This window comes from Halioglobus sp. D3-4, assembly GCF_055809315.1.
Map to the genome: position 1 here is coordinate 2,479,877 of NZ_CM147907.1, position 57,671 is coordinate 2,537,547.

The 57,671-nt window shown below is 54.9% G+C and carries 48 protein-coding genes, 1 tRNA gene and 1 pseudogene (1 of these 50 cut by a window edge); 21 read left to right on the plus strand and 29 right to left on the minus strand.

The features are described from left to right. The first annotated feature begins 185 nt into the window (after positions 1-185). On the plus strand, positions 186-1,031 hold the full coding sequence (locus AC0L6S_RS10630) for a PEP-CTERM sorting domain-containing protein (protein ID WP_473428464.1): 846 nt from the start codon (positions 186-188) through the stop codon (positions 1,029-1,031). A 106-nt stretch (positions 1,032-1,137) separates the two neighbouring features. Continuing rightward, the gene (locus tag AC0L6S_RS10635) at positions 1,138-1,884 is read left to right on the plus strand and encodes a hypothetical protein (protein ID WP_473428465.1); all 747 of its coding nucleotides are present in this window, start codon (positions 1,138-1,140) and stop codon (positions 1,882-1,884) included. A 76-nt stretch (positions 1,885-1,960) separates the two neighbouring features. Here AC0L6S_RS10635 and AC0L6S_RS10640 read toward each other — a convergent pair whose 3' ends face one another. After that, entirely contained in the window at positions 1,961-3,355 is a 1,395-nt protein-coding gene (locus AC0L6S_RS10640; RefSeq protein WP_473428466.1) for an NAD-dependent malic enzyme, read from the minus strand. Positions 3,356-4,222: 867 nt separating this feature from the next. Between AC0L6S_RS10640 and AC0L6S_RS10645 the strand changes: the two genes are divergently transcribed. Further along, entirely contained in the window at positions 4,223-5,239 is a 1,017-nt protein-coding gene (locus AC0L6S_RS10645) for a hypothetical protein (RefSeq protein ID WP_473428467.1), read from the plus strand. Positions 5,240-5,280: 41 nt separating this feature from the next. On the opposite strand, the gene AC0L6S_RS10650 is transcribed toward AC0L6S_RS10645, so the two are convergent. The 5 genes from AC0L6S_RS10650 to AC0L6S_RS10670 all read right to left on the minus strand — a co-directional run bounded on the left by AC0L6S_RS10650 (position 5,281) and on the right by AC0L6S_RS10670 (position 8,795). Further along, on the minus strand, positions 5,281-5,649 hold the full coding sequence (locus tag AC0L6S_RS10650; protein WP_473428468.1) for a YciI family protein: 369 nt from the start codon (positions 5,647-5,649) through the stop codon (positions 5,281-5,283). Positions 5,650-5,733: 84 nt separating this feature from the next. Beyond that, positions 5,734-6,546 carry a VOC family protein gene (locus tag AC0L6S_RS10655; RefSeq protein WP_473428469.1) on the minus strand — a complete coding sequence of 271 codons (813 nt, stop codon included), beginning with the start codon at positions 6,544-6,546 and terminating at the stop codon, positions 5,734-5,736. A gap of 27 nt (positions 6,547-6,573) precedes the next feature. Then, a complete protein-coding gene (locus tag AC0L6S_RS10660; RefSeq protein ID WP_473428470.1) occupies positions 6,574-6,954 on the minus strand; it encodes a DUF1428 domain-containing protein in 381 nt (126 codons plus the stop codon). Between the two features lie 79 nt (positions 6,955-7,033). Further along, positions 7,034-7,453, minus strand: coding sequence for a VOC family protein (locus tag AC0L6S_RS10665; RefSeq protein ID WP_473428471.1), 420 nt, complete (start codon positions 7,451-7,453; stop codon positions 7,034-7,036). Positions 7,454-7,550: 97 nt separating this feature from the next. Further along, positions 7,551-8,795 carry an RNA polymerase sigma factor gene (locus AC0L6S_RS10670; protein WP_473428472.1) on the minus strand — a complete coding sequence of 415 codons (1,245 nt, stop codon included), beginning with the start codon at positions 8,793-8,795 and terminating at the stop codon, positions 7,551-7,553. Positions 8,796-9,276: 481 nt separating this feature from the next. Here AC0L6S_RS10670 and AC0L6S_RS10675 point away from each other — a divergent pair, with 481 nt between their 5' ends. Then, positions 9,277-9,540, plus strand: coding sequence for a hypothetical protein (locus AC0L6S_RS10675; protein WP_473428473.1), 264 nt, complete (start codon positions 9,277-9,279; stop codon positions 9,538-9,540). Continuing rightward, on the plus strand, positions 9,537-11,138 hold the full coding sequence (locus AC0L6S_RS10680) for a PepSY-associated TM helix domain-containing protein (RefSeq protein WP_473428474.1): 1,602 nt from the start codon (positions 9,537-9,539) through the stop codon (positions 11,136-11,138). The genes AC0L6S_RS10675 and AC0L6S_RS10680 overlap by 4 nt, the downstream gene beginning before the upstream one ends. A 35-nt stretch (positions 11,139-11,173) precedes the next feature. On the opposite strand, the gene AC0L6S_RS10685 is transcribed toward AC0L6S_RS10680, so the two are convergent. The 4 genes from AC0L6S_RS10685 to AC0L6S_RS10700 all read right to left on the minus strand — a co-directional run bounded on the left by AC0L6S_RS10685 (position 11,174) and on the right by AC0L6S_RS10700 (position 15,569). Continuing rightward, on the minus strand, positions 11,174-12,193 hold the full coding sequence (locus AC0L6S_RS10685; RefSeq protein WP_473428475.1) for an ABC transporter ATP-binding protein: 1,020 nt from the start codon (positions 12,191-12,193) through the stop codon (positions 11,174-11,176). A gap of 23 nt (positions 12,194-12,216) precedes the next feature. Next, complete coding sequence (locus AC0L6S_RS10690) at positions 12,217-13,737, minus strand: ABC transporter permease (RefSeq protein ID WP_473428476.1); 1,521 nt, start codon at positions 13,735-13,737, stop codon at positions 12,217-12,219. Beyond that, complete coding sequence (locus AC0L6S_RS10695; RefSeq protein WP_473428477.1) at positions 13,734-14,657, minus strand: extracellular solute-binding protein; 924 nt, start codon at positions 14,655-14,657, stop codon at positions 13,734-13,736. The genes AC0L6S_RS10690 and AC0L6S_RS10695 overlap by 4 nt, the downstream gene beginning before the upstream one ends. Before the next feature lie 105 nt (positions 14,658-14,762). Continuing rightward, positions 14,763-15,569: a hypothetical protein gene (locus tag AC0L6S_RS10700; RefSeq protein ID WP_473428478.1), complete on the minus strand. Its 807-nt coding sequence runs from the start codon at positions 15,567-15,569 to the stop codon at positions 14,763-14,765. A gap of 517 nt (positions 15,570-16,086) precedes the next feature. Between AC0L6S_RS10700 and AC0L6S_RS10705 the strand changes: the two genes are divergently transcribed. Together AC0L6S_RS10705 and AC0L6S_RS10710 are read left to right on the plus strand one after the other, a co-directional pair. Beyond that, complete coding sequence (locus tag AC0L6S_RS10705; protein ID WP_473428479.1) at positions 16,087-18,312, plus strand: TonB-dependent siderophore receptor; 2,226 nt, start codon at positions 16,087-16,089, stop codon at positions 18,310-18,312. 72 nt (positions 18,313-18,384) lie between these two features. Further along, complete coding sequence (locus tag AC0L6S_RS10710; RefSeq protein ID WP_473428480.1) at positions 18,385-20,115, plus strand: PepSY-associated TM helix domain-containing protein; 1,731 nt, start codon at positions 18,385-18,387, stop codon at positions 20,113-20,115. Positions 20,116-20,462: 347 nt separating this feature from the next. On the opposite strand, the gene AC0L6S_RS10715 is transcribed toward AC0L6S_RS10710, so the two are convergent. Beyond that, complete coding sequence (locus AC0L6S_RS10715; RefSeq protein WP_473428481.1) at positions 20,463-23,099, minus strand: thrombospondin type 3 repeat-containing protein; 2,637 nt, start codon at positions 23,097-23,099, stop codon at positions 20,463-20,465. A gap of 499 nt (positions 23,100-23,598) precedes the next feature. Between AC0L6S_RS10715 and AC0L6S_RS10720 the strand changes: the two genes are divergently transcribed. The 5 genes from AC0L6S_RS10720 (at position 23,599) to AC0L6S_RS10740 (ending at position 28,921) form a co-directional block, all read left to right on the plus strand. Continuing rightward, positions 23,599-24,624 carry a helix-turn-helix domain-containing protein gene (locus AC0L6S_RS10720; protein ID WP_473428482.1) on the plus strand — a complete coding sequence of 342 codons (1,026 nt, stop codon included), beginning with the start codon at positions 23,599-23,601 and terminating at the stop codon, positions 24,622-24,624. A 155-nt stretch (positions 24,625-24,779) separates the two neighbouring features. Beyond that, positions 24,780-25,574, plus strand: a complete 795-nt coding sequence (locus AC0L6S_RS10725; RefSeq protein ID WP_473428483.1) for an SDR family oxidoreductase — start codon at positions 24,780-24,782, stop codon at positions 25,572-25,574. 159 nt (positions 25,575-25,733) lie between these two features. Beyond that, entirely contained in the window at positions 25,734-26,378 is a 645-nt protein-coding gene (locus AC0L6S_RS10730; RefSeq protein WP_473428484.1) for a TetR family transcriptional regulator, read from the plus strand. A 26-nt stretch (positions 26,379-26,404) separates the two neighbouring features. After that, on the plus strand, positions 26,405-27,262 hold the full coding sequence (locus tag AC0L6S_RS10735) for a sterol desaturase family protein (protein ID WP_473428485.1): 858 nt from the start codon (positions 26,405-26,407) through the stop codon (positions 27,260-27,262). Between the two features lie 354 nt (positions 27,263-27,616). Further along, positions 27,617-28,921 (plus strand): phosphotransferase, encoded by a 1,305-nt coding sequence (locus tag AC0L6S_RS10740; RefSeq protein ID WP_473428486.1) that lies wholly within the window; start codon positions 27,617-27,619, stop codon positions 28,919-28,921. Between the two features lie 16 nt (positions 28,922-28,937). On the opposite strand, the gene AC0L6S_RS10745 is transcribed toward AC0L6S_RS10740, so the two are convergent. Next, positions 28,938-29,564, minus strand: a complete 627-nt coding sequence (locus AC0L6S_RS10745) for a TetR/AcrR family transcriptional regulator (RefSeq protein ID WP_473428487.1) — start codon at positions 29,562-29,564, stop codon at positions 28,938-28,940. Between the two features lie 267 nt (positions 29,565-29,831). Between AC0L6S_RS10745 and AC0L6S_RS10750 the strand changes: the two genes are divergently transcribed. Next, complete coding sequence (locus tag AC0L6S_RS10750) at positions 29,832-30,707, plus strand: NmrA family NAD(P)-binding protein (RefSeq protein WP_473428488.1); 876 nt, start codon at positions 29,832-29,834, stop codon at positions 30,705-30,707. A gap of 266 nt (positions 30,708-30,973) precedes the next feature. On the opposite strand, the pseudogene AC0L6S_RS10755 reads toward AC0L6S_RS10750, so the two are convergent. Next, positions 30,974-31,093, minus strand: a pseudogene (locus AC0L6S_RS10755) (IS6 family transposase); the annotation flags it as partial. A gap of 100 nt (positions 31,094-31,193) precedes the next feature. Here AC0L6S_RS10755 and AC0L6S_RS10760 point away from each other — a divergent pair. Further along, positions 31,194-31,469 carry a PIN domain-containing protein gene (locus AC0L6S_RS10760; RefSeq protein ID WP_473428583.1) on the plus strand — a complete coding sequence of 92 codons (276 nt, stop codon included), beginning with the start codon at positions 31,194-31,196 and terminating at the stop codon, positions 31,467-31,469. Positions 31,470-31,577: 108 nt separating this feature from the next. Here AC0L6S_RS10760 and AC0L6S_RS10765 read toward each other — a convergent pair whose 3' ends face one another. Then, the gene (locus AC0L6S_RS10765; RefSeq protein WP_473428489.1) at positions 31,578-32,066 is read right to left on the minus strand and encodes a winged helix-turn-helix transcriptional regulator; all 489 of its coding nucleotides are present in this window, start codon (positions 32,064-32,066) and stop codon (positions 31,578-31,580) included. Positions 32,067-32,201: 135 nt separating this feature from the next. On the opposite strand from AC0L6S_RS10765, the gene AC0L6S_RS10770 reads away from it, so the two are divergent. Both AC0L6S_RS10770 and AC0L6S_RS10775 read left to right on the plus strand, forming a co-directional pair. Continuing rightward, entirely contained in the window at positions 32,202-34,496 is a 2,295-nt protein-coding gene (locus AC0L6S_RS10770; RefSeq protein WP_473428490.1) for a molybdopterin-containing oxidoreductase family protein, read from the plus strand. Continuing rightward, positions 34,483-34,713: a hypothetical protein gene (locus AC0L6S_RS10775; RefSeq protein WP_473428491.1), complete on the plus strand. Its 231-nt coding sequence runs from the start codon at positions 34,483-34,485 to the stop codon at positions 34,711-34,713. The genes AC0L6S_RS10770 and AC0L6S_RS10775 overlap by 14 nt, the downstream gene beginning before the upstream one ends. A gap of 365 nt (positions 34,714-35,078) precedes the next feature. Here AC0L6S_RS10775 and AC0L6S_RS10780 read toward each other — a convergent pair whose 3' ends face one another. The 8 genes from AC0L6S_RS10780 to AC0L6S_RS10815 all read right to left on the minus strand — a co-directional run bounded on the left by AC0L6S_RS10780 (position 35,079) and on the right by AC0L6S_RS10815 (position 41,362). Then, entirely contained in the window at positions 35,079-35,441 is a 363-nt protein-coding gene (locus AC0L6S_RS10780) for a type II toxin-antitoxin system VapC family toxin (RefSeq protein WP_473428492.1), read from the minus strand. Beyond that, positions 35,438-35,629, minus strand: coding sequence for a type II toxin-antitoxin system VapB family antitoxin (locus AC0L6S_RS10785; RefSeq protein ID WP_232334836.1), 192 nt, complete (start codon positions 35,627-35,629; stop codon positions 35,438-35,440). Before AC0L6S_RS10785 ends, AC0L6S_RS10780 begins: the two co-directional genes overlap by 4 nt. Positions 35,630-36,248: 619 nt before the next feature. Next, a tRNA-Ser gene (locus AC0L6S_RS10790) sits at positions 36,249-36,339 on the minus strand. 98 nt (positions 36,340-36,437) lie between these two features. Then, a complete protein-coding gene (csrA, locus tag AC0L6S_RS10795; RefSeq protein WP_473428493.1) occupies positions 36,438-36,629 on the minus strand; it encodes a carbon storage regulator CsrA in 192 nt (63 codons plus the stop codon). Between the two features lie 182 nt (positions 36,630-36,811). Next, on the minus strand, positions 36,812-38,053 hold the full coding sequence (locus tag AC0L6S_RS10800) for an aspartate kinase (protein ID WP_473428494.1): 1,242 nt from the start codon (positions 38,051-38,053) through the stop codon (positions 36,812-36,814). A 114-nt stretch (positions 38,054-38,167) separates the two neighbouring features. Continuing rightward, positions 38,168-40,768: an alanine--tRNA ligase gene (gene alaS / locus AC0L6S_RS10805; protein WP_473428495.1), complete on the minus strand. Its 2,601-nt coding sequence runs from the start codon at positions 40,766-40,768 to the stop codon at positions 38,168-38,170. 36 nt (positions 40,769-40,804) lie between these two features. After that, a complete protein-coding gene (locus tag AC0L6S_RS10810; protein WP_473428496.1) occupies positions 40,805-41,152 on the minus strand; it encodes a histidine triad nucleotide-binding protein in 348 nt (115 codons plus the stop codon). Between the two features lie 24 nt (positions 41,153-41,176). Further along, positions 41,177-41,362, minus strand: coding sequence for a Trm112 family protein (locus AC0L6S_RS10815; RefSeq protein WP_473428497.1), 186 nt, complete (start codon positions 41,360-41,362; stop codon positions 41,177-41,179). A gap of 108 nt (positions 41,363-41,470) precedes the next feature. Between AC0L6S_RS10815 and greB the strand changes: the two genes are divergently transcribed. Beyond that, a complete protein-coding gene (gene greB / locus AC0L6S_RS10820; protein ID WP_473428498.1) occupies positions 41,471-41,974 on the plus strand; it encodes a transcription elongation factor GreB in 504 nt (167 codons plus the stop codon). A 74-nt stretch (positions 41,975-42,048) separates the two neighbouring features. On the opposite strand, the gene AC0L6S_RS10825 is transcribed toward greB, so the two are convergent. After that, on the minus strand, positions 42,049-43,269 hold the full coding sequence (locus AC0L6S_RS10825; RefSeq protein WP_473428499.1) for a serine hydrolase domain-containing protein: 1,221 nt from the start codon (positions 43,267-43,269) through the stop codon (positions 42,049-42,051). 220 nt (positions 43,270-43,489) lie between these two features. Here AC0L6S_RS10825 and gcvP point away from each other — a divergent pair, with 220 nt between their 5' ends. Together gcvP and AC0L6S_RS10835 are read left to right on the plus strand one after the other, a co-directional pair. After that, positions 43,490-46,384, plus strand: coding sequence for an aminomethyl-transferring glycine dehydrogenase (gcvP, locus tag AC0L6S_RS10830; protein WP_473428500.1), 2,895 nt, complete (start codon positions 43,490-43,492; stop codon positions 46,382-46,384). 11 nt (positions 46,385-46,395) lie between these two features. Beyond that, positions 46,396-47,427 (plus strand): acyltransferase family protein, encoded by a 1,032-nt coding sequence (locus AC0L6S_RS10835; protein ID WP_473428501.1) that lies wholly within the window; start codon positions 46,396-46,398, stop codon positions 47,425-47,427. Positions 47,428-47,455: 28 nt separating this feature from the next. Here the strand turns inward: AC0L6S_RS10835 and AC0L6S_RS10840 are convergent, their stop codons facing one another. From AC0L6S_RS10840 to ectA, 5 genes are read right to left on the minus strand one after another with little or no spacing between them, the layout of a single operon-like run. After that, on the minus strand, positions 47,456-48,853 hold the full coding sequence (locus tag AC0L6S_RS10840; RefSeq protein ID WP_473428502.1) for a sodium/proline symporter: 1,398 nt from the start codon (positions 48,851-48,853) through the stop codon (positions 47,456-47,458). A gap of 16 nt (positions 48,854-48,869) precedes the next feature. Beyond that, complete coding sequence (locus AC0L6S_RS10845; RefSeq protein ID WP_473428503.1) at positions 48,870-50,339, minus strand: aspartate kinase; 1,470 nt, start codon at positions 50,337-50,339, stop codon at positions 48,870-48,872. Beyond that, positions 50,336-50,740 (minus strand): ectoine synthase, encoded by a 405-nt coding sequence (locus tag AC0L6S_RS10850; RefSeq protein ID WP_473428505.1) that lies wholly within the window; start codon positions 50,738-50,740, stop codon positions 50,336-50,338. The genes AC0L6S_RS10845 and AC0L6S_RS10850 overlap by 4 nt, the downstream gene beginning before the upstream one ends. Before the next feature lie 52 nt (positions 50,741-50,792). Continuing rightward, complete coding sequence (ectB, locus tag AC0L6S_RS10855) at positions 50,793-52,100, minus strand: diaminobutyrate--2-oxoglutarate transaminase (RefSeq protein ID WP_473428508.1); 1,308 nt, start codon at positions 52,098-52,100, stop codon at positions 50,793-50,795. After that, the gene (gene ectA / locus AC0L6S_RS10860) at positions 52,097-52,645 is read right to left on the minus strand and encodes a diaminobutyrate acetyltransferase (protein ID WP_473428509.1); all 549 of its coding nucleotides are present in this window, start codon (positions 52,643-52,645) and stop codon (positions 52,097-52,099) included. Before ectA ends, ectB begins: the two co-directional genes overlap by 4 nt. Positions 52,646-52,886: 241 nt before the next feature. On the opposite strand from ectA, the gene AC0L6S_RS10865 reads away from it, so the two are divergent. Continuing rightward, positions 52,887-53,459, plus strand: a complete 573-nt coding sequence (locus tag AC0L6S_RS10865) for a MarR family winged helix-turn-helix transcriptional regulator (RefSeq protein WP_473428510.1) — start codon at positions 52,887-52,889, stop codon at positions 53,457-53,459. Between the two features lie 207 nt (positions 53,460-53,666). After that, complete coding sequence (locus tag AC0L6S_RS10870; RefSeq protein ID WP_473428511.1) at positions 53,667-54,959, plus strand: NADH:flavin oxidoreductase/NADH oxidase family protein; 1,293 nt, start codon at positions 53,667-53,669, stop codon at positions 54,957-54,959. A gap of 44 nt (positions 54,960-55,003) precedes the next feature. Here AC0L6S_RS10870 and AC0L6S_RS10875 read toward each other — a convergent pair whose 3' ends face one another. Further along, positions 55,004-57,671, minus strand: the 3' portion of a protein-coding gene (locus AC0L6S_RS10875) for an efflux RND transporter permease subunit (protein WP_473428513.1). It continues 419 nt past the right edge of the window; the window shows 2,668 of its 3,087 coding nt (coding positions 420-3,087); the start codon falls outside the window, past its right edge; the stop codon is at positions 55,004-55,006.

The window sequence follows — 57,671 nt, forward strand, 5'->3', positions numbered from 1 at the left end:
AGTTCGTCTGTGCGAACCAGAACGTCAGCTTTTTTTACATTCGATACACGAGCCGACATAGTGAATATCTGCACCTCGTTGAAATATGGGCATTTTATAGTTTTCGGTATAAAAGTTGCCTACAGTGCAGTGCGCAAGTTACAGAGCAAGAGCTTGCCAATCACTAATTGCTCAAGGAGATAGGTATGGATTACCGTTTATTCGCACCAGCAGGTGCGCTGTTTGTCGCTGTCAGCTTCGCTGCACCCGCCGATGCGGCTGTCGTCAACTCATTTGCCCCATACACAATCACGCCCACTCCCGGCGTCTGGTTTGAGAGCGACATGCGCGGGACGGGCCAAGCCAGCATTGTCGATCTCACCGGACAAGGCGGCAATCTCGAGAACAACCAGCCGCTGCCGATCGGTGCCGCACGCCTGACAACAGGCTTCGACAACGGCGACAAGGCGGAGGTCGCAGTCGTCGATAGCTACGGCAATGCGAGCGCGCTGTTTTCCAACTCATTCAGCCTGAATTACTCCTATTACAAGGAGGACGTCGGCAACCCGAATGCCGCCCCTTCAATCAAGCTCTCAATACTCAACACCGGTTGTGCCCAGGGCGACGATTGCGTCGGCACGTTGATTTATGAGCCCTATTGGAATCAACCCGGCTCCGAGGGCAGTTCAGCCCTGGTTCCCACAGATGACTGGGAGTCAGTGGCTATTACCGCAGACAGTGGCCTGTTCTGGTGGAACGGCGGCTTCGGTCAGCCCAATTCATTTGGCGGCACACCATTGAAAACACTGACGGACTGGATGGCGGCTTTCAACAGCGACTTCAGTGGCGCGGACGTCGTAGCATTGAGCATGGGCGTAGGCACCTATAACCAGGGCCAGGACGTGTACTTCGATGATGTGAGTATCAGTGGCAACGGGTATGTGGCATCCTATGACTTCGAGCCTGTCGACGTTCCAGTGCCATCCACCCTGTTACTGGTGGCTCTCGGTGCGTTTGCCGGGGTTTCATCCCGCAAGCGACGCGTTCGCTAAATCCCGAGTTAACCAAACTCGCGGCTGCCCGGGTTGTTCGGTATCAATCCGGCCGGCCGTTGCTGCGCTCTTTCGCGCCGATTAACCTGGGTTGAGAGTAAGAACAATGATCAATGGTTTGGCACTGGCAGCTATAGCACTTTTGCTGACAACTACCGTTCACGCTACTGTTACGGATCAGGACAACGATAAAGACGCAATTGCTGACAACGCCCCTGAGTCAGAGGATGAGGGCCGTGAAGCTCGCTGTGTTGATCTGACTACCCGCTGTAACACCGTGATGGTGAACTATTCCGGCGATTCGGTTGAGTTTGCATTTTTCCGCCATCATCATTCGCAGAATAGTTCCGCGGAAATCGATACAGCAACGCACGAACTGACTGACGCTGTCCCGCTTCCCAGAGCAGGTTTACCTGACAACGAGTCCGGGATTCCCGACAGCAGTGAGTATCGTCTCGGCATGGATTTCTTGCTGGGCTTCGAGGAGAACAGTAACACAGAAACTCCAGCAGAGTCGTTCTCCGGGTATGGCGAGGGCACTGCTGAATTCAGCATCTATCATAGCTGGAGTTCAGCAGCACTAGCGTCCATGCGGTCACACCCGCCGCAACGTCCTGCCAACGCCCCAAATAGAACGGAGCAGACAGCCAGGCGAGTCGCAGATTTCTGGGATATCCGATCCATTTACCAGTGGCAAGTGGATGAGAATGTCATGAATAGCGCGGTGTATGACGTCACCCAGGTAGTCCTCAGCAATATTTACCTGTCACCAAAAATCAGCTCTGCCAGCGACCCGGAAATTGTTGTTTGCGAATTGAATAATCCGGATAACTGCCGACCTCTATCCGATTGATGAAGGTGGCAGAGATTCATCGCGGTGCCACTCGCAGCGCTATTTGAACGACCGGGCCAAGCCTGCTACCTGTGCGTCAGTTGGCGTCATAGAACGCCTTCTTGACGGCCTCCGCTACATTGCGTGCCACATTCTTGTCGAATACGCTCGGAATGATGTAATCCGCGGAAATTTTTTCTGCGTCAATCGTCTCTGCTATGGCACGGGCAGCAGCCATTTTCATCGCTTCGGTGATGTCTGTCGCGCGCGCATCCAACGCGCCACGGAATAAGCCGGGAAAGCACAACACATTATTTAGCTGATTGGGGTAGTCACTGCGACCTGTCGCCATCACTGCAACATGTGGCCACGCGAGCTCCGGCATGATTTCCGGCTCCGGGTTGCTCATTGCAAAAACGATGGGGTCTGCGGCCATTGTCTTCAGGTGCTCTACGCTCAAAATACCGGGGCCAGAAAGTCCAACGAACAGGTCAGCGCCTGCAATAGCCTCGGCCATGCCACCGGAAATATTTTCCGGGTTGGTCATCTCACAATACGCCTGCTTGGCCGAGTTCAAATCTGTTCGCCCGGCGTGAACAATACCTGCCCTGTCGAGACCGATGATATTGCTGATACCCAGGTCCAGCATCATGCGTGTACAGGCCGTACCGGCCGCACCAACACCCGCCACCACCGCCTTTATCTGTGCCGGCGATTTGCGAACGACTTTCAGTGCGTTGATAAGCCCGGCGATCAGCACGACTGCGGTCCCATGCTGATCATCGTGAAAGACCGGAATATCCAACTCCTGTATCAGTCGCTGCTCGATTTCAAAACAACGAGGCGCGGAGATATCCTCAAGATTAATACCACCGAACCCGGGGGCAATTGCCTTGACGGTTTGTATAATTTCGTCCGTATCCGTGGTATTCAGGCAGATCGGGAAACCATCCACCTCGCCAAACTCCTTGAACAGCATTGCCTTGCCTTCCATCACAGGCATTGCGGCCTCCGGCCCGATATCACCCAGGCCGAGCACTGCAGTGCCATCACTGACGATGGCGACGGTATTTTTTTTGATCGTTAGATTATACGCTTTGGTAACATCCTCATGAATCGCCTGGCACACGCGCGCCACACCCGGTGTATACGCCATTGACAGGTCGTCCCGCGATTTCAGCGGCGCCTTGCTGGTCACTTCAATCTTTCCACCCAGGTGCATCACGAATACACGGTCAGAGACATGAACGACTTCAATACCCTCAAGTGCATTTAACATATCGGTAATGCGATCTACCTGTTTTGCACCTGTCGTCTCTACCGTGACGTCGCGAACAATGCGGTCCTGCTCATACTGGACAATATCAATCGCACCAATATTGCCACCGGCAGTATCAATTTCCGACAGTACGCGCGCGAGCATACCTGGCTGATTCCGAATACGTAAGCGGAGAATAATCGAATTGCTGGCACTGGTGGCTAGTTCACTCATAACTGTTTGCATCTCTTCTCTTGTAGTCAATACTTGTAGTCAAAACCTATCGGCGACGATAAGGCGCTCTCGCTCTGTGGTGTCATATAATCGTCAGCGCGAGCTGTGGACACCAATGTCCAGGCGGAATTTGGGCGTAGCGCATTGACACGCCTCGTCATTCCCACGGAGCAACTTATCCCGCACGAATTATCGGATACAGCCGGTATCACTCCGGAATAACGGGGCATACCCCACGCCTACTCAGCGCAACCCAGCGACTCCGACAACAACACCGAGCGAATTTGATGGCATTCGCCCTGCGAGTTCCAGAGACTGTTTCCCTTTGCCAGAACTGGCAATATTTCGACTCAAGATCAGGATTATCCGTAAGATGCGAGCCGCACTGAATCTCGATGAGCAGTGTATCCTACACAACACGGAAAGTGTTTCAAATTAAATCGCGCGCAGTACTAGGACGACTTAGTGGTTTGAATTTGACAGACGATATCCAAGCCGTTTTGTGTAGTTTAACGGGATCAGCGGAAGAGCCTATGCGGGAGTGGGCCGAACTCGTAACTAATAGCCGTTAGCGTCGCCATTTCCGGCTCAGATGAGCCCTACCCTGGGCCAACGAAACCCGACCAACTCACCGGGGACTTCCATGTCGATGTGAGGTGTGGATTTTCCAGTCTGGAGTTAACGGGGCAGTAAATGGGACTGTCCCCATTAACGGAAACTTCTCCGTTTCGGTCCCGATTCGAAAGTCCAGCCCGAAAGCTCGCTCGAAGCATTCATTCAAGTACTATCTGCCCCTGAACTTGGCGCTAATCAATAATCCTTCCTATACTCCATGCAAAGACTCTACATGGAATTCAAGGACCTCAAATGAGACTGTTACTATCTGCAACTATAGTGAGTCAGCTGCTCTGGACACACTCAGCGGCCGCCCTGCCCGATACTGCATTCAGCGGCGCCAGTCTAGAGAGCACATTTATTATTGCAGGCGGTGGCCAACTGCCACCGGGCTTTGACGCAATCGCAGGTGGTCCGACGTTGGTCAATTCAGTCGCATCCTTTTTGGACGCCCCTGATGCGATACCTTTTGAGGATAGCCAAACCATCGTTGCAGGCCTTTCACCCGAAAACCCTTCTGTTTTTTTTCGTACTAGCAGCACCACGCGAAATATGGGTTCAGAGGGAGCGGTAGCCACGAACAACCATCGCCTTTACCAAATTTTGGAGTTAGACGATGACAATGACGGGACAAATGATGTATCCGCACGAGGTGTTCTGGGTGAAAGCTCGTCTCAGGCTTCGCTATCCAGCGAACTTCATCCCGCCTCAGCTAATGCCGATGTTCAGAACCAACGAACCTTTACGTTTACGAACAACCGCCAGAGTGAGTTCACTTTCGGCATCCAGGGTGTATTTGAGATTAATCTGTTTGCCTTAGCTGGCGGCCTCAATACGGCTGCCGATGCAATTGCCACTTCAGACTTATTCTTTAGCTCTTCGAACCCACTCGATATTCAATTTGCCGACTCTGCACCGTATGAATTCGACGAGAACAGTTCTGGCGAAAACGCCTTCACCACCGTCGGTAGAGAAACAGACGTCGCCGGTACCGGACATTTGAGCCTGACCGGCATGACAAGTGTTTCTAATTTCGCGGCGCTGGATAGCGATGCCTTTGCATCTGCCATGATGGGCTTCGCCTTAGGTATTACCCTGCAGCCCGGAGAGGTCATCAATATGGTTCATAGAGTTTCCTATTCTACCTCTGCCGACATTGGCCGTGCATCTACTCAGGTACCTGCGCCGGGTTCTCTAGTACTATTTATGACTCTGCTATTTGGACTTGTCGTCACAAAGCGGTGGGTGAACTTAGAAGGCGCAGTCTAATTTGCAGGAGACACCCATTAATGTTCATAAACGTTAATGTTTTAACGCATATTCTCTTGTTCCATCAACTCCCTCACCGGGCGAATTTCCACACACCCATAGCGCGCCGGGGGAATCTTCTCCGCCAAGCGAAGTGCCTCATTCATATCCCGGGCTTCCAACATATAAAATCCCGCCAATTGCTCTTTGGTTTCTGCGAAGGGACCATCGGTGACCAAAGGTTTATTATCGCGCATGCGCAGTGTCGTTGCGGTATCGGTTGAAAGCAGCGGAGCGCCATCCAGATAATGGCCGCTTTCGGTTAGATCTGCCACACAGCCAATGCACTCGCGATTCAGGGTATCCCATTCCTGCTGAGACATTTTCTGTATATTTTTTTCATCGTAGTACACCAGACATAGATATTTCATGTTTCCTTTCTCCTTTGTACGCGAACTCTACAATAGAGGTAGCGGCAGCCCGTGCTTGAGCCTTGGCATGCCATCATATGGTGTTCAATTCGTGGTGCGAATCGTATTTCTTGATCCTACTAAAGAAAACAGCGCTCCCTGTGGATCAATCGCATTAACACTGAAGTCTCCGCCGGGAATTTCGTCAGGACCATGCAGGATTTGCCCGCCCCTCTCGGAGATCGTGGTGACAGCGATATCAATATCGTCGCACCGAAAATAGTACTGCCACATCGGTGTTGGAGCATCCTCTGGTTTCTGCATGATGGCCCCAACAACACCGTTGTGACGGATAAACTCGTACCGGCCCAGCGGGCCCATATCCATCTCGCCATCTTTACTCCAGCCAAACTCATCGAAGTAGAAAGTTTTAGCCGCTTCAGTATCGCTGCTGAGCAATTCATTCCATGCGCAATGTCCAGGACGCGGCTTGTCTGCGGCAAAAGCGATACTGCCCTTACTGCTAGAGCCGCGCATCACATAGAATGGGACTCCCTCTGGGTCAGTAACCATGGCTATGCGGCCGACCTGCGGTATATCAGTAGCGGGCATTAGTTCGTTGCCACCGGCGGTGATGATATTGGCGACTGTCTGATCCACGTTATCAACACCGATGTAGCCAAGCCATATCGGTCTGACACCGCCTTTGCGCATATCTTCCGTCAGTTGCATCAGGCCACCTATATCGATAGATTCTCCGGCCTGCTGATCTTGAGCGCGGAGTATTCGGTAGTCCCTGTCGGGCTGGCCACTACTGGCAGACTGCCAGCCCAGTATCGCGCTGTAAAAGGACAGCGCGTCATCGATACTATCGGTTAATAATTCATACCAGATAAACTCGCCATGTTCGTTGAGCATGTTTGTCTCCGTACTTTTATAAGTTCGTTAAGGGTGGCTTTTTTCAAGCTTTACCACTGGCAAAAAGCCACCGAAGATCATCCGCATACCATCAAAAGGCATGGGATTCTGCTCGGGATTGAAACGTGGATCACTCTCCGCAGCCGCCATCATTCTCTCCATACCTGCATCGCGAGTAGCCTTGTCTGGCCATTCGATCCAGGAAAACACAACAGCTTCGTCTGGTTGTGCCTGTACTGCTTTACGATAATCCGTCACCTTGCCATCGGGCACGTCGTCTTCCCAACATTCCAGGACACGGGTGGCGCCCCACTCAATAATGGCAGCATCACTCACATCTGCATGCTGAATAAATTTTTCTTTGTTAGCTTTGGGTACTGCGATTACAAACCCGTCGATGTAGATCATAGTGTTACTCCTTAAGCCCTATGCGTTATCGCCACTTAGCCGTTTACTACTGTGTAGAATCAACCCATCGAAACCGCTTCTATCGGTCATCCCGTTCTGCAGCTATTGCATCAGGATCCATCCACCCCGCCTCCCATACGTGACCATCAGGATCCGCCAGAGCGCGGCTGTACATGTACCCGAAATCCTGGCCGGGGTTAATGTCCGCAGTACCGCCCTTGTTTGCCGCAGTGATATTCATGGCATCAACGGCTTCACGATTCTCCATAAAGAGGCTGAGCATCACCTCACTTGAAGTTACAGGAGGGATAGGTCTATCAGTAAAGTGACGCCATTTTTCGTGAGTGAGCAACATGACATGGATTGCTTCGCTCCAGACCATGCAAGCGGCGGTTTCATCGGTAAACTGCGGATTGTTCTCAAAGCCCAGAGCCTGGTAAAAGGCCATTGACACAGTCAGGTTTGCGACCGGTAAGTTTACAAATATCATAGCTGTCATGGGCTACTGCTCCTGTATGCTTGTTCGCTGAAAAGGTGTTTTCACCCAATAGTCGAACGCTGCGTGGAGATTTCGACAGGCACGGAAGTATTTTTTTCTATTTTTCTATTGAAGCCAAACGTCGCTGTAAAAAGCGCTTCTCGGGCTCCTGCTGCACCAGATCAAGCGCCTGGCGATAGCTTTGAATCGCCTCTTGTGATCGGTCGAGTCGCCGCAATAGGTCGGCGCGGGCAGCGTGAAGCAGGTGATAGCCCTGCAGGTCTTTGTGATGCATCAGTTGATCAATCGCCATCAGGCCCGCCTCTGGCCCATTGCACATCGCTACGGCAACAGCGCGGTTGAGCGCTACAACCGGGGACGGACTGATTTGCAGCAGCACCTCATAAAGACCGGTGATTTCCGCCCAGTCAGTAGCTTCAGCCGAAGGCGCCTCGGCATGCAGGGCGGCTATAGCCGCCTGCAGGGTGTAGACACCAGGTGGGCCAGCTCGCAATGCCTGCTCCACCAGTTCACAGCCCTCGCGTATCTGAACGCTATTCCACAGCGATCGATCCTGCTCTTCCAGAGGTATCAAATCGCCTTCGGCGCTTGTGCGACCATCTCGCCTGGCATCGTGCAACAGCATCAGAGCTAGCAGGCCAGTCACTTCTGTATCTGGCAGTAAATCGAACAACAGTCTGCCCAGCCGGATAGCCTCCGTCGACAGATTACCGTGGGTAAGCTGTGCACCGCTGGAAGCGGAATAGCCCTCATTAAATACCAGATAGATAACCGGCAATACCGCGTCCAGTCGCGACGGCAGCAGCCGAGGATCAGGCACCTCAAACGGAATACCCGCATCGCGGATTTTGTTTTTCGCCCTGACTATGCGCTGAGCCAGGGTCGGCACTGACACGAGAAACGCCGCAGCAATTGCCTCAGTAGGCAGGCCACAGACTTCCCGGAGGGTCAAGGCCACGCGTGCCTCCATTGCCAGGCTGGGATGACAGCAGGTAAAAATGAGCCGCAGGCGATCATCCTCAATGCTATCGTCATCCAATATCCCATTTTGCGTCTGTCGTTCCAGACTTTGGGCAAGCTCTTCCTGATAGCCGTCTAAACGCGATTTTTTACGTATTCGATCGATGGCTTTGAAGCGCCCCGTAGAGATCAACCAGGCCCGGGGATTCTCCGGAACACCATCGCGCTGCCACTGTGACAGGGCAGCGACAAACGCATCTTGCAGGGCTTCCTCTGCGAGATCGAAATCGCCATGCAACAGACGAATCAACGTAGCCAATACTCGGCTCGATTCATCTCTATAGATCGCGGCGACGCGCTGTTCGACGGAAGTTGCATTCATATACTTTTAAAAGGGAGAGTTCCATTTACTGAGTTTAAGCACGGCCAGAAAATCGATGCCATTCGCGCAATCCGATACGTAATTCTATTTCATCCGTGGGTCAGAAATAAATCCGTCCCCATTAATACGACAGGGGATCGAGTGGTGGCATTCAGATAGTGAATCGGCTAAAGTTACGAATGAGAATACTTCTCATAACCCTCGATAACGACTGGTAGAAACATCGACGCAATCTACACAAGCCTGCTGCTGGTAACAGCATCCGCTGGACTTACTCATCTGGCTATACGTTACACGCAAGGCATGCGCAGGGTAATGGTGTCAGGCATTGCCCTCGGCCTGCTGAGTTGGGCATTCCATCTTGGTCCCGCATTGGGCGGATTCTGGTCCGGCTTCTATGTACTTTTGTCTGCTTATTTCCTGGCCTGCATGTTGATGCCATGGATCGATCTTGCGGTCCGTCATATCGAGGTCAAACGCCGTGCTGGTTAGATCGCTGGTAGCCATACTGCTGTCTATCCCGGCCACTGTGGCGTTGATCAGTTTGTGTCTGGCATTGCTACCCGTGGCCAGCAGCCTGACCCTGCCGGCCTTGCTGATGGTGTTTCCGCTGTGGGTCGGCCTTGCCACTGCCAGCTACCTGTTGCCCTCGGCGCACGCGGCCATCGCTGTATTATGTGGTATCACCGGGCTGGGGTTTGGGTTGCTCGCCCTGTTGAGGATTCTCGGGATGGCCGGTGTATGAAGGCTGCGACCCTCAAACGCTTTCTCGATGTACACACGTGGACGGGGTTGGGTTCCGGCCTGGTCCTGTTCATCGCTTTCTATGCGGGCGCATTAACTGTTTTTTGGGAGGAGTTGGATGTCTGGGATCACTACCTGGACATGCCCGCCCAGCATCAGGACTACCAGCAGGCCCAGCAACTCTTTGATCTGGCGCTGGAGGCACAACCGAACGCTGCGGAGACTGTGCGACTGGACCTGTCGCGTCCGAATAAGCCGGCGCATTTGGTACGCTGGTTCGAACGCCTCGAGGACGGCAACTTTGAGGGGCACGAATTCCGCATCGACGGTGACGGCACGCTTAGCACAGCGCGCGACCAGTCGTTGCTCTCGGATTTTGTCTATCGGCTTCACTACACGGCAGGGTTGCCGGCAAGCTTTGGTCTCTACGTGCTGGGGCTGGTTTGCGTAATTTACGGATTGGCCCTGGTCACCGGGTTACTCATCTTCTTACCCAATTTTTTTCGCGACCTGTTCATTGTGCGACCAGGGCGGAACAAAAAGCGATTCTGGCTGGACACACATAACGTTATCGGTGTGTTATCGCTCCCGTGGCATGTGATGTTTGCGTGGAGTAGCGCATTGCTGGCCATCGGTTTTTTCGTGCTGGCGCCGTTTGAGTATCTTGTGTACGAGGGAAAGCTGCAAACTATCGTTGGGCGGGATCTGGGAATAATCGAGCACATTGAGCCCGCCGGTGAGATGCGCCCGCCGCTCTCGGTGGCTAAAATTGTGGAGATTGCCCGGGGTGAAATTGCAGCTCTTGAGCCTCACCAGCTCCGCTACGAGCATGTGGGTGATACCAATGCGGTGGTCACCGTGCGCGGCATGTCTGAGGCGGACACGCTTGTCCCGTTTGCATCTGTGTCCCTGAACGCAGCTACGGGGCAGGTGATCGCGGTAAACGACCCTGCGAGCGCCTCGGCGGGCTTCACTTTCTACAATGGACTGATTTCCCTGCACTACGCCTCCTTTGGCGGTTACATCACTCGCTGGCTGTACTTTGTGCTCGGACTTGCGGGCGCATTCCTGTTCTACTCGGGCAACTTGCTGTGGATCGAATCACGCCGCAAGCGACGAAGCACCGAACAAACCGGTGGAGTCATCTTCCTGGCGCGCCTCAATAGCGGTGTATGTATCGGTTGCATGGCGGGCATATCGGCTGCATTTCTGGCGAGCCGCCTTTTTGCCGGTCTTAGCAATCGCGCTGACATGACAGAGTACGTGTATTTTTCGGTGTTCTTCCTGTCTATCGGCTGGTGTTACCTGCGCCCGGTGGCGACCGGAACCCGGGACCTGCTTTATCTGGCCGCCTTGTTGAGCGCTGCAATTCCGTTAGTGGACCTGACGTTGGTGAATGTTCCCTCCTGGTCGAACGCACTCGTTAGCCATGGCGCCCTGCTGGGTGTTGACGCGTTGGCGATGGCAGCAGCGGTGGCATTCTGGCGAATGGGAGCTGCGGTGCAGCGGCGCGCATTGCACGGTGATCCCAATAGCGTTTGGGCTGTAACTGGCGGGAAAAACTATCGGCACGGCCTCATCGCGAATAACAGCAGTTGAGCCTCTCACACGGCACGCAGACCCAGAGTTTTTTTTCAATCGCCAGACACTGCAAACGCCGCCAGCGGGTCTGTACTGGTCACCGCCAGCTCTACCCGGGCACCGATATCGAATCGCTCTTCGTGACTGGTGCGCACGCGGATCTCCGCGCCCTGATCGAGGCGAACAGTGTACAACCAGGTACCGCCCTCAAACTGGGCCAGACGTAGTTCAGCATTGCCCCCTTCCGATGCTGCCGCAAGGCTACAATCATCCGGACGCAGCAATAATTCAATCGGCCCTGTTGCACCGGCAACCGGGAGCGCGGCCAGATTCCCCAGTACAGTCTCGGCCCTACCCTCTCTGAGCTGGGCTGGCAGAAAACTGGCCTCGCCGAGAAAGCCGGCGGCGAAACGGTCGGCAGGCGCACAGAAACATTGCTGGGGCGTACCGAGTTGCATCAGGCGACCATTCCTGAGGATGCCGAGGCGATCCCCTACCGACAGCGCTTCCTGTTGGTCGTGTGTCACCCAGATAGCCGGCACGCCGGCCGCCTTGAGGGCATCGCGAATCTCCCAGCGCAGGCTGTTCTTCAGCGCGGCATCCAGATTGGAAAGGGGCTCGTCGAGCAGCATCAGCGCCGGTCCATGCGCCAGTGCACGCGCCAGCGCGACGCGTTGCTTCTGGCCTCCAGACAGCCGCCCGGGTTTTGCATGGCGCAATGCCGTGAGGCCGAGCAATTCAAGCCAGTGCTCGGCGGGACCGCTATCCGCCAGGCGGAAGCTGATGTTCTGCTCGACAGTGAGATGGGGAAACAAGGCGAAATCCTGGAACACCATGCCGACATTGCGCCGCTCGGGAGGGATGGACACGCTGGGCGTGGCTTCCCAGCCCGGCAGGGAAATACAGCCCTCGGCAATGGGCACCAGTCCAGCGACAGCCTGCAGGGCCGTTGTCTTGCCGCATCCGGTGGGCCCTACCAGCATCAGGATTTCGTCATCCGCCAACGCCAGGTTGAGGCTGTGAACTACGCGGTTATCACCGTAGTCCACCGATAGGTTTTCAATTTTAAGCATAGAGTACGCACCGTCTTTCCAGATCAGGCGCGATTATCCTCGAAAACGCCGAACTCTTCTCGTCTTTCCCCCGATAACATCAGGAGTAAACCTAATCCGGACATGAGAATCAGTAGCAGGCCGGGCACTGCCGCACGGCCGAAATAGCCTGCTTCGTAGACCCGCCACAGGTACGTCGCCAGCGTTTCAAAGCCCGTGGGTGCCAGCAAGAGTGTTGCCGGCAGTTCGCGCATCGCCTCGAGAAACACCAACGCCGCCCCTGCGATAATACCGCGCCGTGTGAGCGGTAGCGTCACGCGACGAAATACCTCAGCACGTCCGGCCCCGAGCACGCGCGCCGCATTTACCAGGCTGCCGTCGATGGATTCAGAGGTGGAGCGGATGGAACTCACCGCCAGCGGCAGAAAGCGCATGACATACGCGATCACCAGCAGCGCCAGCGTCTGGTAGAGAAAAGCCAGTTTGAGTCCAATGTACACCAGGGCGGTGCCCATCACGATTCCGGGAATACCGAACCCCAAATAGGTTACACGCTCCATCAGTCGTCCCGCGCGACCGCCCATTGCCGCCCAGGCCACTGGCAGCGCGACCACGGCCGCCGCAGCGGCCGCCAGCAGCGACGCGTAGACAGAGTTCCAGGTATACGCCATGTCGAAGTCACCGCTGCCATCGCGCACCAGCCACAAGCCAAATATCCCCAGCGGCAGGACCAGCGCCATCAGCGTGACCGGTGCTATCGCCACCAGTATAGCGCTGACCTGCCAGCGTCGAGGCCACAAGCTGAGGGCGCGACCAGGGCGTTCCGGTGTCACATGTACGCGTGACTCCAGGTATAACACTAACCCCACTAGCGCCAACAGTTGTAAAGACAGTAGCGCAGCCTGACTCAGGCCGAAGGCATTGTATTCGACGTAAATCATGCGGGTAAATGTATCCAGTCGCATGATCGCCGGCGTGCCAAAATCCGATAGCGCATAAAGTGCAGCCAACAGTGCACCGGCGGTGATACCGTTCAGCGCTCGCGGCAGCACCACGCGCCAGAGACAACCGGAAAAACTCAAACCCAGAGTGCGCGCGGCATTGATCTGGCTGACGTCCTGGGCCAGCAGCGCAGAACGGGTTGTCAGCAGTACGAAGGGATAGGTATACAACGCCATTACCATGGCTGCACCAAATAAGCCCTCAGCCGCGGGGGTGCTGATGCCAAGCATGTTTTCCAGTTCGCCACCGGGACCGAAGGCGGCGTAGATCGTGAAAGCGCCAAGGTAACTGGGCAATGCCAGGGGTGCAGCCAATATCACCAGCCACAATTTCTCCAGCGGCAGGCGCACGTATGCGGTCAGCAGGGCTAGTGGGACTCCCAGAAGGACAGCACCAATCACCGTGCCCAGAATCAGAAGCAAAGTGTTGAGCAGCAATGTGAGGTTGCGCGCGTCTAACAGCCCTTCGACTGACTCCGTTAGAGTGAACAGCACCCCCACCGGCAATAACATCACCACGGCAACCAACATCGCCACAGGGTAGGACAGCGGGAGTCGGGTCATAGCACGCCGGCTTTACGCATCAGGTCCAGTGTCGGCCGAAGGTCAGCCAACTCAGTCAAATTCACCGCCGGCGGTGATATGCTGGCCAGCGGGGGCAAACCCTGCGGCGGTGCGGTGCCGCTGACCAGTGGAATTTCGTATGCCTCGCGGGCGAGGAAGGACTGCACCTCCTGGGTTAGCAGGTAGCGAATGAAATTGACGGGCAGTTCACCCTCCGACAGCGCCAGTATCCCGGAAGCGTTAACCAGACATCCGGCGTCATCGTGGGTGAATGCAAGATCCACCTGCGCATCCGGTTTTCCCGCTTTCAACCGCAGCGTGTAGTAGTGGTTGGCGAATCCGATATCAACTTCACCGCGCTCCACACCCATCACGACGCCGAGTTCGCCGGCATAGGACTTGGCGTTTTTGTCCGCCCGTCGCAGCCAGTCCACCGTTGCGGCATCACCCTCCAGAATACGCATGGCGGTGACGAAGGACTGGAAGGCCGCATAGGCAGGCGCCCAACCCATACTGAACCCACTGTCCGGGATCGCCATTATGTCCGTCGGAATATCCTTACGCTGCCAGCGACCTGTGTAGTAGGGCACGGTACGTAAACGCCCCGTCACCGGCGCCCAGGTCTCGTAGCGAAATTCCGGTTGCAGTTGACCGATCAGGTCGGCGGGCAATGCGCGCGCCAGTCCGGCGTCGCTGACCATGCCGATTGCACCCGAATCAACGGCCCAAAACACATCTGCGCGGCGCACGCCAGCGTTGGCCTCGGCGACGATAGCATTGGCCAGCGCGGAAGTCGGGCCGCGCCGAATATGCAACTTGAAACCGGGGTTGCGCTCTTCGATAGCCGCCAGCACTTTTTCGTAGAGTCCGCCCTCGCCCTGCCCGAGGTAAAGCGTGAGCTCACCTTTTAGAGCCGGCAAACTTTCTACGGCTGTTGGGTTTGCCCTTGCTACTGACCAGGGCCAGGTAGCGAGAGTACCTGCACTAGCGGCTGCAGCGGCGTGAAGAAACGTTCTGCGCTTCATCTAGAAAACGTCGCTGCGATTCTTGTCGGCTTCTTTGAGTAGTGTTTTGCACTTGTCGAGTTGCCGCTGCATCGCCTCCACAACATCGCGCACATCATCGACCGACTTGCCCTCCTTGATCGCCATTTGCAGGGTGACATTGAAGTCTTTCTCGAGCGCGGCCACCAGCTCAGCATCCAGCGCTATAAGATCTCCCTCGATGCCTTCGAACAAGTTGAGGTAGGTGTCCTGTGTAATACGGATGGCTTCGTCGTCAAGCTGCTCTGCGTACTTGGCCACAACGCGGTCGAGGTGCTGCTTGATCACATCGACGGTTTCCGCTGGCGTATCCGCGGCGGTTGCCGCGACCTCCGGTAGCAGACCGCGCTCCTGATACTGCGCCGCGAGTTTCACCGCACCCAGGGCCTGCCACAAGGTCTGCTCCAATACTGCCTGCTGTTGCCGCACCTCGCTCACAGGCTTACCTTCCTCAATCGCAGTGCGCACACCGAACAGGCCCTGCCAGATACTGGAGTACAGCGGAACGTAATTGATCTCGATGGCGGAGTGGAATTCTACAGCTTCCCAGAGATCAACTACTGCTTCCGGCTTGGCCGCTTTGGCGCCTTCCGTTTCGTAGATATCGACGATGCCATCAACTTTACCGTTCAACCACACCACTTCTTCAGTGTACTCGTCAAGATGAGCGGACATGTTGTTCACGTGCTCGCCGATAGTGCCCGAGGCAAAGGCTTGGCCAGTCGTAAACAGGGTGAGACAAGCCCAAATGGCCAGCAATCGGGCAGGATTTAGAATTTGGTCATTCACAGTGATTTCCCATGTGGTGATTTATCGTTTGGTGGCGGGTATTGAGCCCGCCGCTGTCTTTCCACTCGACGCGATTACCCGCTGCTCTTCAGTAACGGCAGCGCGCCAAGTGAGAATGTTTCTCATTATGCACCATGTTCGAGGGTGGGGCCAGTCAATAAGGACGCTTCTGAAAAACTCGTGACACGAACTGTTACGTACTCTCGCTCAGGGATGTTTTACGGTCCTTATCTGTGATCTCGTGGGAGCGGGAGTATATCAATTACCGCCCGTTTAGATGAACTCTTTCCGAACCCTGGTAACGCTGCGACGAGGATGGGTTCCAGAGGCAGCATAGTCGGCGGCGACACCCCCGGTCCGCAGAGATTCAGCGGGTTCTTTCGATCTACTCTCCATAGCGGTCTAGTGCTTTATGCTCCTCGGGCATCCGCCAAACACTATTGATAATGATTATCATTATAGTATGCTTACCTCTCTTAATACATCTACACACCTACCCAAGGATGCACCCAACACTATGTCGACTTCCAGCAAACTGGTTTTTCGCCCATTACTAATTTGTACCGTTACCGCCAGCACACAATTGGCTATAGCAGAAGAGTCACGTCTGGAAGAGGTTGTAGTCACTGCACACCATCGCGATTACCGTATCGACAGCGCTGATTCAGCGATAGGTATTGACCTCAAATTGCTGGAGACACCCGCTGCGGTAAGCGTCATTACTGAAGACCTGCTCAAGGATCAGCAGGTCAACAATGTCGACGATGCACTGCGAAATGTCGCCGGGGTGACCAAATTCAAGACCGGTAATGGCGGTGAGGAAAAATTCTCCATCCGTGGTTTTGACGCCTCTCAATCCATCTATAAAGATGGCGCGCGCATTAACAACCCGCTGAACGCATCAAATATTCCATCGACAGAAACCGCAAATATCGGGCGTATAGAAGTACTTAAAGGGCCGTCTGCACTCCTCTACGGGCAGGGAGAGCCAGGCGGCATCATTAACTATTTTACCAAACGGCCTGAATTAAGCCGTGGTGCAAACATCGAAGTGCTGTACGGCAGCGACTCCTTCAAAAAAGTAGAGTTTGATGCGACCGGCGCCCTGGACAACAACGAGCGGTTTGCCGGCAGAATGGTAGGTGCCTATGAGGATACTGACAGCTTTCGCAACGAGGTTTTCCGCAAACGCCTGTTGCTGAACCCCAGCCTGGCCTGGCTTCCCGATGAACGCTCAAAGGTGGTAGTTGGCTACGAGTATATTGACGATGAGTATACACAGGATCGCGGCCAGGTCCTGCAGGGCAATAGTGTAGACGGATACTTCTACGGCAACCTTCTGGATGTCGACCAGTTTTTCGGGATACCTGACTGGAACAGCAAGTCGAAAGCAGAGTCCTCTCGCACCTACCTCTTCGCAACGCGGCAGATGAATCAGGTGTGGACTCTGAATTTCGACTTTAACTACACCAAGAATGACAAAACAAACGTCGACTCCACCCCGGTTGCCATCTACGCGAATGCCGGTGTTGTGGCCCCACCCGGCACCGAGCAGGAAAACCAGGTTGCGATTCAACCGCGCAAATCCAAGGGCAATGGCGACACCAGCCGATACGACCTGAAGAATACGTTCGAATTTACCGATGGGCTAAACTTTGATCACAAGGCGCTGCTGTCATTCACCTACGAAGACTTTTCGACCGACTCAACCAGCTACCGCGGCGACAGGTTTGTGCACTTCGATGTGGCAACGGGTGCGTATTTCACACCGAACATGGAACCGCCCGCGCCGGGGACGCAGGAGGTTCGCATCGGCGACAGCATTATTTTCGGGCTCAATGATCGCGGCAGCTCGACCAATCAAGATTTTAATGAACTGGGCATCAACCTTCTCGACTACGTCCACCTCAACGAGCATTGGGCGATACTGCTGGGCGGGCGTTACTCAGAGTACGAAGACAGTCTGAATGACTATGACGAAAACAATTTCAGTTTCAGGGCAGGCCTTGTCTACAACGTGCAGGAAAACCTCTCGGCGTACCTCAGTTACTCGCAAGGCTATACCAACCCTGCCGGTAGGCTCAATGAATCCGGCAACCCCATCGACGCTGAAACCTCTGCCGCGTGGGAGCTTGGCACAAAATGGCAACCGCACGATCAACTACTGCTCACCGCTACAATTTACCAGATAGAAAAGCAGGATCTCGCCTTCGTGGTGAACCCGCAGGCGCTGCCCGCGGACCAGTACTTTGGCAATATCGGCTCTATCGAAAGTACTGGCCTGGAGCTTGAAGCGGTCGGCTATATCACCGACCGCTGGCGCGTGCAGGCTGGTTATTCCTATATCGACAGCAAAATATCTGATGGCGGACTCAGCTCAGGCGGCGCAGTTTTCCCGGAAGGAAACAAGCTGCCTGGTATTGCCGACAACAATTTTAACCTGTTTGCATTCTACGAGTTTCCTGTGGGAGAGGGCTTCGGGGGCCTGGGTGGCGGCACCTATTATCAAGGTGATGTATACATCAGCACCGAAAACAACGGAAAGTACGATTCGTGGATACAGGCTGACCTGGCCGCGTACTATAAACAGGATGCGTGGAAGATACAGTTCAATGCGCGCAACATCACCGATGAAGACTACCAGCTCGCTCAGGCGTTGACGACATCCGATGCGTTTGCCGCAGTGCGAGTGGGCACCTCTTCGCCGCGCAGTTATGTTGTCTCCTTTGCGTATGAGCTCTGACTATAGACATTGACCACTGCCGCGAGGTGATTGCTTCAAAGCGTTACCATATCGAGCGATTCACTACCGGATATGCCAGTTTCCAACAAACAATGGTTTCGCGTGCACGGTTGGCTGGGCATCCACTTCGGCTTTCTGCTGTTGGTGATTTGCCTGTCCGGCACGATCGCTACCCTGAGTGCAGAACTGGATTGGCTGCTTGACAGTGAATTGCGAAATCCGGCTCCGTCCACTGTCGGGGCGAAGGATGCCGGCATCGACAAACTGTACGCCTCCGCCCAGAAACAGTACCCGCGTGCGGACATCACTGGGCTACGTATTCCACCCGAACCCTATCTTCCAGCGCAAGCATCGGCGTCTGACCCCGATCGCGGCACACTGGTGTTGCATCTCGACCGCTACAGTGGCGACATCCTGGCCGAGCGAACGCAGGCCAGCCTGAAAGTCTTTTTTCGTATTTTCCACAAACAGTTTTTCCTGATCAACTCACCCTACTCGTTCCACGGGCTGTATATCGTTGGCATCTTTGCGTTCGTGTTGTTGTTAAGCGTCCTTACGGGGCTGCTCTTTCTCAAGTCCTGGCTAAAGAAACTCACACGCCTGCACTGGCACAAGGGGCTTCGCGTCTTTCTGGTGGATTGGCATCGCAGCACAGGGCTGTGGGCACTACTATTTTCTCTCCTGTTTTCCCTAACCGGCATTTGGTATTGGGTGGAAATTGTCGCGGACATTGGTGAGGTCGGCCTGGTGCCCGCTGACACTATCAGCACACAGAAGTACGATAGCACGTTGCCGCCACCGGACATCGGGCAATACGTGAGTGAGGCTCAGGCAGCCATGCCGGGGCTGGAAGTAAGCGCACTCCTTCTCAATCGCGGCAGTGGCGAACCGGTTCATCTATTCGGACAAACCGACACACTGCTGGTACGGGATGCGGCCAATTATGCTGCTATTGAACCCTATGATCCTGAAGTACTGCATCTGCGCAACAGCAGCTCAATGGGGCTTTTTCAACGCTGGACGCACACCGCCGACCCACTCCATTTCGGCAATTTCGGTGGGCTCTGGATCAAGCTAATCTGGTTTTTCTTCGGATTACTGATAACTGTTTCTATTGCCGTGGGTTACTGCCTCTGGTATCTACGCCTTCGGGCCGCACCGGAGAGAGCTTCCCAGTTTTCCCGAGGTCCACTTTTTGCAAGCAATACATTGACCGTGCTGGTTCTGGCGGCAGCCACTGTATTCAGTTTAGTGGCGCTGACACGTATGACCCCCACAACACCAAGCGGAATACTGTATCTCGGGGAATATGAGATCGGCACCTGGCGTGTTCAGGTATCACAGCGCATGGCGTCGGATGGCAGTCGAGGAGATATCTCATTGTTCTTTCCTCTTGGCGAACCAAATCTTTCTCAGTATGAAATCAATCTGGTTCGGGAACATCACAGTGAAAGCCTTCCACTGGAAGGCGCTGGACGGGTATGGTCCACCAAAACGTCAGTGCCTGCGATACTCATTGATGCTGAAAAAAGGGCCGAAGCTGACCTACAATGGCAGGCAATCACCCTCCAGCTAAACGATCATCAGGGCAGATCCTACACCCAAACACTGGCAGAGCGTGAATCAAACACCAAAACACGTGCGGACATTCAGGCAGCCAAGCCTCCCCCGCCGCAAACTCTGTCCGTTCATTTATTTATTTACGGCTTCCTCGCAAGTCTCTGGCTACTACTGTCGCTATGGCTGTGGCTGCAAAAGCGGGCGACTGTCGCCGTCAGCGAAAGAACGTCGGCCCTCCTCTAATCCAGGTCCCATCATCCGCCGCTCGACTGAGCAGCGATGTACGAATGGCACACAATGGCAGCAGAGCATTTCTCCTCCCGAAAGAGAACAGAATTTCTTTTCGAGAAGCACAAGTCAGAAAGCTCAGGGCAAGGCAGGAATACATATCTGCATCACCAATAACGTTTCACGTTTTCATTATCGAGGAGACAGACGTTGCAGAACCCCGTCTGGAGGATTTTTGGCCGACGCTTTCAGAATGCGCTCTAGCTAGCACAAGACGAAATCGAATATGGACAGGACACGGAAAAATATTTCCATTATCCCCACTAAGTTCGGTGCCTCGTCCAGCGCTCGACTACCGCTACTTAACAGCCGGGCGGTAATATCTCACAGGCATCACCACGGCCGGAGTTATCCAAGTCTTCTTGTCCTGGGTTGGTCACGAGGGGACAGTTATCGAGTGCATCTGCCCAGTCATCACCATCAGTGTCCATTGCGCTGTTACATGCATCACCGACACCATCGCCGTCCAGATCCTCCTGGTTAGGATTGGCATCACTGGGACAGTTATCGAAGTGATTGAGCAGCCCGTCATCGTCGGCGTCTCTGACACTGACTTCTGGTCCTTTGAACGCCTGCACACCGTATTCAGTACCGACAACAAGCATAGCCTCCCCGTTCTGTTCCAAGGCCAGCAGGTTATTGTTCAAGCCCACCTGGGGACCTAGCGAGGGGCTTCGCCACAAAACCTGTTGCTCAGCAATGCTCCAGATACCAATATTGTCCTGACAGGCAAACTGGACGGTCCCGAGAAACGCGGTACTGGCATCAGCACGGACGCTGTTTACCGCACCATCACACACACTGCCGAGGACAGTGCGGTCAAATGTATCCGGATCAAGAGCCACAAGAAGGCCATACTCGGTTCCAGCAATGATCTCCCTGCTTAGTGGCCCGCCGACAACCGCGAACCCGACATAATCATCTTCGGCGGATTGGCGATAAATTTTGGTGACGCCATCGACAATTAGTATTCTCCCAATCGACGCAACCATGTCAGGCAGGCCATCCCCGTAAACGTCGACTGCCTCTATATGGTTTGCGCTTGAAACACCCGCCAGCACAATACTGGACCAGATCGGGGTGGCAGATGCGGGATCGATGATATGGAGCTGATTACCTGAAGCTGCAATGACCTCCATTTTTTCATCACCGACAAAATTGGCCAGGGCTATACTATTGGCCGGGTCCGCATCCAGGCGGCTAGCACTGATCTCTGACTTTGAAACCCCGTCGATGACGTCAATATTCAGATCATAAACATCGCCATGTGTAACGACTATCTCGTTGGCGCCCAGCCCGTCAACATTGCCTATGGCCACATCAAGGTAAGCGAAATAGCTCCCGGGTAACGAATAATCGTAGCTATTCCATTTCGGTGACAGGTCTTGGCTATTGTAGACCCGTAATGGCAACGCACTACTATAGCGCGTTGGGTTAATGATGCCATAGGCTTCTGCCTCCCCCCCCAGTACTACGATTTCATCTTCACCGTCGCCATCTGTATCCCCAAGTGCAAGTCCGCGAAACGGGCCGCCCTCATCGGTACTGATGAACTCCCTCTCCAGGGTTGCGATATCGTGGACAGAAAGAAAGTCCGGCGCGGTAGAGTTAGACCCGCTGCCCCAGATAACTTCAAGTTCACCATCGTCATCGACGTCAGCGACTTCAATGCCCGGCGCACCGCTAGTGGGGTTATCCAGGGCCCACAACTCCTCCAGTGACACACCATCGATCGCGTGAACTTCGCCATGTTGCTGGTCGCCGTAAAGAATTTCCGGCACCGAATCACCGGTCACGTCCACGGCTTTCAACTGGCTGATATTTGTGCTGGTAGTGATCTGGCGGAGGGGCGTGCGATTCTCTGCATCCAGTATATCGATATAGTACCAGCTCCGTGCGACGATCAACTCTTCCACACCGTCGCCGTCGAGGTCCCCAAGTTCAAGCTTGGTACCCGGTGAGAAGTCACTGAAGTCCCACTGCAGTATCGCGGTGGAGCCGTCATATTGCACAACGGGACCCTCAACGTAAACCATCTCCAGCAATGGGTCATTATCCACATTGCCCACCGATAGATCACCACCACCTATCGATATTTCGCTTTCTTTCCCTAACGTATGGGGATTATAGAAGTATGTGTTGTTTGCAGTGGCGACGATAATCTCTTCAACTCCATCGTTGTCGCCGTCGCCCTGTGTCACGGATAATATTTCGCTGTTGCTGACGTCGATACGGTGCAGCAATCTCCTTGTTTTGCCGTCGAAAACGTCAAGCGTTCCGCTGTCATAACCAATGAGGACTCTGCGTACGGCGTTATTGACGTAGACGCTGACAACGTTAATCCAATCGGAACTGGCATCACTGGTGTAGACAATTTCATAGTTGCCACTACCCGCATGGTACTTCACGATGTGCCAATTTTTGTTCTCCCCGAAATTGCGTGCGAGAGTGGTACCCAGAACCAGTTCGGTACTGCCATCTCCGTCCAGGTCTACAGCTGCGATTCCGGACTCCCCGAGATTCGCACCCCAGATAGAGTGCTGCCAAACGCGATCGAGGTTGATCAGGTTGGACGAATGCGGGACGGGGTCAGAAAAAGGGTCTGCGGAGTCATTGAGTTCAGAGGGGGCATCAAAACGTGAAAGAACCACTGTATCGTTTGATTCAAGGATTATCACACCAGGATCTTCGGGATTGCTGAAGTCTGACGCATTGGAAGAAAATCCGGCTTGCTCTGCCGGCGCCAGCGGCAGTGGCTCTCCCAGCTGCGCAGGTGTGTAGGTGACCTCTGCCCCATCTTCCGAAAAGAGCGGGTTTCCCTTCGCGTCATACTCAGGGCCAGCTGCCTGCGCGGTGGCAACGGTGCTACCCAGCGCAAAAAGGCAACATACAATCGCGCGACTGAGTCGCGTACCAGCACATAGATTCGATGGAATCATGCAAACAACCTCCCTGTAGAAATCTCCAGCGACTCTTCATGAGTGAGTCGCCTTTCTTATTAATCAGCCACTGGAGCCAGTGAAACGCCCCGCCGGACAGACCCGCATTAGCCACCGATGTTAGTTAACGCAAGAGTTTTAGTCAATGTGACCGATTGAGGCTATTAACCATCGATAGACATTTGAGACGTAGCATCTGCACATGCTTCCTCAGAAAGCGTCGCTCGCACTAGTGGGAGCGGCTAAAACCCTGTTTCTAGTCCCGCTCCCCACCGCCACTCATCATAGCCCCATAACTCTCACTAGACTCACTAATCCAGGAATCCAGAAGCCGTTGCCGCCGCACTCCAGGGAGAATTTGCGCTAGTTGGAGAAGAGGTTAGAATCGTTGATGTGCTAGAGAGGACCAATACGGAATGTTACGATTTGAAGACACTCCATTGTATGATGCCGTGTAGACAGCGTGTTTAGCTCAAATCTAGCGCTACCGATTTCAGCAATGGCCAGCCACCCTTATACACGAATGGAACCAATCCTGTTGCCGTACTATCCACGGCTTGTATATCTATGGTTCCTCGATCAGGGGTACGATGATGAACAGCTATTTAACGGGTTGGATTTTCGTGCAGAGCATCTGCATGACGAAACATATCGTCTCAGTGTTGAGCAACACGAAAAGTTCATTCTGCGTGTCCTGGAAATTACTGAGAATCTGCATTTTGCACTCCAGTTAGGGATGAAACGGGATTCTACCGCGGCCAATCTTGCGCTTCTCACCGTGGCGAACAGTGGGAGAATTTCCAAGGCCCTACGCATGATCATGCGTTACAACAAGAATTTTACGCGCGTGTTTTCGATTTGCTCACTTACAACAGATGACCACACTGTCATGGGCGTCGATGTACATTTGGAGCACGAGAGTGTTATCTACTTTGCCTTAAGCTCGTTCCTGCTGTTTCTGGACAGCTTTTTCCTGGATGCGCTTCAAGGTGCTCATCTGGTTCAACGGGCGGAACTGGCTATTCGAAAACCTGAAGGGTTCGAAGAAGTAAAGGATGAGTTCGCGTTTCCTGTGACCTTCAATCATGCCCGTAACCTGATTTACTTCGACAGGGAGCTAGTGGATCTGCCGATGAAGCAGGCAGATCCTTTGACAGTTCGTTTACTTATGGAGATGAGCGAACAGCAATTGCAGGAAGCCGAAGCTGAAATGAGCTTCGTCGGCGCGGTAAAATCAATCCTGATAGATCAGATCGCGTCTCCGCCAAGACTAGATGACGCGGCAAAGCTCCTCGGGGTCTCTTCACGTGGGTTGAGAAGAAAACTTGAGCAGTCAGGGACAAGCTACCAGAAACTACTGGATTCAGTTCGTTTGAACATGGCGACAAAACTGTTGAAGGAAACTTCCGCATCCATATCTTCTATCTCCTATGAACTCGGCTTCGAGAATGCATCTGATTTTGGGCGGGCATTCAAGCGATGGTGTGGTCAATCGCCTTCTTCCTTTCGCAATAGCACGGAATAAAAAGTTGGCCACATTTGCATAGCATTTGGCCGCCTGTGCGCTCCCCACAAATTCAGTGTCGATGTAAATTTTCTGCAGCTATAGCAAACGCATTGCGGCACCACGGGGCACGCAATGAAATATGCTAGTCGGATTTATCAAACAGGGAGAATTCAATGGACCTTCAGATTAGTGGAAAAAAAGCCCTCATGGCAGGCGGTAGCGCAGGTATGGGGCGAGCAACTGCAGAGCGCCTGGCCGAGGCCGGTGTGGAGCTCTACATATCGGCGCGTCGGGAAGAGCGCTTGGTAAAAGCTGCGAAAGAAATCGCCGAAAAGTATGGCGTCAGTGTCACACCAGTCGTTGCTGACTCTTCCAGCGAAGAAGGTCGGCAAGCACTGTTCGCGGCATGTCCCGACCCGGATATTCTGTGCATAACAATCACACCACCCGCCCCCAACGGTGACTATTTGAAAGTCACACCTGATATGTGGCGCGAATCTATAGAAACTGCGCTCATCGGCCCCATCGAAATTATGCGCAATTTCATACCAGTGATGAAAGACAAGGGCTGGGGCCGCATTGTGAACATCGCAACGTTCTCTGCCAAGAACCCCATGATCTGGCGCCTGATGTCGGGGCCCGCCCGCTCCGCGCTTATCAACTACACCGCGAGTGTCTCTCGGGAGATCGCGGCCTCCGGCGTGAACATTAACAACCTGTTACCCGGCATGTTTGCAACGGAGGGCGCCGCCGAGATCATGCCGATCTACGCCGAGGCCTTTGGCCTTGAGCCCACCGAGGAGAGCGTTCTACCCCACTTCCTGGAGCACAATAAAATTCCCGCCGGATTTATGGCAGAACCCGATGACCTGGCTCCCATGGCGGCGCTGCTATGCAGCCCGCTGTCACGCTTCATTGTGGGACAGAACATCGTAATAGATGGAGGTCAGCACGCCTCACTCTTCTGAGCGAAATGGGGACGCATTTATTTTGGAGTTTAAAGAGGACAGAACTATTTTTTGAGTTTTGTGGGCGACCAAGCAACCCATAGCGAACTGCGGGAACCGGTCCGCAACTATTTTTTAAGACACTTGACTTATTAAGACAGCTGTCTTAATTTGTGCGCCATGGACACAGCGCACAATCAGGAATTATCCGTCTCCGCCGAGCAACTGCTGATCGCCGCAGAACGACTGCTGGCTGAAAAGGGCCTTGGTGCCGTCTCCGTGCGGGAAATCGCACGGGCGGCTGGACAGAAAAATCACTCTGCCATCAGCTACCACTTCGGTTCCATCGACAACCTGATCGACGCCATCCTCAACTACCGCATGGTGCCGCTGAATAAAAAGCGCGCCGACCGCCTTGCCGCGTGGCGCGATGCCGGGTGTGCAGACGATCTGCGCGGATTGGTGAAAGTACTGGTGGAACCTTTCGCCAATGAGCTGTTGCAACCCCTGCAGCACAGTTACTACTTACGACTGCTGGCGCAACTGATGAGCCAGCGCGAGTGGCAGCCACTTTTTTCTGAACACCCGGTCAGGGCTTCTGCAGCACTGGAAACAGGTAACCTCATCGCCGACATCCTGCGCCCGCGACTGGGTGAGGAGATCGTGCTGGAGCGCATGCGACTGATGGGGCTTCACCTGCTGAACACCATCACAGAATGGGACGCAGTGCGGCGGCGCGGCGACCTTGAAATCGACCCGCAAGCGCTCGCCTGGCGAGTCGACAACCTTGTCAGCTATCTGGTTGGCGGGTTGAGCGCACCTTAAAATAACGAGATAAATGAGGTAAACCTATGGACATCCAGGTACTGCTCGGAGTCACTATCCTGGCCATTTTCCTGCTGGCATTTGCGATTGAGCTAGGCAGCGGGCGCCTGCGAAAATCACCACGTCCGGGCCGCGATGCCCTGTTCACACTGACGGGCCTGCTTTCACAGGGCATGATTCCCGGCGCCCTGATAGGCAGCGTTGCTGGCTATACGGCGGCGGCACTCTGGGGTGGAGACGCCGCCGGCAGCCTGTCGCATATTTCCTTCTGGATTGCATTTCCGGTGATTTTCCTCGGCGAAGAAATGCTTCACTACTGGATCCACCGCTACGCCCACGAATGGCGCTGGCTGTGGAAAATCCATCGCACCCACCACAGCGCACAACAGCTCAACGTGGGCGTGGTCTACCGCTACAACGTGTTCTGGGTGATGCTGCTGCCGCAATCCTGGGTCGGCGCGTTTGCCTTCTATCTCGGTCTGGGCGAGGCTTTTGCGGCGGCAGTGATGGTGACGTTCCTCACCAATGTCCTCACCCACACCACCTTCCGATGGGATCTGTGGCTGCGCCAGAAGATGCCGTGGAGCGAGCCACTGTGGTGGCTGTTGGAGCGCGTCATTACGCTGCCTGACACGCATCACGCGCACCATGCCTATGGCAAGGGCGCCCACCCCAACGGCAACTACGCGGTTACGCTGTTCATCTACGATGTCATATTCGGCACTGCAAAGATTCCCAACCGCAGGCAGACCAACTTCGGCCTGCCCATCGCCAGCCGGCTGCACTGGGCCGAGGAATTATTCTGGCCGCTGGTGAAGAAGCCGCTGCTACCCAAACCGGTGAAAGTGCAAGACAATGCCGCGCGAGCAGCTGCCGAACGCTGAGTTGGAGCGCAGTGCTGGTACGGCCTCCTGTTGAACTGGGCAAGATTGCCACTGTCAGTGGCCTCCGGCACCGATCGGCTCGGCCCGGTCAGCGATTGACCAAACACCTCTATTAAAGTCAACTGCGTGGCCCTATCCTTCAACGTGAAATACAAAATGCCATTGGCTGATACCCAATGGCCCCGACATCCTTTTCAGCAAACAGTTTTCATCGATTGAAACCAGGACGAACACGCTATGACAACGCACGGAGATATTAAAGAAAGCTTCGACCAGGACGCCTATGAGGCAACGTGTCTCGAAGGCATTAACACCTGGATATCGAAGAACCTCGGGGGTCAGGTGAAAGAGGTCATGCGGCTGGAACGCTGGCGACCGCAATGGAAGGTCAGCTACTCGGTTGGCGATGAACTCCAGGCTGTACTGGTCCGAGGCGACCGGCCCAACGCCGGCAAACATGACCTAAGATTTGAGATGGAAGTCATGCAAGTGCTGGAAGCCAACGGCATCAAGGTTCCGCATATCTATGGCTGGATGGAGACCCCAAAGGCCTTTGTCATGTCCTGGATAGACACCGAGGACCGCGCTCCCGGCATGCTACACACCGCAATTGAAAACCCCACCACAATGTCCGATGAGCGCTGGCAGGCAATGTTGAGCTATATGGGTGACCTAGCCAAAGTACACGCTGTGCCAATCACTGAATTTGCCCATATCAAACAACTCAGAAACCCGCCGCAAACGCCGTCAGACATTGCTCTGAGAGCGACTGAGAAGATGTATCAGGCGGCGGTCTATACAAATAATATTGATACGACATTCGAATTTCTGCAGTCCTGGCTAAGACGCAATGTGCCCGAACACAGGACCACGCCAAGTTTTATCGCTGGCGATGCGGGCCAATTCATGTCAGCTGGAACCGAGGTGCTGGCACTGCTCGATTTTGAGATAGCCAATATTGGCGATACACATTGGGATCTCGCCTGTTTCCGCGGCCGTCATCCCTATGAAAACATGGGCGATATTCCCGCACTCTACCGCCGCTATGCGCAAGTGAGTGGAACAGAGGTGGACCTGCCGGTTGTCGCCTATCACACGGTCGCCTTTTTACAACTCGCCGGCATAGCGACCAAGTTTTTTGGCGACCCGAAAGCCGTTGGCGGAAATTGGATAGAAGGACTTCTCGAATACGCCAGCATCACGCGACGCGCCTGCGAAGCAATTGCAGAACTGCAGGGCATCGAGTTGGACTATGCTCTTCATCTACCCGAACCGAGCGTCCAGAGCCTGGAAGAATCCGCTTTGAAAAAGCTGCTAGTCGATATACAGCGTCTACCAACCTCCAAATCTTTCGAAACCTGGGAGCGAGAGCTGTTAGCCGCAATTCCCGAGTTCCTGCTGAATCATGCCCGTTACCGCGATTGGTTTGAACAGGAGACGATCGCGGATATCAATCAGTTTACCGGGCAAGCCTTCGAGACACTATCGACCGCTGATAAAGCAGTATCAAAAGCCATTTCCGAGAACGACCCGGCGGATGATGAAGCCTTGGTACACATCATGCATCGGCGCTCCTTGCGCCTGTCGATGATTATTGCTGGGACCGATCCGGATGCAGATAATCCTCTCTTCCACATATTGGATCCGATACTAGGCTAATGACGTGTTCTCTCTATCAACTACATGGGCTTGCTGTAATGCCGCGTAAGAGTATATCGATCGCAGTCTCAATAGTTTGTCGGTCGTATTTCGGGATCGAGTGCTTATAGGCGGCACTCACCAGCAATGCCACCTGCATCTGGTGAAAGATTACCGCGACGCGCGCCGCATCGATGTCTCGTATTTCATTACGACGCACACCGGACTTCAGCGTTTTCTGGATGCGTGATAGCCAGCGTCTGTTTCGTCTCTGGAATTCCTGCCTGTAACTTGTTGCCAGACCTTCGTCTTCACGCCCGAAAAGTAGTAGCACCGGGTTCTGCTCTATAAAGTCGAAAGAGGCCAGAAAGAGGCTCCTGAGCTCCGCCAGCGCATTGCCTTCTTTGCCCGAGGCACGGTATTCAGAGAGGGTTGCCCATTGGTTCAGTCCATCTTCCACCACAGCTTTGAACAAACTCTGTTTACTTCCAAAAAAATGAAACACCAGCCCTTTTGAGACCCCTGCCCTTTTTGCCACTTCATCCATCGTGGTTTTCTTGAAGCCATTCTCGGCAAAGCAGTTGCCAGCCTTACTGAGCACATTCAGCCGTTTGCGCTCAGACTCCTGTCTGCGACGGACATCGTACTGTTGTTCTGTGACCATGCTCACTTTCCCCGAATTCGGCCTCAATAGCTTATCGATTATCAGTTGACCTCGCTCGTGCTTTCTGGTCAATGACCACCAGAATAATAGTGCCAGGTCCCTCTGGGGTGTACAGACCGCGTATCACGGAGAAACCGTAAGCGGAGGTTTGTTACAAGGGGACGCCCATTCATCGGATTGACACGCCCAAGTAAACTGCGATACAAAAACTGTTGGAGCCCATGCACAAAGAAGCCGTTATCATGCAAAGACTCATTCTTGGCCCAAATGGATAGGCCCGAAATTCTCGTAACCGGCGCCACCGGGATGTTCGGAGGCTTGGTGGTGGATGCCTTGCTGCACCTGGGCTATAAGCCGCGTGCTGTCACGCGTAGCCCCGAAAGCGCAGAGTCGCTCGCAAAACGCGGCGCCATTCCGGTCATTGCCGACATGATGAACGAAGCATCACTGATGACGGCACTGGAGGGTGTTGACCGGGCCTTCCTCGTCTCTCCAATGCAGCACGATCTCAATGTGCTGGAGTGTAACTTTATCGATGCCTGCAAGAATTCCAAAGTGCAGCACATCGTCAAACTATACGGTTGTGTAGACCACGGCGACGACCCGCTCAATCAGCTGCACCTTGAATCCATCGAACAGCTGAAAAGCAGCGGATTGGGTTGGACGCTCATATCACCCAATACCGTCATGGAAACCAACTTCTTTCCCCATGCATCTTCAATAATTTCCGACGGCGCCATATATGCTTCTGCCGGGGATGCGCAAGTTGGATTTGTCTGTGCGACCGACTGTGGTGAGGCAGCAGCACGGGTACTGGTCAGCGACGGTCACCATGAGCAGGATTACCAAATTACGGGGCCGCAGGCTGCGACATTTGAGCAAGCAACTGAAGTACTTTCTGGCGTATTGGGCCGGGAGATTCACTACATCGATTTACCGGAAAAAGACATGCTGGAAATATTGACCGGCATCGGCATGACCGCCGAAGAGGCAGAACTGGGCGTTTTATGCCACTATCGATTATTCCGACAGGGCAAGGCCAGCCTGGTGACCAATACAACAGAGCGCTTGCTGGGTCGTCCGGCTACCTCACTAAGTGATTTTTTCCAAAAGCATAAAAGTGCATTTGAAAAACAAGAGTGATGCAGTTTTGAAATTGGTGTGAAGAGCCCAGAACAGATTCTCACCCCTTAAGTATTTTCACGGCGTTGGCAAATCAGCTTCTCCAGACCGAGCAAATCCAGTCTTTCGTTCCAAGCAGCCGCCCTACTCCACTCACCGAACGCACTAACCCTAAGATCACGATAATGCTGGGCTCCAACCAAGTGACTGCCCAGATTCAACAAATTACTGACGGCAGCATGAGCAACCAAGGATCGCCGCGCCTGCCGAACTGATTTGAACTTGCGCATCCCTCGCTCAGCAAGCAGATCTTCGACATCCCGACGGCTAAGATTGAATCGATAGTACAGCCAGACCGCATAAGAAATAATATCGGGAGGGAATCGGTGTCGCTTATAGGTATTCATCCGCAGATTCTATCAATTTCAGTCAGTTAAGGAGGCAATACCCCGAAGCGAGCTTCCTTGCCCGCTTTCCAGAAGGATTTGCCGATCCCGCCATGGCGCAATCAAGTCAAACTCAGAAGAGCTTGCAAAACGCATTGACATGATTCTCTCGGCACTGGAAATCCTGCCACTGGAAACACTTGCCGACCGACATTATGCATCATTACGCCATCGCCTCACGCGTCAGGGAACCCCCATTGGGCCAAATGATCTACTGATCACTGCACATGTACTCAAAAATGACCTTACAGTTATAACCGCCAATGTCGGGGAAATTATCCCGAGTGCCGGAGTTGAAAGTGGAAAACTGGCTGCAGGCATAGTCTGTCACGCCTGAATATTGATTTGCATCCGCGATTGACTCAGAGGCTTCTCCTGGGGCTCAGTTGCCAGGAAAAATTGTTCACCGGGTTGAGGGGATTGGAAGGCGTGGTTTTATGGCCGTTTATCGTTGAATCGGCCCGCGCTCAACTGCTGGATAGTCATCGTCGTGAGGGCGTACGCGTGCTTCAACTTCGCTTAGTTCAAGCGGCTCTCCGCATTCGGAACAAGCGACGTATACCTGATGATCGTGGCCACATTTTTTATGCCGTCGGACAATGGGAGGGCCTGCCTCATCCGAATAATATTTGTCACCCCACGTCAGGAGTGTCGAAATCACAGGGTAAAGCTCTCTCCCTTTCTGCGTCAGGCGATATTCGAACCTGGGAGGTCTTTGCTCATACTGGCTTTGCGTCAATATGCCGTGCTCTTCCAGCAGTTTCAAACGTGACGCCAGCGTTGTCCGCGAGACCTTAAGTCTCTGCTGAAACTCGTCGAATCGGCGTACACCCAGGAAACAATCGCTCAACAATGTGAGTGTCCAGGGATCCCCTAATACAGCCGAGGAGCGTGCTACCGAGCACTGTTGGTCACCGAGTTTGTCTCGTTTCATCTCTTACTTCTATCAATCCAAAGTCATTACAGTCAAGTCACCACCTACAGTGACAAGTTAGCACAGCTCTCTTGACTTAGTCCATAATACAAACTATGTTAATCCATATTATGGACTTACCTAGAGGCTTTTTGCATGCCAGCTGCCAACCCACTTGATCCGCAACAAGTCGTAGATGCGAAGTACGAAGAGCGAAAACTACGTCCTGGCGTGACAATGAAACGTACCATCTGTGGATCATGCGACATCGCGTGCTCTGTGGTCAGCGAAGTGAAGAATGGCCGGGTTGTGCGCGTTCGTTCATCAGACAATCCGATCTTTCGCGATAACATCTGCATGAAGGGCATCATTGCTCCCAAGGGTCTTGCCAACCCCAACCGGATCATGCACCCCATGAAGCGCGTGGGAGAACGCGGGTCGGGTGAATGGGAGCAGGTTACCTGGGAAGAAGCTTTTGCTGATATCGGCACACGGTTAAAGACAATCATCGCGGAACATGGTCCTGAGGCCTGGGCCGTATCAACGAGCCAATGGAATACTGGAACCGATCACGGCCTTGGGCGGCGAATCATGAATCATATCGGCTCCCCAAACTGGACCAGCGGGGTTGCCCTGTGCGCAGGAAATACAGCGGCTATTAACAGGTTTACCTACGGTTGGTTCCCCATAGGTGACTTCCAGAACACAAAATGTATTGTCCTGATGGGGCACAATCCACGTCGACATAGCTGGACTCCGATGTACACATGGATCAGGCAAGCACAGGCACGCGGTGCGAAGCTGATCGTGACCGACCCGCGTCGCAGCTCTAGCGCTGAACGAGCAGATATCTGGCTACCGCTTAAAGTGGGTAGTGATGCTGCGATGATGTTTGGTTGGCTGAAAGTGATTATCGATGAAGAGCTTTACGACAAAGACTTCGTCAAGCAGTGGACGATCGGTTTCGATGAATTGAAAAAACGCGTGGATGAGTATCCGCTGGAACGCGTGGCCAAGCTGACTGGCTGCGATCCAGAAATGATTGCGAAAGCCGCTCGCATGTACGCCACTGAAGGGCCATCAATCATTCCCTGGACGCCGATCACAGACATGCAGCGCAACTCAACATCCGCAATCCGTTTACAGTCAATTTTGAGAGCTATCTGCGGCTATGTCGACGTGCCAGGAGGCGAGCTCTTACAGGGTTTCAATCCGGACATACTTAACGAGTCCGCGATAGAGATGCACCATGTTTTATCTGATGCGCAAAAAGCCAAACAGCTCGGATCAGATGAACACCCCGCGTTTACCTATTGCGGCCAGGAACGCTTCCGCGACCCAACTAAGAAGGTGTGGGGCCAAGAGTATGCAAATCTTATCATGGGCTGTCACATGACGCCGCCTTCCTCGCTGTTTCGCGCTATGGCGGGTGAAGGACCCTATCCCGTCAAGGCATTCTTTTTCCTCGGCAACAATCCAATAATGAGCTACGCGAATATGAAGCTCATTATCAAAGCGATCATGAACCAGGATCTCGTCGTCGCGCATGAGCAGTTCATGACGCCGTCAGCACAGTTGGCGGATTATGTGCTGCCTGCGGACAGTTGGTTGGAGCGCCCCTGGCTCATGGATTCGTTCGGATGGACTTCGACGGTACGCACGTCAGAAAAATCAATGGAGCCGCCCGGTGAGTGCCGGTCAACATTCGATTTCTGGAAATTGCTTGCCGGTGCACTCGATCGACCGGAAATCGTTCCTTGGGAAACTCTGGAAGAGTTCTATGACTACCGTCTGGAGAATTTGGGTATGAGCTGGGAAGAATTTGTTGCCGAGACAGACGTTCATTTCAAAACACCAGAATTTCGCAAATACCTCAAGACAGGTTTTGCAACGCCGAGCGGAAAAGTCGAGTTAAAGTCATCGGCCCTCGAAGAGCTGGGTTTTGATCCGCTACCATACTTCCGGGAGGATCCGCCGATTGATCCTGCGTATCCGCTAATGCTTTTCACTGGTGTACGCGAAGACGGATTCTTCCAAACCGGGCACCGGCACATTGAGGAGATGCGCGAACGTCATCCAGAGCCCTTGATGTTCGTGAGCCCGGGCACTGCCCGAGAGTTCGAGCTTGACGAAGGTGAATGGGTTGAGGTGGAGAACGAACTTGCGAAAATATCGATCAAGGTCGCGATTAAGGATGCCATGCCAAACGGATTGATCAGAATTCCACACGGATGGTGGAAGCCTGAAATGGAGCAAGGTGCTGGACACTTATCGGGTGCGCTGAAATATGCCGATGCTCAACTCTGTCGAGATGACGCAGACTACCTGGATAGGGAGCAGGGCATTCCGCACATCAAAGGTGTGCCGTGCAGGATCAACAAGGTCACCCGAGATCGAGTGGCAGCCGTATCCGTTGCAGAAACTGAGGATACCCCTAATGAGTGCGCGTGAACGCGAGTTAAGAAAGCAAGAGAGGTCCGCCAAACTGACAGCCTTTCTGGCCGGCAAATCCTCTCGAAACAAAAGCTTATCTGACAAAATTTGCAGATACCTGGTGAAACGGGCGACCGCCGTTAAACCTGAAGACGATTTCCTGCGCGATCCGCTTATCGATAACGATCAAGGGTTTGACCCTGATGAACTCGATCGTTTCCAGCGTGGCCAGTAAGTAACGCGAGAACTAAAGTACATCGTCAATGAGCGACCAACCCGATAACCTACCCAACGGTATATCGGTACCTTCTCCTATAATGGGGAAGAGCCGGTATATCTTTAAATTAATGGTATGCTATTGATTTACTTATGTATATTTCGGAGAGCGAGGCATTGATCACAACACCCTAAGGGGTGCTGTGACCCCTACGGGGTGCCTTCGCTGCGCTGCGGCGTCAAAAGGCGTGAGGGTGGTCCCATGGTGCTCCCAAAATCCAGGCTGCTACGTCATGGTGATATCTGTCACAGCCATTCTCGAGCAACGATCACTGGAATAGCAACATGCTACTGCGTGCCAAATTTTTTCCGACCTGCAGGCCACTACTGATAAGCCTTATCCAATTCGACGGCAAGTGCCGCCAACCGCTTATCCCGCGTCCAAATCTTTGCTGGGCCACCTAGAAACGTTGACGAAAGCAGGTGCGCATCTATATACCCTACTCCGCGCCCCATCAATTGGTGCTGTTCAATAAAAAATAATACTTCTTCATCTGTCGCCGTCGCCACCTTCGGAAGACCCGCCAGCAACGCTAAAACTTCCGTTCGATTACTCAAATTACCACAGGCCAACTCACCGATAACGAATGGGTGGGCTAGTACTTGAGTATTCTCCAGCAAGTGCGCCAGCATTTTATTGCCAGACCGCAGATGGTCAACCCAGACCGATGTATCGACTAAAATCATGTACGTCTACGGGGCACAGACTTTAGTTCCGGATCAGTAGCGCCTAACTTCGCTAGTCGACGCGAACTTTCACGCTCGATAAGAGCCTTGAGACCTTCGCGTACCAAGGCCGCTTTTTCAACTACCCCGGTAATCCGCTGTGCCTCGGACATTAACTGGTCGTCGATAGTAACTGTGGTTCTCATCATTTCTTCTCCGATGCTAGAAAAACATCATCGAATTCTACACCATTTGATGCTATTTTTGATGCCCGTTGTTTTTGAATCCCCGGCGCATCGCCAGATCAGCCATAACTATCAAGCCATCTACCCTGTTGCGATTTCATATTGCAACTTCCGGGCACGACCGACCGAAATATCTCAGCTCAGATAACGACCCACTATTTCAATACCAACGATGGAAAGCCAATCTGCGTGAGCTTGAAGTGGAGGACTCATTCGGAGCGGGGTGGCTCTACGCCAAAAGAAACCGCCGGATGCATGATCGTGGATATCAACAAGTACCGCTGGAAAAAGCACTGTCGCGGGTTATTTCAATTGCCGATGGTTGCTTGGGTTACGATTTCGCCAGGCACAAGTAATCTCGAGATATAATGATAGATGGATCGGGCAACGTCCAAGGTTTTGCTGCGAGAGATTGATCAGAACAGCCTTTGGGCTGCTCTGACCCCTACGGCGCTTCGTCGCTGCGCTCCTCGTCCAAAACGCTCCTTGAGTCGCATTTTGTCGAACCGAAGGGTTCGAACCAAGTCCTCGTTTTCTACCACATAAAAAAAGGGGCCCCATAACAGGGGCCCCTTTTTTTATGTGGCGGAGAGCGAGGGATTCGAACCCTCGATAGGGTATAAGCCTATACACCCTTAGCAGGGGTGCGCCTTCAGCCACTCGGCCAGCTCTCCGTAAGTTTTGTGTGACAGACTATCGGGTCGTATCCACAGGCGCGGCATAATACCACAATTCCTGCGGAATCAAAGTCATAGGGGGTTTAGCGCGGGGATTATTCGTTACCTTTTTCGGGAGGTTCATCGCCGTCGTGGATGCGGCTGTAAATTTCCTCTCTATGCACTGCAACCTCTTTCGGTGCGTTGACACCGATGCGTACCTGGTTGCCCTTGACTCCCAGTACCGTCACGGTGACATTATCACCAATCATCAGCGACTCACCTACTCTGCGGGTTAAAATCAACATACGTCCTGCTCTCCAGTCCAGTGCCTGCAGCGCGCCATCAACGACACAGGGATGTGCTTTTTAATACGCTCTATGGCGGTCATTCAACCACGTCTGCGCCTTTAATTACTAGCGGATAATGCGACAAAATCAACGTTACAAAGCGCTATTTCGTACTAAAGTGGCCATTTGGGCTATGTTACTTAGTCTGCGTTTTCGTCAGTTGGTTCCTTTTCCAGGCCGAATGAGGAATGCAATCCTCGCACCGCCAGTTCCAGAAACTTCTCCTCGATGATTACCGATATCTTGATCTCTGAGGTGGTGATCATCAGGATATTGATGCCCAACTCGGAAAGTGCGGCGAACATCTGGCTGGCCACACCGGCGTGCGAGCGCATGCCCACACCCACCACCGACACCTTGGCTATTTTGCTGTCGCTGGTGACTTTCTCGGCTTTGATTTCTTTGGCGACTTGATTCAGCACCTCTTCAGCGCGCACCAGATCAGTACGGCTCACGGTAAATGTGAAATCCGCCGTCTTGTCGTGGCTGATGTTCTGCACGATCACATCCACTTCGATATTGGCATCGCCGATCGGCCCCAATATACGGTAGGCCACTCCGGGCATATCGGGCACACCTTCAATGGTGAGCTTCGCCTCATCGCGATTGAACGCGATTCCCGAAATTGTCGGCATTTCCATTTCGCTGTCTTCCTCCATCGTGATCAGGGTGCCGGGGCCTTCTTTAAAGCTATGCAGAACCCGCAGCGGCACATTGTATTTACCCGCGAATTCCACGGAGCGGATCTGCAACACCTTGGACCCCATACTGGCCATTTCCAGCATTTCTTCGAAGGTGATACGCGACAGGCGACGGGCCTCGCTCACGACACGCGGATCTGTTGTGTATACGCCGTCAACGTCAGTATAGATCTGGCATTCGTCAGCTTTTAGCGCGGCGGCCAGTGCAACAGCGGTCGTATCGGAGCCGCCGCGACCCAGCGTTGTGATATTGCCGCTCTCATCGACACCCTGGAAGCCGGCGACGACGATCACGTACCCGTCATCCAGATCCCGGCGCAGCCGCTCGTCGTCGATCTCGCGTATACGGGCCTTGGTATGCGCATCATCGGTGAGAATACGTACCTGCGAACCGGTATAGGATTTCGCCTTAACACCGCGGCTGGTCAACGCCATGCTCAGCAGCGCTGTTGTCACCTGTTCACCCGTGGACAGCAGCACGTCCAGTTCTCGCAGCACGGGGCGCTCCTGCACTGCATGAGCCAATTCAATCAGGCGATTGGTCTCGCCGCTCATCGCCGATACAACCACCACCACAGAGTGGCCCTCGGCGCGAAATCCCGCAACCTTGTCTGCCACCAAGCCTATGCGGTCGGTATCACCGACCGACGTGCCACCAAATTTTTGAACTATGAGACTCATGTACTCTCGCGTGCACTACCCGCCATACCGGGCCAGATAAAAGGGCGCCATTAAACAACAAAGCGCACAATAATTAAACAGTACGGATGACAGATTTCTTACAGGCCGCGCACATCAATCGAGTTGCGATGACACCCAGTCCGGTACGGTCTGCAATACCTCTGGCAGCGCCTGTACATCGGTGCCACCGCCCTGTGCCATATCCGGCTTACCGCCGCCTTTGCCCCCCAGCCGCTGGGCGTATTCGCGCATCAGGTCACCGGCCTTTATACGCCCGGTGAGATCCTTGGTGACACCGGCAGCCAATGCGATTTTATCGCCTGTCACCGCCGACAGCAGGATGACGGCACTGCCGAGTTTGTTCTTGCACTGATCGAGGGTATCGCGCAGCGATTTGGCATCGGCACCGTCGACGTTTGCCGCCAGTACTTTAATGCCGGCAACCTCCACCGCATCGGCGGTGAGATCGGCACCTGCAGATGTGGCGAGCTTCTGTTTCAGGCGCGCGATCTCTTTTTCGAGATCGCGATTTTCACTGCGTAATGCGGCCACTTTTGCCGCCACGTTGTCAGTGGTGCCCTTCACCACTTCACAAATGGATGCCAGGTGCTGTTCGTTCTGATCAATTAACACCAGCGCGGCACTGCCGGTCACAGCCTCTATGCGGCGCACACCGGAGGCTACCCCGGATTCGGACACGATGCGCAGCAGGCCAATATCGCCAGTGCGATCGACGTGTGTGCCGCCGCACAACTCCACGGAAAAATCGTCATCTCCCATGGACAACACCCGCACTTCGTCGCCGTATTTCTCGCCGAACAGTGCCATTGCACCGGCGGCCACGGCATCCTCCATCGACATTACGCGAGTGAGTACAGCGGTATTGCCGCGTATCTGGTCATTCACCACTGCCTCAATCGTTTTGAGCTGCTGCGGGCTCACCCCTTCCGGGTGGGAGAAGTCAAACCGCAGACGCTGTGAATCAACCAGCGAACCCTTTTGCTGCACATGATCGCCCAACTCGCGGCGCAGCGCGGCGTGCAGGAGGTGGGTGGCACTGTGATTGAGGCGGGTACGTTGCCGCACATCACTATCCACTTCAGCTCGTAGTTTATCGCCGCTCTTCACGTTACCACTGAGGACTTTGACGTGGTGCAGGTGATGCTCGGAGGACTTTGTGGTGTTTGACACTTCCAGCCGCACATTGTCGCCACTGAGGTAACCCGTATCACCCACCTGCCCCCCGGATTCGCCGTAAAACGGGGTGCAGTCCAATACTAGTGCGCCGGATTCATCTGCCCCGAGTTCGGCCACTTCCTCGCCCTCGCGCAGTAGCGCAGTGACCCTGCCCTCGCCCGCCAGGCTGTCGTAGCCGGTAAATTCAGTGCTGCCTTCCAGCTTCAGTACGTCGTTGTAATCCACTTTAAAGCTGCCGCTTTCCTGCGAGCGATTGCGCTGCTCGGCCATCGCAGCATCGTAGCCTGCGATATCCAGTGTCAGGTTGCGCTCGCGGGCAATATCGTTGGTCAGATCGAGCGGAAAGCCGTAGGTGTCGTACAACTTAAACACCACATCACCTGGAATAACCGTGCCCTCGAGACCGGCCAACGCCTCCTCCAGAATCTGCATGCCGTTATCCAACGTGCGTGCAAACTGCTCCTCTTCCGCCAACAGTGCCTTTTCGGCCTGCTCCTGACGCTCTCTCAACTCGGGATAGGCATCGCCCATCTGCTCGGCCAGCGTAGCGACCAGTTTATGAAAAAAGGGTTTATCCGCGCCGAGTTTGTTGCCGTGGCGAATGGCGCGGCGGATGATGCGGCGCAGCACGTAGGCCCGCCCCTCGTTGCCGGGCATCACGCCATCGACGATCAGGAATGCACAGGAGCGGATGTGATCGGCGATCACGCGCAGCGAAGTGTGCGTAAGATCCGAAACCTGTAACACCTGCGCGGCAGCTTTGATTAGCGCCTGAAACAGATCGATCTCGTAGTTGCTGTTTACCTTCTGCATCACCGCGGCGATGCGCTCCAGCCCCATGCCGGTATCCACCGAGGGGTGCGGCAGCGGGTGCAGTTCACCGCTCTGGTCGCGGTTGTACTGCATGAACACCAGATTCCAGATTTCGATATAGCGATCCAGGTCATCATCCGGGCTGCCCGGCGGGCCACCGGGCAGGTGATCGCCGTGGTCGTAGAATATTTCACTACAGGGGCCGCAGGGGCCGGTGTCGCCCATCTGCCAGAAATTGTCTTCGTCGAGACGCGATATCCGCGCCTTGGGGAACCCGATCTCTTCAATCCAGATTTGCTCGGCTTCATCGTCGGAGACATGCACCGTCACCCACAGTTTCTCCGGTGGCAGGCCGAGTGTGCCGGTGAGGAAATCCCAGGCATAGCGGATCGCTTCGCGCTTGAAGTAATCGCCGAAGCTAAAATTACCCAGCATCTCGAAGAAGGTGTGATGCCGCGCGGTGTAGCCGACATTTTCCAGGTCATTATGCTTGCCCCCGGCCCGCACACAGCGCTGGCTGCTGGTAGCGCGCACATAAGAACGCGGCTCTGTGCCCAGGAACGTATCCTTGAACTGATTCATACCCGCATTGGTAAACAGCAGGGTCGGATCGTTGCCCGGCACCAGGGAACTGCTGGCCACACGGGTGTGATCATGCTGTTCAAAATAGGCCAGGAAGGCCTCGCGTACTTCTACGGTCTTCATATTCAGTCTCGGTTAAACGGGGCTGGGGCGGCCTGTTCAGCGCGCCATATTGCCTTCAGAAAATGGTTTGCCGCCAATGATATGCAGGTGCAGGTGAAAGACCGTCTGGCCGGCATTGGCGCCATTGTTCACCAGCAAACGGAACGCGTCGCCGACACCCTGCTGCTCGGCCACCTTGGCGGCGACCAGCATCAGGTGCCCCAACAAGGCCTGATCCTCCGCCTGCGCATCCACCAGACGGGGTATGCCGCGCTTGGGGATGACCAACACATGAACCGGGGCCTGCGGGTTGATATCGTTGATAGCGATACAGTGCTCATCCTCATAGAGAAAGTTACTGGGTATCTCGCCGCGGATGATTTTACCGAAAATAGTGTCTGACATGCGAACGCCTACTTTTCCTTCTATTTAACCCAGTTTTTCATCAGCGGTGAGTGGTCTGGCTTCGCTTTCCAGCATCACCGGGATCCCGTCGCGCACCGGATATGCCAGACCGGAGGCCTTGCAGATCAGTTCATCTTTATCCTCGTCGTATTCCACCGGCGCCTTGCTAACCGGGCAAACAAGAATACTGAGCAGTTTTTTGTCGATCATTGCTATACCACAATACAAATCAGGGCTGGCATTATACGGGCTTTTTCAGGGCTTTGGCATGGGGGCAACGGCATTTTGTTCAGCAGCCACAACAGCTAGAATAGCGCGATGGGACGCTACCGACCACCGCGACAGCGCGGATCAAAATATATTACTCCAGAGGGCGAAAAGGCCCTGCGGGAAGAGTTGCATCAGCTGTGGAAAGTTGAACGCCCCATCGTGGCCGACGCTGTCCACGAGGCTGCGAAGAACGGTGATCGCTCTGAAAACGGCGATTACATCTACGGCAAAAAGCGCCTGCGTGAAATCGATTCCCGAGTACGCTTCCTCAATAAACGGCTGGACGAAGTCGAGGTCGTGCAGCGCGCACCCGGCGACACCGGAAAGATTTTCTTCGGCGCCTGGGTCACGCTGGAAAACGAGGCCGGGGAAGAGTCGCGCTGGCGCATCGTCGGCCCCGACGAATTCGATCTGGCGCAGCACAAGCTCAGCATGGATTCACCGATGGCCCGGGCACTGCTGGGCAAATGTCTGGACGATGAGGTCATGGTGCACAGTCCCTCTGGCGAGCAGCTGTATTATGTCACCGATATTAGCTACCAGATGGCGTGACCCGGCCCAGCCAGTGGTAGTTGTGCGGCGTCATTCGACCGACAGCGACTAACTGCAAGCCAAAATCCGCCCTGTCAGGTCAGCGCGCCGTAGATAATGTTCTCCAGCTGCCCCCTGAAATTGAATGTGCTGGACGGCATCAACTGCGTCATAAAGACCACGACCAGCTCCTCTGCCGGATCTACCCAGAACAGTGTACTGGCCAGCCCGCCCCAGAAATAACTGCCCACCGATCCCGGATAACCGTTGCGCACAGGGTCCAGTTTGGTAGCAAAGCCGAGGCCGAAGCCAACGCCCTCGTAAGCGGACTCACTGAATCCTCCGGTTGCGAATTTCGACATATCGGCGCCACCGGGGAGGTGATTGCGGGCCATGAATGCCAGCGTGCGCGAGCCGATAATCCGGGTTCCGTCCACTGTTCCACGACCGAGTAACATCTGGCAGAAGCGGTAGTAATCTCCAATCGTGGAAACCAGACCGCCACCGCCGGAATAAAAGCTGCGGTTGGCGTAGGCGCTGTCCTGACCATCGTCGGTCAGCGCCATCTCCTTCTGGAGATTGCGCTGATAGCAGGAGGCAAAGCGCTGCACCTTGTCAGGCTCAATCTCAAACCGGGTATCATCCATGCCCAGCGGGTCAAAAATCACTGTTTTCAGGTATTCCGGCAGGCTCTGCCCGCTGATTACTTCTATCAGATGGCCCAGTACGTCGGTCGCCAGCGAATAATTCCAGCGCTCACCGGGCGAGAACTCCAGCGGCAGTTGCGCCAGTTCGTCGACCATGTCCTGCAGGGTATAGCCTGGGCGCACCAGCCCCACCTGCAGCTTGCGGTAGGCGTAATCGATATTGGTAGCGCGCAGGAAATCGTAGGTCAATCCACTGGTATGCATGAAAAGATCGCGAATCGTCATTGCGCGGGCGGGACGCGCGGTTTCAAACAGCGGCAGTGAACCGGCGCGCCATACGCGCAGATCTTTCCATCCGGGAATGTAGCGATGCACGGGATCATCGAGTGAGAATAGTCCGCGCTCGTGCAGCGTCATCATCGCCAGCGAGGTGATCGGCTTGGACATGGAGTAGATGCGCATAATGGTGTCTTCGGTCATCGGCGTACCGCGCGCGACATCGCGCTGACCCTGAATATCGAGGAAGCACGCATGGCCGCGACGCGCCACCAGCGTAATGCTTCCGGGAATCTTGCCCGGTCCCACATACCGCTGTCCGAGGTGTTCACTCACCCGGGCCAACTGACCACTATCTAGCCCAACGGATTCCGGCGCAACAAGTTCCAACATTAACAGCTCCCTGACTCTGGTGAAAAACCCGCCTAGTGATACCTGCGCGGGCGTGAAAAGGCAAGCGCGCAGACCGCAGCACCACCTGCAGCGGGGCGCCGGCGCCGCTTCGCCAAACCAGAAATTATTGCCCGAAGATACCCTATCTTGATACCATCGAGGCTTCCCGATACACCCAGATCGTCAACAACCCCTTTTTTTGATCAATCACGGAGCACCCATGAGCCGCCCGTCCCTCTTTGAATTGGAAAATCACAGCGACTTTATCCAGCGCCATATCGGGCCGACGGTTAAGCAGCAGACGGCGATGGCCCAGGCCATTGGTTATGACTCTCTGGACGCTCTGATAGACGATACCGTACCGGGCTCTATCCGCCGGCAGGAACCGATGCAACTGGGCGGTGCACAAACGGAACAACAGGTCATCGCACGCCTGCGCGAAATGGCCGATCGCAATACGGTCAATCGCTCCTTTATCGGCACGGGCTACCACGACACCATCACTCCGCCGGTCATTCAGCGCAATGTGCTGGAAAACCCAGGCTGGTACACGGCATATACGCCCTATCAACCCGAAATATCCCAGGGTCGGCTGGAAGCGCTGCTGACGTTCCAGCAAATGATCCTGGACCTCACCGGCATGGATCTGGCGAACGCCTCGATGCTGGATGAAGGCACAGCTGCTGCGGAGGCGATGACGCTGCTACAGCGCGTCAACAAAAAAAACCGCAGTAGCACCTTTCTGGTCGCGGACGATTGTCACCCTCAGACCATCGCGGTTATCAAGACCCGCGCCGAGGCACTGGATATCGAAGTCGTCGTAGGCGACCCGGCCACCCTGCTGGAAAACCACGAGGCGTTCGGCCTGCTGCTGCAATATCCCGGCACCTACGGCCACCTGAACGACATCTCGCCGCTGGTGGAGCAATCCCACGCAGCCAATACGCTGGTGGCAGTGGCCGCCGACATTATGTCCCTGCTGCTGGTGAAATCTCCGGGATCACTCGGTGCAGATGTAGTGCTGGGCAATACGCAGCGCTTTGGCGTTCCGATGGGCTTTGGCGGCCCGCACGCGGCCTTCTTCGCAACGCGCGATGCCTACAAGCGTTCAACACCGGGCCGGATTATCGGCGTATCTGTGGATCGGCGCGGCAATCAGGCACTGCGTATGGCAATGCAGACACGCGAACAGCATATACGTCGCGAGAAGGCCACCAGTAACATCTGCACCGCACAGGCGCTGCTGGCCATTATGGCAGCGTTCTACGCAATGTATCACGGGCCGAAAGGCTTGCGTCGCATCGCCACCCGTATTCAGCGCCTCACCGGCATTCTGGCCAAAGGGTTGGAGGACGCGGGGTTCGTCGCCGACAACAGCACCTTCTTCGACACGCTCTGCTACACCGTGGGCGACAAGCAGCAGGCCATCGTCAAGCGCGCGCTGGACAGCGGCTTGAATCTCCGCATTATCGGCACTGACCGGCTGGGCATTGCGCTGGATGAAACGACCGATGCGCGCGATATCGCAGCACTGTGGGCCGCCTTTACCGATGACAGTACGCTGCCGGCCGTCGAGCATGTCGACGACAAGGTGCGCGAGAACAGCGGCATTCCGGATCAGTTGCTGCGCTCGATTGACTATCTGCAGCACCCCCTGTTCAACAACTATCACTCGGAAACAGAAATGCTGCGCTACATGCGCTATCTGGAGGACAAGGACATCGCGCTCAACCGCTCGATGATCCCGCTGGGCAGTTGCACCATGAAGCTCAATGCGACCACCGAGATGCTGCCTGTGACCTGGCCCGAGTTTGCCGGGCTGCACCCGTTCGTCCCTGCGGACCAGAGCGCCGGCTACCATGCCATGCTGGCCGACCTCGAACATATGTTGATCGAGTGCACCGGTTACGATGCGATTTCACTGCAACCCAACGCCGGGTCACAGGGAGAGTATGCCGGGCTGCTGGCGATTCGCCGCTATCATGAAAGCCGCGGTGACTCACAGCGCGATGTGTGCCTGATTCCGGCCTCCGCACACGGCACCAACCCGGCCAGTGCAGCACTGGCCGGTATGCGCGTGGTCATCGTGGAATGCGATGCGCTGGGCAATGTCGATATGGCAGACCTGCGCGCCAAGGCGCAGCGCCACACGCAGGACCTGTCCTGCATCATGGTGACCTACCCCTCCACGCACGGCGTATTCGAGGAATCCATCATTGAATTGTGCGAGATCGTGCACGAGCATGGCGGTCAGGTGTATGTGGACGGCGCCAACCTGAACGCGCTGGTGGGCATTGCCGCACCGGGCAAGTTCGGCGCAGATGTCTCCCACCTCAACCTGCACAAAACGTTCTGTATTCCCCACGGTGGCGGCGGGCCGGGTATGGGCCCTATCGGTGTCGGTGCACACCTGCAGCCGTTTCTGCCAAGCCACCCGGTGGTCCCGGTAAAAGGCTTGAGTGCCGACAATGATGTTGTCGCCGCCGCGCCGTATGGCAGCGCCTCCATACTGCCCATTTCCTGGGCCTACATCGCACTGATGGGTGCCGAGGGGCTGGCACAAGCCACCAAAGTCGCCATCCTTAATGCCAACTACATCGCGCACCGGCTGAAGGACCACTACCCGGTCCTGTACACAGGCAGCAGCGGCAATGTTGCGCATGAGTGCATTCTTGATATTCGCCCGATCAAGGAAGAGAGCGGTATTTCCGAAGAAGATATTGCCAAGCGCATGATCGACTACGGCTTTCACGCACCGACCATGTCATTCCCGGTGGCGGGCACACTGATGGTTGAGCCAACGGAGTCGGAATCGCTGGCGGAACTGGACAGGTTCTGCGATGCCCTGATTGCTATACGCGAAGAGATTCGCGCAGTGCAGGACGGCGTATTTGACGCCACTGACAACCCACTTTGCAATGCACCGCATACACTGGCAGATATCGCGGCGAATTCATGGGATCATGCCTATGAGCGAGAACAGGCCGCCTACCCGGTGGAATCACTGCGCCGCTATAAGTACTGGGCACCCGTGAACCGAGTGGACAATGTGTACGGTGACCGCAACCTGTTTTGCGCCTGCCCGGCGATTGATTCTTACCGAGAGACGGAATAGGAAATGCTGAAGTGGCGGAGCCCAGAGCACAGCTAGACCAGGTACAATTCCTGCGTGGGATAGCCGCGTTCTCAATCCTGATTGCGCACACGCCCTATCTGCAGGGCGGGCATTTTGGCGTTGACCTGTTCTTCGTGATCAGCGGCTTTATCATGATGTATGTGACAGAGCGCTCTCATGAGAACTTCCTTCTTAAGCGCGCGGTCCGCATTATTCCGCTGTACTGGCTGGGTACGCTGGGCCTTTACTCCCTCACATGGGTCGCGCCAGGACTGTTGAATACGGCGTCGACGGATGTCACCCACCTGCTCAAATCACTGTTCTTCATCCCCTATTTCAACGGGCATACGTTCGAGCCATTACTGCGGCTTGGGTGGACACTGAACTACGAAGTCTTCTTCTATCTGGTGTTCTTCGTGTCGATGTCGTTCAATCACAGATACAGGGCAGCGGTTACCACGGCCCTGTTATCGAGCCTTGTGTTAATGGGACAACTGATTCAGCCTGAAAACGGTGTCGCCAAATTCTACACCAGCCCAATCCTGTTGGAATTTGTCTACGGAATGCTGGCGTTCTATGTCTTTCGCGCGACACAAAGTCGCCGGGAGACCATGGGGAGTGGCACTGCCAAGGTGTGCGCAGTGCTTGGCACAGCCCTATACGTCGCGATGTTTTTTATTCCCTGGTCTGAGGATTACTCGATCCGATACTTGATGTGGGGGCTACCGAGCCTGCTGGTTTTCATGCTGGTGGCTATCGGCGGATCGAGCGTGAAAACGCTAGGCTTTTTTGTCCTGCTGGGCAATGTGAGCTATTCACTGTACCTGCTCCATCCCTATGTCATACACCTGATAGATCGCAAGATCTATTCCATCAGTGAACCGGGCGCGATGGCCATCGTGTTTACGCTCGTGGCCTATGCGCTCAGCATTGTGGTAGCTTATATCAGCTGGCGCTTCATTGAACAGACCTCGCAGCGCTACCTGATGAACAGGTGGTACAGTTACAAGGGCAGGCTGTCTGCGCAACAAGCCGCGTCCTGAGAAGGCCGTTTGGTAGCTGGATACCCTGCTATCGCCGCGACGGTGACTGTGTATTCAGCATCAGGATAACCAGCCCAGTGAGCATTCCGGCCAACCCCTCATAGATAAACTGCTCCCAGCCCAGCGAGCGCCATACAAAGACAACGACGAGGCCGGCAGCAATCGCCACGAGGCTGGCCGTTTGCGTCGGATTCCTGCCCAGACATAGGACAATCAACAGCGGTGCAAAAGCGCTCGCCAATGCCGACCACGCCATTATCACCAGACTGAACACACTCTGGTTGTTGGCCAGCGCCAGCGACAACGCCACGGCTGTAATGGCTACTGTGGTGAGTTTGATCACCGTAGACGGCACCTTTTTGTGCGGCAGGAGATCATGAGTCACAGAGGCGGAACAACTCAGTACCAGTGAATCTGCTGTCGACATTGTGGCGGCAAAGACCCCGGCCAGAATAAGCCCTACCAGCGGGGCAGGCAGCAGTTCCAGTGCCATGGTCGGCAGTGCCAACTCCGCGTCAAACGCTGCAGTATCGGTAAGATACACACGAGCGAGCAACCCGACGATCACCGCCATCGCATGAAACGCGATAAACCACAGGTAGTACCAGATTTTCGCGCGGCGCATACTGGCCACATCGTCCAGCGCCATAAAACGCACCATGACATGCGGTTGACCAATCACCGACATACCGGCGAATACCCAGCCCAGTGCAAACAGCACCGCACCGGCCACACCTGGCACGAACAGATCGGTGGGGAACCAATTGGTGAAATCAGGAATGGCCTGCATTTGCGCATGTGCTGCCGAGACGCCGCCCAGTGCATTCACGGCCACCACCAGTAATAACCCCATTGCAACAATCATCACCAGTGATTGCGCCGCATCCGTCCAGATGGACGCGCGGATGCCGCCCGCCATGCAGTAAGTCACCACCAGCACCGCACCCAGAATGGCGCCGGCAGACTCAGGCCAGCCAAACAGCACATAAAGGGCCTTGGAGCCCGCTACCAGCTGTGCACTGGCGTAGGCCAGCAGAAACAAGATGGAGATTGCGCCTATGACGCGCTGCAAGCGCGGGTTGCGCACACCGTGCCAGTTACTCAGCACCCCGGCGTAGCTCACCTCGCCGGTTTGCTCAGTGGCGGCGCGCAGCCTTGCGTGCACAAACAGTGAACCGAGAAAATCGCCGGTTATCCAACCGACCATTAACCACATCGCGGGGAAACCGGTGACGTAGCTGTAACCGATAACCCCGATGAACATATAGCCGCTGTTGTTGGTCGCGACGGCTGACAACCCGGTCAGCCAGGGTTTGACAGTGCTGCCTGCCAGATAATAATCCGCACCGGTGCCTCGACTCAGCTTGACCGAAGAGACCCCGATCAGGGTGAACAGCAGCAGAAAACCGACAAACGATGCAATCATCTGCTGTGGCCGCTAACTAGACAGTAGCGGCGCAAATCGCCAACCCGTGGTCATGCACCTCGACCAAGGCCTTATGCATGCGTCGAATTGCCTCCTCGTAATCGGACTCTTCCACCACAAACTGCATATCCACCTGCCGCATGGACTGGTGCATCGCCTGTACGCCGATGTCACCGTCTGCGAGGGTGGTTACAGCCTTGGCCAGAATCCCATTGACGCGCAGGTCACTGCCGATCGCGGAGACGATCGCCACCTGCTTCTGGTCTATTTCAGCTTCCGGGTACAGCGCTTCGAGTTCTCGCCGGATCCGTTTGATCGTTTTCAGGTTACAGGACAAATAGTGCGTGATGGTATTGGCATTGATATCCTTGGCGACAACCTGCGCCCTGAAACGCCCTATCACCGCGAGAATATTCTGGTCGTGCTGGTTGTTCTGGCCGGCCATATTCTGGTCGAACACCTCCAGTGAAAAGATACCCTTGCTGCCGGCGATAATTTCCACGCGCGCCGTTTTACTCACGTAGTCAGCCGTGATCAGGGTGCCGTTGTGCTCCGGCTCAAAAGTATTCTTCACACGCAGGGGGATATCGTGCTGACGCAGCCCTTTGGCCGCGCGCGGATGGATAGCCTCCATGCCGAGGTTCGCCAACTGATCGGCAACATCGTAGTTTGTCCTGCCAATAGGGACGGCATTGGCCTCACCGACCAATGCGGGGTCAGCGCTGCTCAGGTGAAACTCCTTGTGGATAATCGCCTCGCAGGCGCCGGTCAACACCGCTATGCGACTGAAGGTCATCTCCGTGTAGCCTCTGTCAAAGCTCGACATAAGACCTTCTTCTGTGTGGGCGTAACCTGTCACAATGGGAAGTGACGTGGCGCAATCTATATCCTTGAAGGCGCTTTCAATGCGACTGTCCAGGGACATATGCTCTTCTGACTGCCAACCTGTGAGGTCCACAAACCTGGCATTGATGCCATCGCGTTGCAGCAGTTGCACTGTATTCCAGGCGCTCTGCGCCTCGCCAATACTAGCAAGCATTTCACGTACCGTTGCCAGATGCATATCCAGCGCGAAGTGCCCGTGCCGGCACAGTTGTGCCAGGTTATCTAGGCAGGCGGCAGCCGAATCCAGCCGCTCACCGACAAAGCGATTGGCGCGTTCAACATCCAACGAATCGGAGAACAATTCGCCGTTCAATGCATATAATTCGGTCCGCAGCAGATCCATCTCATCACGCCAGCTCCCCTCCAGTTTGCTGCCTGCAAAGAGTGCGAAAACGCCGGGATGCCCTGTCTTCTTGTGCTCGAGCAGCCGATTGGTGATGCCGGCATAGGCCGAGACGACAATAATGCGGTTGTAGGGCTCGTCCACGCGGCCACCACCGAGGATGATATTGTCGCGAACCGTGGTGTAATCAAGCATGGAGGTACCGCCGATTTTCTCAACGGTATGCGAACGCGCGGCTGTCTTGATATCCGCTGTCATGCGTCCACCTCCTCTGCCTCCAGTTCATAGGCGCCCTGCTCGTTGTGCACTTCCTTGCCGCTCAACGGGGGATTGAAGACACAGGCCATCTTCATCTCACTGTGGGCACGCAGTATGTGCTCGTCGTGCTTGTCGAGAATATAGAGGGTACCTGGTGAGATGGGGTGACGCTGGTTGTCTGCAAGGGTTTCAACTTCACCCTCGCCGGACATGCAGTAAACGGACTCCAGATGGTTCTGGTAGTGCATGCGGAAGTCGGCGCCGGCGTAGATAGTCGTAATATGAAAAGAGAAGCCCATGTTGTCGCCCTTGAGTAACAGGCGCGTGCTTTCCCAGTTACCGTCTGGTGAAACGATACGGCGTGAGGACTTTTCAGCTTCACTCAACTGTCTGACGATCATGGTCGGAATACTCCGTTGTACATTTAAAAAAGGGGTTCGTGTGTACGGCGAGTTACGCCGTCTTGCGCGGCTCTTCGAAAAAGTCGACTTCCTCTGGAATCGGGGTTTCCCTGGCACAGGTTTCGAGGATCGCCTGCTCTACAATATCCAGCCCCCTCTTGAGGTTTTCGTCCGAGATAATCAGCGGACAAAGGAACTTCACCACATGATCATCGGCACCACTGGTCTCGATGATCATACCCTGTTTGAACGCCTGACGCGTGATAGCTCCGGCCAGTTCGCCGTTGACGCAATTGATACCCTGGAACATACCGCGACCACGCGTGGTGAAATTGCCGTCGCCGTGATTGGCCACAATCGATTCGAGGCGCTGAGACACATATTCTCCTTTGCGCTTTATCTCTCTGGAGAAAGCATCATCAGACCAGTAGTGATCGATGGCCGCCTTGGCAGTAACAAAGGCAAAGTTGTTGCCGCGGAAGGTGCCGTTGTGCTCGCCCGGCTTCCACTGATCGAGATCAGGCTTGATCAGCACCACCGCAAACGGCAGGCCATAGCCGCCGAGGGATTTGGACAGCGTGACAATATCGGGCTTAATGCCGATCTCTTCAAAACTGAAATAGGTGCCGGTGCGTCCACAACCCGCCTGAATATCGTCGACAATCAACAACATGTCGTGCCTACGGCAGACAGCTTCGAGGTTTCTCAACCACTCAAAGGATGCCGCATTGATACCGCCTTCCCCCTGTACGGTTTCGACGATGACAGCCGCAGGTGCATCAACACCGCTGCTGGAGTCGCTCAACACCTTGTCAAGATACGCAGTGGTGTCAAAATCGTCACCGAGATACCCGTCGTAGGGCATTCTGGTGGCGCCGTTGAGCGAGACGCCGGAAGCCCCACGGTGATGCGAGTTTCCGGTGGCCGCGAGCGCACCGAGGCTGACACCGTGAAAGCCATTGGTAAAGGAAATAATATTCTCACGCCCTTTGATATTGCGGGCGAGTTTCAATGCCGCCTCAACAGCATTCGTACCGGTCGGTCCGGTGAACTGCATGACATAGTCCAGCGAGCGCGGCTTGAGAATTTTCTCGTTAAAGGTTTCCAAAAATTCGCCCTTGGCCTTGGTGTGCATGTCCAGCCCATGCGTAATGCCGTCCTCGCTGATATAGTCCAGCAACTTCTCTTTGAACAAAGGATTGTTGTGGCCATAGTTCAAGGTGCCGGCGCCAGCCAGAAAATCCAGGTACTGATTGCCATCCTCGTCATACAGGTATTCGCCCTGCGCGCGGTTGAACACACGGGGAAACGCGCGCGCGTAGCTTTGTACTTCCGATTCAATTTCCTCAAATATCTTCATGCAATCATCTCCTTTGTAATATTGGCAGAACCGGCCCCTGATTCGCGGGCTTGCGCGCCCAGTGGCCCGATTCTCACCAGAATTTCTGTCGGTTTCGTACCGTCGAAATGCGCTGCGCGCTGAAACAACTCAGACTGTTCAAGACCGGCACCCTGACGGCGTGCAAACCCCTTGAAAAGCGCCCAGGACGCTTCATTGGAGGCTGTCACCGTGGTCTCCAGATAGCGGACACCGCTGCACTCCGGCCGCGCCAGAATGTCTGCCAGCATCCGGCCTCCCAGCCCTTGCCCTCTGGCGTCTTCACTGACCGCCACTTGCCACACAAACAAGGTGTCCTCGCGCCCAGGCACCAGATACCCGCTCACGGCGGACACCAGCGCTTGATCGCGCTCAGCAACGACCGAAGTGGTTGAAAAGTGCGAGCACTGCAGCAGATTGCAGTACATCGAATTCTCGTCCAGCGGAGGACACGCTTTGACCAGTGCGTGCAGTGCGCTGCCGTCATGGGGTGACGGCCGACGTAATGTGACAAGGCTATCGCTCACAGATTCTATCTACCCTAATATTTCGTTCACTATGCAAAAATCACAGGAAATTATAATGAAAATGAAGAATTTATCAACCAAATGGCGCTATAATCCACAATTGCGCGCAATAATATACTTTTAGTACTAATTATTATTTGCGTAATAAAACGGTAAACTACCAACAAATACTTGGTGTTAATTAGAATATGTCGTCCATATACCTGCAGGTCAGGCCATTTCTCACGAGACTATTCCCGAAATGAAAGCGTATAATTTTTCCGCACAGGAAACGGTAGATCGAGGGCAAGCCCCATTGGATAGAATACTGGAAGTGCTGACCTCTCTGAGACGGGTGATACGCGCGACAGACCTGCATTCCCGACACCTGTCCAAGACGACAGGTGTCACCGCACCGCAAATCCTGATAATGCAGGCCATTCTGAACACCGAAGGGGTCACGCTTGGCGAGATTGCCAGCGCAGTCAGCCTCAGCCAGGCGACCGTCAGCAGCATTCTGGACAGGCTGGAAAAACGCGAGCTGATTATGCGCAAGCGCTCCACAGTGGATAAGCGCAGGGTGCACGCTTACCTCTCCGAAAAAGGTCAGCAGGTACTCAAGGATGCACCCCTGCCGCTGCAGGATCAATTTGCCCGCCAGTTCGCCGAATTACAGGAGTGGGAGCAGAGTATGATCATCAGTTCTCTGCAACGTGTGGCGCACATGATGGATGCCGAGCATATCGATGCGTCACCTATCCTCGACGTGGGTAAGCTGGATCGGCCGAGCGAGATCCCGCGGGCCGAAACCCACAAGGAACCGCCCAGCGTTTAGGCCAGCGTTTAGGCCTGAGCTGCCGACGCTCTGCCGTTGCAGTCGACACATCGTGCAGAGAACTGACCGAGCGCTTGTCGTAGCCCTTCGCCGACGAGTAACACACCGCACACACCCATTCCCGCTATATGTAAAACAGAGCAATTTTTGACCGGGCAGCTGATAAACTACCCCTTCACGATTGCGATACCGGCAACAGGACAGAACATGGCAGACATTCTCGCTCAACCTCTCTCCCTACCCTGCGGCGCCCAGCTAGGTAATCGCCTCGTTAAGGCGGCGATGACGGAAGGCCTTGCCGACGCCGGAGGCGCACCGACGGCGGAGCTGGAAAGGCTGTACGGCCTGTGGAGTGACGGCGGTGCCGGGCTGCTGTTATCCGGCAATATCATTATCGAGGGCGATCACCTGGAACGCCCCGGCAACGTCATTATTGAGCGCAAACCCGACACAGAAATGCACGCAGCGCTATCGCGCTGGGCAACAGCGGCCACCCGCAATGGCAATCATTTCTGGGCGCAGATCAGCCACGCAGGGCGGCAGACGCAGACCAATATCAATCCACACCCCAAGGCGCCCTCGCCGATAAAAGTCAATCTGCCGGGCGGACAGTTCGGCGAACCCGTGGCTCTGAGCGTGGCAGAAATTGAAGATATCGTGCAACGATTCGGCACCTGTGCGTCAGCCGTCAAGGCCGCCGGCTTCACTGGTGTGCAGGTGCACGCCGCGCATGGCTACCTGCTGTCACAGTTTCTCAGTCCGCGCAGCAATCAGCGGACTGATCAATACGGCGGCGAACTGGCCAATCGCGCCCGCGTATTACTCGATGCGGTAAAAGCCGTGCGCGATGCGGTCGGCCCGGACTTCCCCGTCGCCGTAAAACTCAACAGCGCCGATTTCCAGAAGGGCGGTTTCGCGTTCGAGGACAGCCTGCAGGTTGCACAGTGGCTGGAAAGTGCCGGTATCGATCTACTGGAAATTTCCGGCGGCACCTATGAGCAGCCCAAATTGCTGGGCGCGGAAGGTATCGAAGAGGAGGAACCCCAGCACGTGGCCAAATCCACCTTGCTGCGCGAAGCCTACTTCGTCGATTTCGCACTGGCCATGCAGAAAAAGGTATCTATTCCCCTGATGGTGACAGGAGGCTTCAGGCGACGCGATGTCATGGAACAAGCAATCAGCGCCGGAGGCGCAAGCCTGATCGGTCTGGGGCGACCGATGTGCGTGATGACTGACGCACCCGCCAGGCTGCTGGGCGACCTGAAGGAACTGCCGCGTTACGAGGCAGAACTGGCGTTTTTCCCATCCTGGCTGGCGTTTCTCAACCGCAGCAAAACCTTGCGAACGCTTGCGACTTTTGGCGTGCAGTATTGGTACTACGCGCAACTGGATATCCTCGGACACACTGGTAACGCAGCACCGGAAATGTCGCCTTTTGCCGCAACACTAAAGGTCATGAAGCAGCAGAAGCGCTGGATCAGCGCGCGGCGACAGCGCTGATCTATTCACGCCGCAACTCTAACAGGCCACAGCTCAGATGCACGCTAGGCGCTGCGCTGCAGCTTCGCGCGAATATCCTGCTCCACCATGTACATCACCGGCAGCAGAACCAACGACACCAGACCACCGAACACCACGCCCCAAGCCATGCTCATCACCATGGGGCTGATATAGCTGTTCTCACCCATAATACCGTAGGCCGTCGGAAGCAGGCCTACGGCCGTTGTCACAGAGGTAATCAGGATAGGCCGGAAGCGACGCCGGGCAACGGCGGCAACCTCGGCCGCCGACAACAGGCAGCCACGCTCGCGTCGTTCCTCGTTGAGGGAATGCAGCAGCACCAGTGAATCATTGACCAATACACCAACCAGACCGATTACCCCAGTCACCGACATGATTCCCATCGACAACCCCTGCACCGAATAGCAAAGCACCACACCGACCATACCGAAAGGAATGCTCAACATGATCAGCAGCGGTTGTGACATCGAATTGAACAGGATCACCAGCGCGGCAAATATCGACAGCAAACAGATGATGGCTGCGACACCCAGATCGCCCAGCATCTCGCTCTGTTCCTCGAGCTCACCCCCCATATGAATCCTCAACTGGGGGTAGCGCTCGCTCCAACCCTGTTGCGCTATCCACTGTGCCACCTCGTGATTGATAGATTCGACACTGGCCAAAGCCGTATCAATTTCGCCGTATACCGTGACCGTGCGCTTGCCGAAATAGTGCTTAATGTCCGCTTCACCCGGGCGCACCGAAAACTGTGCCAGGGACTTCAGGTAGATCGCGTCACCGTTGGTATTTACCACGGCGAGGTTTTCCAGCGTTTCCAGCTTTCCCGCCGCTGAAAGTGGCAACGCCAGACGGTAGCGAACACGTTCATCCAGTGTCTGAAGTTCATCCACCAACAGGCCGTCGACCGCGACCCGCATTGCACGCACCAATTGCTCCATCGTCAAGCCACGCGCCGCCAGCAGGGCATGGTTCACATCCAGCTCAATGACGTCCTTGCCTGCATTAATGCTGCTCCAGCTGTTGGTGATGGCATCGTGCTTGCGCAGAAACGCCAGCAGTTCCCCGGCTACCATATACCGCTCATCGCCACTGCCGATCACCTCGACTTGCACCGGTTTGCCCATCACCGGCACATCGGTCATTGCCTGCACCACTAGCGAGTCAAAGCCCTGCTGCTGATCGGCCCAAGCCTGCAGCGTTTTCACCAACTCGCGGGTGTCGGTGTCGGCATTGCGCCGGCCCAGCGGCTCGAGCTGAATGCTGATTACGGCCCACGCATGATTGCGTCCCTCGGTCGTACCGTAAAAATCGGTATCGTGGTGCCCTACCTGGCTGGTAATGGCCAGTAAATCTTCCACCGCGACAAATTCCCGCAGCTCCGTTTCCAACCGGGCCACCGCTGCCACTGTTTCTTCGAAGCGGCTACCCACTGGCAGTTCCACCTTGACTTGCACAGTATCGATATCAACATCGGGATACATACTGAAATTGATGGTCTGGTAACCCAACATCATCACGGCGACAAAGACGACAACAAAGGTGCACAGCGTGAGGTATCGGTGCTGCAACCAGCCACTGATACGGCGGTGATAATATTCTCGCAAGCGTTCAAACGCTTTGGCCCGCTCCGTTACCTCGCGCACCGGCACATGGGAGAGGTGACCGGGCAGCAGGCACAGGCTCTCAAATAGTGAGGCCAGCAACAGGACGATGACGGCCAACGGGAACGGCTTCATAAACTCCCCGTTGGGACCGTCAAAAAACATCAATGGCGCAAACGCCAGCATGGTCGTCACAGCGCTGAAAATGACCGGCTGAGCGACCTGTGTCGTGCCAAGAATACTCGCCGCGCGCAAACCTGCGCCCTCGACACGCAGTCGCTGCACATTCTCACTGACCACCACTGCATCATCCACCAGAATACCCATCAACAGCACAATCGCGGTCAGGCTCATCGCATTAATCGTGACATCGATGGCCGCCAGCCCGAGGAATGACAGACAAACCGCAAACGGGATTCCCACCGCCACCCAAAGTGCAAAACGCCATTCGAGGAAATAGCAAAGCAACAGCAACACGGAAACCAGCCCCAGAATGGCATTGCCGCCCAGTACATCCAACATGTTTGCGGTGAGCCTTGAGATGTCCGCCACCATCACCAGCTCGACACCGGCCGGCACCGCGAAGTTCTCGACAAACTGCCTGACATTGGCAGCGGTATGCACCTCGTCGGCGCGCGCTTTTCTGCGCGCCTGCAATGCAATACTCATGCGGCCATCGACGCGCGACTGCACCTCCCAGTCTTCGTAGTCTGCGACCACCGTAGCGACATCGCGCAATAGGACGGTATTGCCAGGGGCTCCGGATCGCACCACCACGGTCTCCACCTCACGTGGATCGCGGAACTGGCCCACAGCAACAATTTTCTTCTCGGCCAGGAAAGAGTCGATAGCACCACCGCTGTCGCGCAGGTTGCGCGCTCGAATGGCGGCGATAAGCTCATCGTAGCTCACCCCCAGTCGCGCCAGCTTTTCCGGCTCCAGCAGGATGCGCACTTCCGGACGACGATAGCCGAGCTTCTCGACGCTGGCGATACCCTCAACCTCACGCAGCCCATCAGCCACATTGCGAGTGACATCGCGCAGCAGCGCTTCGGGAACATCACCGGTGACATGCACTTCCATAATC

Bases quoted from the DNA above. Each gene is read 5' to 3' on its own strand.
- gcvP (WP_473428500.1), top strand. From the start codon at position 43,490: ATGAGCCGCCCGTCCCTCTTTGAATTGGAAAATCACAGCGACTTTATC.
- AC0L6S_RS10660 (WP_473428470.1), bottom strand. From the start codon at position 6,954: ATGATCTACATCGACGGGTTTGTAATCGCAGTACCCAAAGCTAACAAA.
- AC0L6S_RS10665 (WP_473428471.1), bottom strand. From the start codon at position 7,453: ATGACAGCTATGATATTTGTAAACTTACCGGTCGCAAACCTGACTGTG.
- AC0L6S_RS10765 (WP_473428489.1), bottom strand. From the start codon at position 32,066: ATGAAACGAGACAAACTCGGTGACCAACAGTGCTCGGTAGCACGCTCC.
- AC0L6S_RS10815 (WP_473428497.1), bottom strand. From the start codon at position 41,362: ATGATCGACAAAAAACTGCTCAGTATTCTTGTTTGCCCGGTTAGCAAG.
- AC0L6S_RS10780 (WP_473428492.1), bottom strand. From the start codon at position 35,441: ATGATTTTAGTCGATACATCGGTCTGGGTTGACCATCTGCGGTCTGGC.
- AC0L6S_RS10810 (WP_473428496.1), bottom strand. From the start codon at position 41,152: ATGTCAGACACTATTTTCGGTAAAATCATCCGCGGCGAGATACCCAGT.
- AC0L6S_RS10650 (WP_473428468.1), bottom strand. From the start codon at position 5,649: ATGAAATATCTATGTCTGGTGTACTACGATGAAAAAAATATACAGAAA.
- AC0L6S_RS10870 (WP_473428511.1), top strand. From the start codon at position 53,667: ATGGCAGACATTCTCGCTCAACCTCTCTCCCTACCCTGCGGCGCCCAG.
- AC0L6S_RS10740 (WP_473428486.1), top strand. From the start codon at position 27,617: ATGCGGCTGGAACGCTGGCGACCGCAATGGAAGGTCAGCTACTCGGTT.
- alaS (WP_473428495.1), bottom strand. From the start codon at position 40,768: ATGAAGACCGTAGAAGTACGCGAGGCCTTCCTGGCCTATTTTGAACAG.
- AC0L6S_RS10710 (WP_473428480.1), top strand. From the start codon at position 18,385: ATGCCAGTTTCCAACAAACAATGGTTTCGCGTGCACGGTTGGCTGGGC.
- ectB (WP_473428508.1), bottom strand. From the start codon at position 52,100: ATGAAGATATTTGAGGAAATTGAATCGGAAGTACAAAGCTACGCGCGC.
- AC0L6S_RS10670 (WP_473428472.1), bottom strand. From the start codon at position 8,795: ATGAATGCAACTTCCGTCGAACAGCGCGTCGCCGCGATCTATAGAGAT.
- csrA (WP_473428493.1), bottom strand. From the start codon at position 36,629: ATGTTGATTTTAACCCGCAGAGTAGGTGAGTCGCTGATGATTGGTGAT.
- AC0L6S_RS10785 (WP_232334836.1), bottom strand. From the start codon at position 35,629: ATGATGAGAACCACAGTTACTATCGACGACCAGTTAATGTCCGAGGCA.
- AC0L6S_RS10690 (WP_473428476.1), bottom strand. From the start codon at position 13,737: ATGACCCGACTCCCGCTGTCCTACCCTGTGGCGATGTTGGTTGCCGTG.
- AC0L6S_RS10840 (WP_473428502.1), bottom strand. From the start codon at position 48,853: ATGATTGCATCGTTTGTCGGTTTTCTGCTGCTGTTCACCCTGATCGGG.
- AC0L6S_RS10725 (WP_473428483.1), top strand. From the start codon at position 24,780: ATGGACCTTCAGATTAGTGGAAAAAAAGCCCTCATGGCAGGCGGTAGC.
- AC0L6S_RS10775 (WP_473428491.1), top strand. From the start codon at position 34,483: ATGAGTGCGCGTGAACGCGAGTTAAGAAAGCAAGAGAGGTCCGCCAAA.
- AC0L6S_RS10745 (WP_473428487.1), bottom strand. From the start codon at position 29,564: ATGGTCACAGAACAACAGTACGATGTCCGTCGCAGACAGGAGTCTGAG.
- AC0L6S_RS10685 (WP_473428475.1), bottom strand. From the start codon at position 12,193: ATGCTTAAAATTGAAAACCTATCGGTGGACTACGGTGATAACCGCGTA.
- AC0L6S_RS10715 (WP_473428481.1), bottom strand. From the start codon at position 23,099: ATGATTCCATCGAATCTATGTGCTGGTACGCGACTCAGTCGCGCGATT.
- AC0L6S_RS10750 (WP_473428488.1), top strand. From the start codon at position 29,832: ATGGATAGGCCCGAAATTCTCGTAACCGGCGCCACCGGGATGTTCGGA.
- AC0L6S_RS10850 (WP_473428505.1), bottom strand. From the start codon at position 50,740: ATGATCGTCAGACAGTTGAGTGAAGCTGAAAAGTCCTCACGCCGTATC.
- AC0L6S_RS10635 (WP_473428465.1), top strand. From the start codon at position 1,138: ATGATCAATGGTTTGGCACTGGCAGCTATAGCACTTTTGCTGACAACT.
- AC0L6S_RS10630 (WP_473428464.1), top strand. From the start codon at position 186: ATGGATTACCGTTTATTCGCACCAGCAGGTGCGCTGTTTGTCGCTGTC.
- AC0L6S_RS10640 (WP_473428466.1), bottom strand. From the start codon at position 3,355: ATGAGTGAACTAGCCACCAGTGCCAGCAATTCGATTATTCTCCGCTTA.
- AC0L6S_RS10730 (WP_473428484.1), top strand. From the start codon at position 25,734: ATGGACACAGCGCACAATCAGGAATTATCCGTCTCCGCCGAGCAACTG.
- AC0L6S_RS10705 (WP_473428479.1), top strand. From the start codon at position 16,087: ATGTCGACTTCCAGCAAACTGGTTTTTCGCCCATTACTAATTTGTACC.
- AC0L6S_RS10800 (WP_473428494.1), bottom strand. From the start codon at position 38,053: ATGAGTCTCATAGTTCAAAAATTTGGTGGCACGTCGGTCGGTGATACC.
- AC0L6S_RS10770 (WP_473428490.1), top strand. From the start codon at position 32,202: ATGCCAGCTGCCAACCCACTTGATCCGCAACAAGTCGTAGATGCGAAG.
- AC0L6S_RS10845 (WP_473428503.1), bottom strand. From the start codon at position 50,339: ATGACAGCGGATATCAAGACAGCCGCGCGTTCGCATACCGTTGAGAAA.
- AC0L6S_RS10655 (WP_473428469.1), bottom strand. From the start codon at position 6,546: ATGCTCAACGAACATGGCGAGTTTATCTGGTATGAATTATTAACCGAT.
- greB (WP_473428498.1), top strand. From the start codon at position 41,471: ATGGGACGCTACCGACCACCGCGACAGCGCGGATCAAAATATATTACT.
- AC0L6S_RS10865 (WP_473428510.1), top strand. From the start codon at position 52,887: ATGAAAGCGTATAATTTTTCCGCACAGGAAACGGTAGATCGAGGGCAA.
- AC0L6S_RS10825 (WP_473428499.1), bottom strand. From the start codon at position 43,269: ATGTTGGAACTTGTTGCGCCGGAATCCGTTGGGCTAGATAGTGGTCAG.
- AC0L6S_RS10720 (WP_473428482.1), top strand. From the start codon at position 23,599: ATGGCCAGCCACCCTTATACACGAATGGAACCAATCCTGTTGCCGTAC.
- AC0L6S_RS10735 (WP_473428485.1), top strand. From the start codon at position 26,405: ATGGACATCCAGGTACTGCTCGGAGTCACTATCCTGGCCATTTTCCTG.
- AC0L6S_RS10680 (WP_473428474.1), top strand. From the start codon at position 9,537: ATGAAGGCTGCGACCCTCAAACGCTTTCTCGATGTACACACGTGGACG.
- AC0L6S_RS10645 (WP_473428467.1), top strand. From the start codon at position 4,223: ATGAGACTGTTACTATCTGCAACTATAGTGAGTCAGCTGCTCTGGACA.